Origin of the sequence: Streptomyces sp. NPDC097640, from assembly GCF_040302705.1 — a bacterium.
Lineage (GTDB): Bacteria > Actinomycetota > Actinomycetes > Streptomycetales > Streptomycetaceae > Streptomyces.
Genome location: NZ_JBEOSB010000050.1, coordinates 1 through 48,862, shown reverse-complemented (window position 1 = coordinate 48,862; position 48,862 = coordinate 1). Strand labels below are relative to the sequence as shown.

Sequence of the window (48,862 nt, the reverse complement as noted above, 5' to 3'; positions counted from 1 at the left end):
CCTTGCGGTCTGCTTGAGCCGGATGCGGGGACAACTCGCCAGTCCGGTTCTGAGGGGGCCGGGGCGCAGCAATGCGCTCCGGCTACCCGACGGGGTGCCCAGCACTGGCAGAAGCCCCTGACCGGCAAGAATCGCGTCACCACGCGGCACGACGCCGCGAGCGTGGCCATCGGAAGGCGCGCACTCGGGCACCGTATCCGGCGACGGACGGCACCGCCCCACATCCACCGGAGCGATGGGTGTGGGCATCGGACCGTCCAGGCCGGACACGGGGCCAAAGGGCGCGAGGAAAGCCGCCCCCGTATCCCCGGACCACGGACACGATCCGACGGCGCTGAGTACGGAGTGAACGCGGCCGACCAGTACGCCCACAACCGTTCGGGGCACACGGCTGAGCATGAGTTCTGGCACCAGGACTCACTCCCGCTCAGTCTTTAGGAACGGTCTCTTCTCATACCCAAGGAGGACCCGGCGCCGCGGCATACGTCCCTGGTCCAGTACGGAAACCGGAGCGCGGGCTGATACCCCGTCCCCCTTGTGCTGTGACCATGGGAGGAACGCCTTGATGTCTCCCCCACACCACCCGACAGGAGCCCACACCGTGACCACGACCCCCTCCGGCGTCCAGGCCGCCGCCGCCCGCGCCACCGCCGCGGCGCGCGCCACGGACCTCACCAAGGTCTACGGGCAGGGCGATACTCAGGTCGTCGCCCTCGACGGTGTCTCCGTCGAATTCCGGCAGGCCGAGTTCACCGCCATCATGGGCCCGTCGGGCTCGGGCAAGTCGACCCTGATGCACTGCATGGCGGGCCTGGACACGGTCTCCGGCGGCTCGGCCCGCATCGGTGACGTGGAGCTGACCTCGCTCAAGGACAAGAAGCTCACGCAACTGCGCCGGGACAAGATCGGGTTCATCTTCCAGGCGTTCAACCTGCTGCCCACGCTCAACGCGCTGGAGAACATCACCCTGCCGATGGACATCGCCGGCCGCAAGGCGGACAAGGCGTGGCTGGACCAGGTGGTGGACACCGTGGGCCTGTCCGACCGGCTCAAGCACCGCCCCGCCCAGCTCTCCGGCGGCCAGCAGCAGCGCGTCGCGGTGGCCCGCGCGCTGGCCGGCAAGCCCGAGATCATCTTCGCCGACGAGCCGACCGGCAACCTGGACTCGCGCTCCGGCGCCGAGGTCCTCGGCTTCCTGCGCAACTCGGTACGCGAACTGGGCCAGACCGTGGTCATGGTCACCCACGACCCCGTCGCCGCCTCGTACGCCGATCGGGTGGTCTTCCTCGCCGACGGCCGGATCGTCGACGAGCTGCACGACCCGACCGCCGACGCGGTCCTGGACCGGATGAAGCGCTTCGACGCCAAGGGCCGCACCAGCTGATCCGGGCCCGGCGCCCCACGCCCCACGCCACCCTCTTGACTTGGTTGGACTGACCATGCTCCGTACCGCCTTGCGCAACGTGCTCGCGCACAAGGCCCGGCTGATGATGACCGTACTCGCCGTCCTGCTCGGCGTGGCCTTCGTCTCGGGCACCCTGGTGTTCACCGACACCATCTCCAGCGCCTATCAGAAGAGCTCCGAGAAGGGCTTCTCGGGCGTCGACGTCGCCATCCAGCCGGACAAGTCCGACAAAGACTCCGGAAACCCCGGCGCCGCGCCCCGGCTGACCCAGCGCCTGCTCGACCAGGCCGGTCAGGTGCCCGGCGCCGCCTCGGCCATCGGCGCCGTCTCCGGCTACACCGCGGTCGCCGACAAGAACGGCGACCTGCTGGGCAACGGCTTCGCCAACACCGGCGCCAACTACTACCCCGGCGCCGACGGCAAGGACCCCCGCTACACGCTGACCGACGGCCGCGCCCCCAAGGCCGCGGGCGAGGTCGCGCTCGACTCCAAGACCGCCGACCGCGGCCACTACAAGGTGGGCGACACGGTCCGGCTGTCGGTGGACGGCCCGGTGCGCCAGGAGAAGGTCGTCGGCGTCTTCACCACCGACGACGGCAATGTCGCCGCGGGCGGCAGCCTGGTGCTGTTCGACACCGCCAACGCGCAGCGGCTGTTCGCCAAGCCGGGTGAGTTCGACGAGATCGACCTGAAGGCCGCCCCGGGCACCTCGCAGGCCACCCTGAAGTCGGGCGTCGACAAGATCCTCCCCAAGGACGCCGAGGCCACCACCGGTCAGCAGCTCGCCGACGACCAGGCCGCCCTGATCAAGCAGCAGATGAGCGGCATGCAGACCGGCATGCTGGTCTTCGCCGGGATCTCGCTCTTCGTCGGCATCTTCATCATCGCCAACACCTTCACCATGCTGGTCGCCCAGCGCACCCGCGAGCTGGCCCTGATGCGCGCGGTCGGCGCGTCCCGGCGCCAGGTGACGCGCTCGGTGCTGATCGAGGCCACCGCCGTCGGCGCGGTCGCCGCCGTCACCGGCCTGGTCGCCGGCATCGGCATCGGCGCCGGGCTGCGCTCGCTGCTGAACTCCACCGGGGCCACCGTCCCGGACGGCCCGCTGGTCGTCTCCCCGACCGCCATCGCGGTCTCGCTCGTGGTCGGCGTCGTGGTGACCGTGCTCGCCGCCTGGCTGCCGGGCCGCCGCGCCGCGAAGATCCCGCCGGTCGCCGCGATGAACAGCGTGCACGCCGCGCCCACCACCCGCGGTCTGGTGGTGCGCAACACCATCGGCGCCGTCCTGTCCGCTGCGGGCGCGGCGGGCGTGCTGGCCGGAAGCCGCATGGGCAGCGACGGCAAGCTCCCCATGGGGCTGGGCGCGGCGGTCCTGGTGATCGGTGTGTTCGTGCTCACCCCGCTGCTGTCCCGCCCGCTGATCGCGGCCGCCGCCCCCGTGCTGCGCGCCTTCGGGATCTCCGGCAAGCTCGCCCGGCAGAACGCGGTGCGCAACCCGCGCCGTACCGCCGCCACGGCCTCCGCCCTGATGGTGGGTCTGACGCTGATCACAGGCATGACCGTGATCGCAGGCAGCGTCCAGAAGGGCATCGACAACATGGCCACCGGGGCCCTGAAGTCGGACTACGTGGTCAGCCTCGGCGGCTTCGACGGCGTCCGCCCGCTGTCCCCCGACGTGGAGCGCACCCTCGGCAAGCTCGACCAGGTCACCACCCTCAGCCCGCTGCGCAACTCCGCGTCCCGGGTCGACGGCGACACCGAATACCTGACGGGCGTCAACGGCAAGGCCATCCAGGACCTGGTCGGAGTCGACTTCAAGGAAGGCTCCTTCGCCGGGCTCGGCGGCGACAAGGCCGTGGTCGACGACAAGACCGCCGACCGCTACGGGTGGAAGCGCGGCTCGGCCTTCACCGTCACCTACGAGGACGGCCGCAAGGGCCGGCTGTCGGTCGCGGGCGTCTACGAGGGCAACCAGATGATCCGCGGCATCATGCTGGACAACGCCACCCTCACCCCGCACATGCGCACCGTGACCGATATGCAGGTCATGCTGAAGACCAAGGACGGGGCCTCCGAGGCCACCAAGAACTCCATCGAGAAGGCGCTCGGCAACAACCCCGCGATCCAGGTCCAGGACAAGAAGGACATCTCCAACGGCATCGCCCAGTTCTTCACCCTGATGCTGAACATGCTCTACGGGCTGCTGGCCATGGCCGTCATCGTCGCGGTGCTCGGGGTCATCAACACCCTCGCGATGTCGGTGTTCGAGCGGTCCCAGGAGATCGGCATGCTCCGGGCCATCGGTCTCGACCGGCGCGGCATCAAGCGCATGGTGCGCCTGGAGTCGCTGGTGATCTCGCTGTTCGGCGGGGTGCTCGGGATCGGCCTCGGCGTCTTCTTCGGCTGGGCGGCGGGCGAGCTGATCGCGAGCGGCCTGCCCACGTATGAGCTGGTGCTGCCGTGGGGACGGATGACCGTCTTCCTGGTGCTGGCCGCGGTCGTCGGCATCCTGGCCGCGCTGTGGCCGGCCCGCCGCGCGGCAAAGCTCAACATGCTGGCGGCGATCAAGGCGGAGTAGGCACCCGCACCACCCCGCTCACCGAGCGCCGGACGGGCCGAGCCCGTCCGGCGCTCGGGCGTTTCACCCCAGCCAGTCGCGGGACCGCAACCGCATGCCGGACGCGCCGTCATCCGGAGTGCGGACCGCCAGGACCTGGTTCACCCCGATCCGGTTGCGCTCGAAGGACAGCGCCGACGCCGCCATGTAGAGCCGCCACACCCGGGCCCGCCCCGGCGAGGTGAGCCGGACGGCCTGCTTCCAGTGGGCCTCCAGGTTGGCGACCCAGCCGCGCAGCGTGAGGGCGTAGTGCTCGCGGATCGCCTCCACGTCGCGCACCTCGAAGCCCGCCTCCTCCAGTTGGGCGACGGTCCGCCCGACCGGGGCCAGCTCGCCGTCGGGGAAGACGTAGCGGTCGATGAACTCGTCGACGTGGTACGCCTCCTCGTCGGGCTCCGGGCGCCGCGCGATCTGGTGGTTGAGCAGCCGGCCGCCGGGCTTCAGCAGGGCGTGGAGGTCGGCGGCGTACTCGGCGTAGCGCGCGGAGCCGACGTGCTCGGCCATGCCGATCGAGGAGATCGCGTCGTACGGACCGTCGGCGATCTCGCGGTAGTCCTGGACCCGGATCTCGACCTGGTCGGTGAGCCCGGCGTCGGCGACGCGCTTGCGGGCGTACGCCGCCTGCTCCTGCGAGAGCGTGATGCCGACGGCGCGCACGCCGTACTCGCGCGCCGCGTGCAGCACCATCGAGCCCCAGCCGCAGCCGACGTCCAGCAGCCGCTGGCCGGGCCGGAGCGCCAGCTTGCGGCAGACGAGGTCGAGCTTGGCGCGCTGGGCGTCCTCCAGCGTGCCGCCCTCGGCGGGGGGCCGCTCCCAGTAGGCGCAGGAGTAGACCATGGACGGGCCGAGCACCAGCTCGTAGAAGTCGTTGCCGACGTCGTAGTGGTGGCTGATGGCCTCCTTGTCGCGGCGCAGTGTGTGCAGCGGCCCGCGCCGCACACGGCGCGCCTCCTCGCGGGGCGGGGGCGGGGGCAGCGCGGGCCCGGCGAGGCCGATCAGGGTGCGGGCGGCGGAGCGCACCGCGGGATCGCGCAGCGCCTTGAGGGCCGCGGCCGCCTTCGACTGCCGCTGAGCCGCGGGGTCGCGCTCCCACAGCAGCCCGGCCATCAGGTCCAGGGCCTCGTACAGATCGCCCTCGATGTCGAGGTCGCCGGCCACCCAGGCGCGGGCCAGGCCCAGCTCGCCGGGTTTCCACAGGAGCCGGTGCAGCGCCCTGCGATGCCTCAGGACGAGGACGGGGGTGTGCGGTGGGCCCGCCTCGCTGTGGTCCCAGGCGCGGATCCGGATGGGGAGCGGGGCTCCCAATAGCTCCTCGGCCAGTGCGGTGAGCCGCCGGGCGGCGTCGGCCATGTCACACACCTCCGTGATGGCGAGTCAGGAAGATTCACTCACCACGTAAACACCACGGGTCCCCCGCGCAGTCCCGCCGACACGTGTGGAATCGGCAAAGACCATCCGCTCGCAGGCGCACCGGGACGCCAGGGCACCGGAAACGGGAAACGCCGAAGGGCGCCCGCCCCACGGATGGCGGACGCCCTTCGGCGTTCAGCTGTGCTCGGCGCGGCCCGGCGTCAGGACGCCTTGGCCTTTTCGGCCTGCTTGGCCGCGGCTGCCGCGGAGACCGGGGCGGCCGCCTCGTAGAACTCCTCGCGGGGGTTCTCCATGGCGCCGAGGGAGACGACCTCGCGCTTGAGGAACATGCCCAGCGTCCAGTCGGCGACGACCCGGATCTTGCGGTTGAAGGTCGGCATGGCCATGCCGTGGTAGCCACGGTGCATGTACCAGGCCAGCCGGCCCTTGAGCTTGATCTTGGTCTTGCCGACGACGATCATCGCGACGCCCTTGTGCAGACCGAGCCCCGCGACCGCACCCTTGTTGGCGTGCTTGTACTCGCGCTGCGGGAAGCCCCGCATGCCCGAGATCACGTTGTCGCCGAGCACCTTGGCCTGGCGCAGCGCGTGCTGGGCGTTCGGCGGGCACCAGGCGCCCTCGCCGACGGCGAGGTCCGGCACCTGGGCGTTGTCGCCCGCGGCCCAGATGTACTCGGAGCCCTGGACCTGAAGCGTCGCCGCGGTGTCCACGTGGCCGCGGGGGCCGAGCGGGAGGCCGAAGCGGGCGAGCGCCGGGTTCGGCTTGACGCCGGCCGTCCACACGATCGTGTTGGAGTCGACCTCGAGTCCGTTCTTCAGCACGACGTGGCCGTCGATGCAGGAGTCCATCGAGGTGCCGAGGTAGACCTCGACGCCACGCTTCTGGAGGTGCTCCAGGCCCCACTGGCCGAGCTTCGGGCCGACCTCGGGGAGGATCTTGTCGGCGGCGTCGACCAGGACGAAGCGCATGTCCTCGCGCTTCACGCTGGTGTAGTACTTGGCGGCGTCGCGCGCCATGTCCTCGACCTCGCCGATGGTCTCCGCACCCGCGAAGCCACCGCCGACGAAGACGAAGGTCAGCGCCTTGCGGCGGACCTCCTCGTCGGTCGTGGAGTCGGCCTTGTCGAGCTGCTCGAGGACGTGGTTGCGCAGGCCGATGGCCTCCTCGATGCCCTTCATGCCGATGCCGTTCTCGGCGAGGCCGGGGATCGGGAAGGTGCGGGAGACCGCGCCGAGAGCGACGACCAGGTAGTCGAAGGGCAGCTCGTACGCCTCGCCGACGAGCGGCTGGACGTTGGCGACCTTGCGGTCCTGGTCGATGGTCGTCACTCGGCCGGTGAGGACCTCCGCCTTGGGGAGCACACGCCGCAGCGGGACCACGACGTGGCGCGGGGAGATGCTGCCGGCCGCAGCTTCTGGGAGGAAGGGCTGGTACGTCATGTACGAGCGGGGGTCGACGACCGTGACGGTCGCCTCGCCGTACCGCATCTTCTTCAGAATGCGGCGCGCCGCGTACAGGCCTACGTACCCACCGCCTACAACGAGGATCCTGGGACGCTCCGTGGTGCTCATGATTCGAGTATCCAGCACCCTCAGGGGGGTGCCTCGTGAGCCCCTTCACAAGCTTGTTGAGGGGGTCTGCTACACTCCGCCGCCCCCGTGACACACGCCATACCCGGCGAGGGGAACCACCAAGGTCGCCGACGCGTTGACAGCCCCGCTGATCTGCACTTGCGAGTGAACGCGGGAGTAGACCACCGGGGTCCGCGGCCTCGCCGTCACACGGTTGAAACAGACGCCGGCGGAGCCGCCGGGCGGGTGCGTCCGCCGAAACCACCCGCGAAGGAGTCTCAGCCGTCACACCCGGCGGCCACCAGGCAATTTTTTCATGTGAAGCTTTTCACGAACTTTTTGCCGGGCCCGTCTCCACAGCCCCCTCACACGGGGTCCACACACCCTCCGGGCGGCTCTCAGGGCCCCGTCAGGCGATGCTCCAGGCGATGCCGTCGAGGATGTCGTGCTCGCTCACCACGACCTCCCGGGCCCCGCATCGCTCCATGATCGTAAGCAGCACGAGCGCCCCTGAGGCGATCACATCCACCCGGCCCTCGTGCATCACCGGGATCGCCGCCCGCTCGGCGTGCGTCGAGCCGATCAGCTTGTCCGTGATCTCGCGGACCTGGCCGAGGGAGACGCGCGAGTGGTGGATGGCGGAGGAGTCGTACTCCGAGAGCCCCAGCGCGATGCCGGCGACGGTGGTGACCGAGCCCGCCAGCCCGACCAGACTTCCCGCCTCCCGGATCGGCACCGTCTCCTCGACGAGATCCAGGGCCCGCTCGATGTCGGCCCTTATGGCGGCGATCTGACCGACCGCCGGCGGATCGGTGATCCGGCCGTCCACGACCAGATGACGCTCCGTCATCCGCACACAGCCGATGTCCACGCTGCGCGCGGCCCGCACCCGGTCGTCGCCGACCACGAACTCCGTCGAGCCGCCGCCGATGTCCACGACCAGATACGGCCGGGCGAAGCCCTCGCGGTCGGTCAGCTCCTTGGTGGCGCCCGTGAAGGAGAACTCCGCCTCCTGGTCGCCGCTGATCACCTCGGGCTCCACGCCCAGGATCGCCACGACCCCGCGCACGAACTCCTCGCGGTTCTCGGCGTCGCGGGAGGCGGAGGTGGCGACGAAGCGGACCCGCTCGACGCCGAGCCCGCCGATCACCTCGGCGTACTCGCGGCAGGCCGCGAAGGTGCGCTCCAGGGCCTCGGGGGCCAGTCGCCCGGTGCGGTCCACGCCCTGGCCCAGCCGGACGATCCGCATCCGGCGGTCCAGCTCGGTGATCCGCCCGGTGGCCGGATCGGCGTCGGCCACCAGCAGCCGGATCGAGTTGGTGCCGCAGTCCACGGCCGCGACGCGGGTCATGCTCTGTCCCCCGCGTCCTCTTCGGCGTCCGCCGCCCCGCCGCACGGCGTCACGCACGGACCCTTCGCCCACCACTTCGGCAGCAGGGCGATGGCCTCGTCCCCGAGCGGGTTGACGCCGGGGCCCGCGGCGAGGGAGTGGGCCACGAGGACATGCAGACACTTCACCCGGTCCGGCATGCCGCCGGCGCTCGGGAACCCCTCCAGCACCTCGATCGCGTCGCGGCGCGCGAGATAGTCCTCATGGGCCGCCCGGTAGGCGTCGGCCAGCCCGGGGTCGGCGGCCAGCCGTGCCGTCATGTCCTTCATCACGCCCTCAGCCTCCAGCGTGCCGATCGCCGAGGCGGCGCGCGGGCACGTCAGGTAGTAGAGCGTCGGGAAGGGCGAGCCGTCCTCGAGCCGCGGCGCGGTCTCGACGACATCCGGGTTGCCGCAGGGGCAGCGGTGCGCGACGGCGCGCAGCCCGCGCGGCAGGCGGTTCAGCTGCTCCTTGACGGCGGCGATGTCCGCGTCGGTGGGCGCGGTGGGCTCCGTCTGCGGAGGAGGCGTGTCCATGGGTCGGAAGTTCTCTTCGATCGGTTCGGACCGGCCACCCGGGGCGGCCGGTTTCTTCGGTCAGCGCCCGGCGCGGCCCGCGTGGTCCGTCGCGTCCGCCTGGTCGGCTTTATCTGCCTTGTCGGCTTTGTCGACGCTGTCCCACATGTTGCTGTACCAGGGGCGGTCGGCCGCGCCCTGGTCGGACGAGCGCTCGGTCTCGCCGCCGCCGTCGACCACGCTGTAGCCGGTCTCCCCCGGCCGCGTGAAGTGCAGCCGCTCGCGGGCCTGCTGCTCGATGTACGCCGGGTCCTGGAGCCTGGCCTTCTGCTCCAGCAGCTTCTTGACGTCCGCGCGCTCCTTGTCGGCCTGGCGCTGCTGTTCGGAGATGTCCGAGCGCTGCGAGATGTACTGCCGCATCGGATAGGCGAGGGCCACCACGAGCGAGCAGACGACCAGCGCGAGGAGCGCGGCCCGGCCGGTGAGTCGGCTGCGGCGGCGCCGGATGCGGGCGCGGTAGACGCGGGCGGCGGCGTGCTCGCCGAACGCCCTCAGCCTGGTCGCGGTGGAGAACCGATCCCGATCCGCCGGCACGTCGCCTCCCCGGTCATGACTTCGCTGTGTACGCCGTCCCCGGCCACGGTACGGGACCGGGGCCGGGGACGGCGGTCAGACTCGGCGGGGCTCAGCCCTTGACGACCGCGCCCTTGAACCGCGGGAAGGCGGAGCGGCCCGCGTACACCGCCGCGTCGTCGAGGATCTCCTCGATGCGCAGCAGCTGGTTGTACTTGGCCACGCGCTCGGAGCGGGCGGGGGCACCGGTCTTGATCTGGCCGCAGTTGGTGGCGACGGCCAGGTCGGCGATGGTGACGTCCTCGGTCTCGCCGGAGCGGTGCGACATCATGCACTTGAAGCCGTTGCGCTGGGCCAGCTCGACCGCGTCCAGGGTCTCGGTCAGCGAGCCGATCTGGTTGACCTTGACCAGCAGCGCGTTCGCGGTGCCGCTCTCGATACCGCGGGCCAGCCGCTCCGGGTTGGTGACGAACAGGTCGTCGCCGACCAGCTGGACCTTGTCACCGAGCTGGTCGGTGATCGTCTTCCAGCCGTCCCAGTCCTCCTCGTTCAGCGGGTCCTCGATGGAGACCAGCGGGTACGCGTCGACCAGCTCGGCGTAGTACGCGGTCATCTCGGCGGCGCTGCGCGCCTTGCCCTCGAACGTGTAGGTGCCGTCCTTGTAGAACTCGGAGGCGGCCACGTCGAGCGCCAGCGCGATGTCCTGGCCCGGCTGGTAGCCGGCCTTCTTGATCGCCTCGACGATCAGGTCGAGGGCGTCGCGGTTGGAGCTCAGGTTCGGGGCGAAGCCGCCCTCGTCGCCGAGGCCGGTGGACAGGCCCCGCTCCTTCAGCACGGACTTCAGGGTGTGGTAGACCTCGGTGCCCCAGCGCAGCGCCTCGGAGAAGGACTCCGCGCCGATCGGCGCGATCATGAACTCCTGGATGTCCACGTTGGAGTCGGCGTGCGAGCCGCCGTTGAGGATGTTCATCATCGGGACCGGCAGGAGGTGGGCGTTCGGCCCGCCGAGGTACCGGAAGAGCGGGAGGTCGGAGGCCTCGGACGCGGCGTGCGCCACGGCGAGCGAGACGCCGAGGATGGCGTTGGCGCCGAGCGAGGACTTGTCCGGGGTGGCGTCCAGGTCGAACATCGCCTGGTCGATCAGGCGCTGCTCGGTGGCGTCGTAGCCGACGAGCTCCGGACCGATCTGCTCGATGACGGCGAGGACGGCCTTCTCGACACCCTTGCCGCCGTAACGGTTCTTGTCGCCGTCGCGGAGTTCGAGTGCCTCGAAGGCACCGGTGGAAGCACCGGAGGGCACGGCGGCACGGCCGGTGCTGCCGTCGTCGAGGCCGACCTCGACCTCGACCGTGGGGTTGCCTCGCGAGTCGAGGATCTCGCGAGCTACGACGACGTCGATGGACGGCACGAGGTTCTCCTTCGTATGGGTCTGTCGTTCTCCGGCATGAGCCTAACGGGCCCGGGGGCCGGGCCCGACGAAGCCCCGGCGGGGCGCGCCTCAGGTGGGGGGCGGCGCGCCCGGCCGGGGCGGTCCTCGGGGATGTCGAGGTCGCGGTCGCCGGGCTGGGGGGAACGGTCCCGGCGGGGGGTCAGCCGAGGTGGAGCTGCTGGCCCGGGTAGATGAGGTTGGCGTCCTCGACGATGTCCTTGTTCAGCTCGAAGAGCTTCTTCCAGCCGCCCTTGACGTGGTGCGCCTCGGCGATCTTGGAGAGGGTGTCGCCGGACTTGACCTTGTACTCGCCGTCGCCCTTCTTGAACGTGTGGCGGGCCTCACCGCGCGCGGCGTGCTGACCCTCGCCGCGGGGCTGCGCCTTCGGCTGGGCGGGCTTCGCGGGCTGGGCCGGCTTCGCGGGCTGGGCCGGCTTCGCGGGCTGAGCCGGCTGGGCCGGCTTCGAGGACTGCGTGGTGGAGCTGGAGGGGGTCGGGGTGCCGCTGGTGGTCAGCCCCGTGCCGCAGACCGGCCAGGCGCCCTTGCCCTGTCCGGCCAGGACCTTCTCGGCTATCTGGATCTGCTGGTCCTTGGTGGCCAGGTCGGCGCGGGAGGCGAAGGACGTACCGCCGAACGCGGCCCAGGTGGAGTTGGTGAACTGGAGGCCGCCGTAGAAGCCGTTGCCCGTGTTGATCGACCAGTTGCCGCCGGACTCGCACTGCGCGACCTTGTCCCACTGGGCGGTGGTCGCGGCCGAGGCGGAGGTGGCCCCCAGGATGGGTGCGGCGATGGCCGCACCGGCGACGCCGGCGAGCGCGGCGATGCGGGTGACCTTCGAGGGACGGCGGTGCTTACCCTTGTCGTTACGCATGTTCGTTCCTCACCGACGCCTACGAGGTGAGCTGTCGGGTTCGGACGTGAGTTGCCCGGCCGGACGCGGCTGACCGCGTCCGTCTTCACCCCTAGCCGACCGAGCCCGTCTCCGGGCCGCCGCGGCACCTACCTTGGGTCCCCCGCTCCTGCCTTCGGCGCTGACGCGTCTGGTTCCCCCCGACCGCCGGCAGGACTCGGCGTGACGATCGACGGTGCCCGCGGTAGCGAGCGGGAAGACGTTAAACACACCTTCCGATGAGGTTCAAACCCCCATATCCCAGCGAAGGCGGCCCGATCCGCACCCAGCCGTCCCGCATCTACGCAGGTGGGGCCGGGTGCGGAAAGATCGGACAGGTGGCGCAGGCCGGGCGATGTGACGAGATGTATGTCTCACTGCCGCCAGATCGGGCATTTCACCCCGAACTGCCGCTACTTCGCGCTGAGATCGAGACGCTGACCAGGGTGGATGAGGTCGGGATTGCCCCCGATGAGGGATTTGTCGCTCTGGTACAGCCGGGCCCAGTCCCCGGTGACCCCCTGCCCGTCCGCGGTGTCTGACGAGGCGTCATCGGTGCGCACGCTGGAGTCCTCGCGACCCAGGGGCGGAAGCGTGATCTCGGCGCGGCCCTCGCCGCCGCGCGAGGCATGCCGCCCGGAGGGCCGCGCCTCGTCGCCGGCGTCCCCGGACTCGCCCCCCTGGGCGTCGGGCGCGCCGCGGTGGCGGCCGGTGGGGGCGGAGGAGTCCTCGTCGGCCTTGTCGCCCTTGGCGCCCTTGTCGGCGCCGGAGGGCGTGCCGCCCTCCTCGCGGGACGTCTCGTCGGTGGCGCGGCCGGAGTCGCCGGACTTGCCGCCGCCCTTCCCGCCGGAAGCGCCGTCGTCCGCGCCGTCGCCGGTCGCGGAGGGATCCGGCGTCCCGGCCTTGTCGGACTTATCAGACTCCTCCGAGTTATCGGATTCATGGGAGTTATCGGACTGACCGGAATTACCGGATGATTCCCCCGTCTTGGAGTCGTCGATCCCCGTGGGCTCCTTCGACTCCTTCGACTCCGGCCCGCCCTTGCCGCCGGAGTTCCCGTCCAGCGCGTCGCCGAGGTCGGCGAGCCCGGCACTCAGCGCACAGCTCGGCCAGGCGTCCGGGCCGCGGTCGCCGAGGATCGCCTGGGCGATGGCTATCTGCTGGGAGCGGCTGGCGAGGTCGGGGCGCGGGGCGTACTGCTGGCCTCCGTACTTCTTCCACATGTCCAAGGTGATCTGGAGACCGCCGTAGAAGCCATTGCCTCCGTTGGCGCTCCACATCCCGCCGCTCTCGCACTCGGCGACGCGGTCCCAGGTCTGGTGGGATTCCGCGGCCTGGGCGCTGACGGCGCCGAAGAGCGGCATGGCGATGCCCGCGCCGGTCACCCCCGCTGCGAGCACGATTGCCGGAGCCTGGCGGGGGCGGCGGTGTCGACCGTTCCCGGAGCGCATGCGTTCTGCCTCTCATGTGGCGGCTGAGTCGTCGGTCGAAACATAGCGACGCCCTACGATCATCACAAGCAGATGTATCCCAGGTCACGCAGTGATCACGCGACTGACGTTATGTCATCTATGCCCCGCTCCCCAGGCGTTGCCGGGCCCTGCCGCCGGCCCGGTTTCCGGCCCCGCCCCGGCGACCGGGCCCCAGGTCACAGGCAGTTCGCGCAGCCCCCGCATGATCAGGCCGCCGCGCCGGCGCACATCCTCCGGCTCCACCGCGAGCCGCAGATCCGGCAGACGCCGCAGCAGGGTGCCGATGGCGGTCTGCGCCTCCAGCCGGGCCAGCGGAGCGCCCAGGCAGTAGTGGATGCCATGGCCGTAGCCGAGGTGCTGGTTGTCGGTGCGCGAGAGATCGAGCACATCGGGTGCGTCGAAGCGCTCGGGGTCCCGGTCGGCGGCGGCAAGCACCACCAGCACCGGCTCGCCCGCGGCGATCCGCTCGCCGCCGATCACCACGGGTTCGGTGGCGAACCGCCAGGTGGCGATCTCCACCGGCCCGTCATAGCGGAGCAGTTCCTCGACACCGGACGCCAGCACCCCCTCGTCCCCTTCATTGAGGGCCCGGCGCAGCCGGTCGCCCTGGGCGGGGTCTCGCAGCAGCGCGTAGATGCCGTTGCCGATGAGATTGACGGTGGTCTCGAAGCCGGCGAACAAGAGGATGAAGGCCATGGCCGCGGCCTCGTTCTCGGTGAGGTGCTCGCCGTGGTCACTGGCCCGGATCAGCCCGGAGATCAAGTCATCCGCCCCAACCTCGCGCAGCGACTCCCGCTTGCGGTGGATGAGATCGGCGAGATAGGCGCGGATCCGCTTCACCGCCCGGGCCACCCCGCCGCGCGGCCCGCCCCCGTGACGGATCATCATCCCGGCCCAGTCCCGGAAGTCGTCCTGGTCCTCGCGGGGCACGCCCAGCAGATCGCAGATGGCGTAGATGGGCAGCGGGAAGGCGAACTCATGGATCAGATCCGCCTCCCCTCTCGCCTGGAAGTCGTCGATGAGGCGGTCGGTCAGCTCCTGGACGCGCGGGGCGAAGGCCGCCACACGGCGCGGTGTGAACGCCTTGGACACCAGCCGCCGCAGCCGGGTGTGGTCGGGCGGGTCGATGTTGAGCAGATGCGTCATGAGGTCCGCGCCGCGCTCACCCGGAATGCCCACCTTGCCCTTGGCGTGGGCGACTTCACTGTGATGAATCGGATTCTTCGACAGCCGGGGGTCGGCGAGCGTGGCCCGCGCGTCGGCATAGCGGGTCACCAGCCATGCCTCGACACCGCTGGGCAGGGTGGTCCGGTGAACGGGTTCGTGTTCGCGCAACCAGGCGTACGCCGGATACGGGTCGTCGGCGAACTCCCAGCTGAAAAGGGTCGAGGGGCAGGCGGGGCGGGGCTGGTCTGGCACCCCCCGACGATACGACAGGTCCCGAATTCGCGATCCCATGGAAATAGGGGCATAAACACCGGGCACTATCCGATGCGTGTGCGAATGCCCGATCGGGACTCCAGCACAGCGTGATTGGCCGATACCGGACCGCCACCGAACGCCCGACAGGAGGCCCCTGCGGGCGCCCACCGCGATGCCCCGCCATACCCGGCGGAGTCGGTGAACACAGGGCGAAGTCCGCGTGGCTGAATCAGCATCAGCGTTGCGAATGGGACGGAGGCACATGCACCTCGGCCCCTGACCCTGGTGATACGATCACCGCGCTTGCCAGGCGAGCCATGGGCGCGTAGACACGCGGCGATCCGGCAAAAAGCCGAAAAGGGTCATCACTCTGAGGAGCATTATGCCGCCAGTCGGGCATCTGGAGCCGATCCGGCAGGCTGACGCCCCCGCGCTGGCGCTGTGGAGACGGGAGTGCCGTTCTCGAACCGAGCGGGCACCGTCCGGCCTCTGACTCGCCGCCGCCCCGACGACAATCCGGAACGCACCGTGCGAAACCCTTTCAGTCCCTGGCGGTCTAGTCGCTTAAAGAGAGTCTCATGACGCAATACATACAGGATCCAGCGCTCTGGGCTCTGATCGTTGGTACTCCTCTCGCCGCAACCGCCATATTCCGCGGGCGAAAGGCACGTACAAAGCTCGTCAACGAGAAGGCCGAGCTCCAGAATCGGTATACCGAACTCGAAAGCAATTATTCGGCAGCGGTCCAGGAAGCCCATGACCGCGCGGAAGAGGCCACGAAGAGCGCGCTGAAGTCCGCGATGCGCACGCTCCAGGGTCTCTCCAACGAACAGCAGCTGGCGATCGCCAAGACGCAGGAGAAGTACGGGGAGCACCACATGCTCCAGGACCTCCTCGAGATCGACCACATGAACTCGCAGTTCGGTCGGCGTGCCCAGTCCATCGCTGTGCTCTGTGACGGCTGGCTCGGCCGCCAGCGCTCGGTCGCCTCGGTGTACGACGTGGTCCGCAGCGCGAAGGGCCGTATTCGCCACTACACGCGCGTCGACATCCGCTCCCAGTCGAACTTCGCGGTGGTCAGCCGCGCCGTCGAGCCGGTCGCGCTGGCGCTGGCCGAGCTGCTGGACAACGCGACCAGCTACTCGGCGCCGGACTCCCCGATCGACATCACGATCCGCACCGTGCCCAAGGGCGTCTGCATCATCATCGACGACGCCGGTGTCGGTATGAACGAGGAAGAGAAGAACAGGGCCGACGAGCTCCTCGCTTCCAAGCGTGCGTCGGGCGTCACCGGCCTGGGAAACCCCCCGCAGTTCGGTTTCGCGGTCATCGGCGTGCTCGCCGCCCGCTATGGCTTCACTGTCTCCGTGGATTCGGCCTCTCCCTACGGTGGTGTGCGCGCGGTGGTACTTCTGCCCGAGGACCTTCTCACCAACATGCCCGAGCCGGAGGAGCCGCCGACGGTCACCCCGGCCGCCGCCAGGCCTCGCGTCGAGGAGCCCTCCGGTGACCCCGCCACATCCGGGGGCCTGCCCAAACGCCGGCGCAAGGGCTCGATCTCCATCGTGCCCAGAGCGGACTCCAACCCCGCCGCGGCCCGAACGAGCGAGGAGACAGCCTCGATCATGGGCGCCTTCCAGCGAGGCACTCAGTCCGGCCGCTCCGCAAACCCGAGCAGGGAAGGGCACGATCTTTCGTGAACAACGATCTGTCATGGATGCTTGAGAGCGCCCTGGAGGTACCAGGCGCCCGTCATGCGCTCCTGGTCTCCGCGGACGGTCTGCTGATGGCCCGCTCCAAGGATGTCCAGAAGGACGAGGCGGACTCGATCGCCGCGGCGATGAGCGGCATTCAGTCGCTGAGCCGCACGATGTCCACCTTCTGTGGCGACCCCCGGATGACCTGGCGCCAGACGCTGGTGGAGTTCGACGGCGGCTGGGTCTTCCTCATCTCCGCCGGAGAAGGCGCCTACCTGGCCGTGTCGTCCGCCCCCGACGTCGACATGGCGGACATCACCTTCCGGATGCAGCAGCTTGTCGGCCAGCTCGGCAAGGCCCTCAGCACTCCGCCTCGAGAGAACACAAGTATTCAGGCATGATTACACCGGGTGAGCAAGAGCCAGAGGCCGCGCCCTTAGTGCGACCGTACGTCATCACCAACGGTCGCGGACTGCCGGAGAACGACCAGTTCAACCTCATCACGCTGGTCACCTCCTCCGAAAAGCGACCGCCAAGCCATTACGACCCGGAGAAACGCCGCCTGCTGGACCTGTGTGGCGGGGGATACCTCTCGGTCGCCGAAATCGCGGGACACCTGGGGCTTCCGATCGGCATCGTGAAGGTGCTGCTGTCCGACCTCTCGTCGGACGGCTACCTCGTCACGCGCGCCCCGGCGCCTCCCGCCCAACTCGTCGACGTATCGGTGCTTCAGGAGGTGCTCGATGGTCTCCAGGCCCGCTTCGGATGAGGACGTCTATCTGCGCAACGATGTGCAGATAGCCGCCAAAATCCTGGTCGTGGGGCATTTCGCCGTGGGCAAGACGACCTTCATCGGCACCATGTCCGAGATTCCTCCGCTGCGCACCGAGGAAACCATGACGCAGGCGGCGGCCCACGTCGACGACCTGCGCGGGGTCCGCGGCAAGACCACGACCACCGTGGCCATGGACTTCGGCCGGCTCACCCTCAGCGACCGGCTCGTCCTGTATCTGTTCGGCACCCCCGGACAGCAGCGCTTCGTGCAGGTCTGGGAGGACATGACCCGCGGCGCCCTCGGGGCGCTGGTGCTGGTCGACCCCGAGCGGCTCAAGGAGTCGTTCGACGTCATCGACCTGGTCGAGCAGTACGGGCTCCCCTACGCGATCTCCGTCAACCACTTCGACGGCACGCCGGCCCGCTCCGACGACGAGCTGCGTGAGGCACTCGACCTGCTGCCGGAGACCCCGGTTGTCACCTGTGACGCACGCGACACGAAGTCATCGGCCAACGCACTGATCACCCTCGTGCGCTATCTACAGGAACGTGCCCGCTAGGAGCAAGAATGAACAACCAATCGGCCTTCCCCGAGCCACCACCCGGCTGCCCTGCCCACAACAGCGGCAGGCGTGTGCCGATGTACGGCCCGGAGTTCGCGGCCGATCCCCAGGCGTACTACACCTATATGCGCCACTTCGGGCCGACCGCGCCCGTCGAGCTGGCGCCCGGGGTGAACGCCACCCTCGTCACCGACTACTCGGCGGCGCTCCAACTGCTTCAGAACCCCGACGCCTTCCGGAAGGACTCGCGCCGCTGGCGCGATTTCAACGAGGGCAAGGTCAGCCCCAGCAGCCCGGTGCTCCCGCTGCTCGCCTACCGGCCGAACGCCATGTTCACCGACGGGGCGGACCACATGCGGCTGCGCCAGGCGGTGACGGACACCTTCGCCCGGGTGGACTCGCACCAGCTGAGCCGCAATGTCGAACGCGTCTCCAGCTACCTCATCGACCAGTTCAGCACGCGCGGCTCGGTCGATCTTCTGAACGACTACGCCAAGCTGCTGCCGCTCTTTGTGTTCAATGAGCTCTTCGGCTGCCCGGCGGAAGTCGGCGACCGGGTTATCTTCGGCATTACCGGTATGTTCGACGGCATCAACGCCGAAAAGGCCAACGAGGTGCTCAGCCAGGGCGTCGCCGAACTGGTCGCGCTCAAGCGGGCCAAGCCCGGGGATGATGTCACATCCTGGCTGATGCAGCATCAAGCTCAGCTCACCGATGAGGAGATGGCACATCAGCTTGTGCTGCTCCTCGGCTCCGGAGCCGAGCCGACCCGGAATCTCATCGGTAACGCGCTGCATGTTCTGCTGTCGGACGACCGGTATTCCGGAGGCGGCCTGCTGCTCGAGGACGCCATCGACGCCGCGCTGTGGAACAGCCCGCCGATGTCGAACTACGCTCCCCATTTCCCGGTGGCCGATGTCGAATTCGCCGGGGAGCAGCTGAGGGCCGGCGATCTCGTCATGGTCAGCTTTGCGGCAGCGAACACGGATCCGGCGCTCGCCGCGTCCCGCCAGCTGCGCAGCAAGCGGGCGCACCTGGCCTGGAGCGCGGGTCCGCACGCGTGCCCGGCGAAGGACCCCGCTCAGCTCATCACCGTGGCGGCCATCGAGAACCTGCTCAAGCAGCTGCCCGACATCGAGCTCGCGGTGCCCGAGGAGAGCCTCACCTGGCGCCCCGGCCCGTTCAACCGCGCGCTGGCCGCACTGCCCGCCCGTTTCACTCCCATTCGGGCCGAAAAGCAGCCGAACCTGCCGCCCCGGCAGGATAACCCTGCGATCGACAACACCCGTGGCCGGACTTCCGGCAAGCCGGAAAAGGGAGGTTTGTGGAGCTCCTTCCTCTCCTGGTGGAGGGTGTGATCCACACAACAACCTCACGCGGTTTCATACCGCATGGACGTCCAAGTGATCGGGTAGGAGAAAGCGCGAAATTCGTGTTGGCCAAAAACTAAAGGAGGTGTCGTGAAGCCTGCTGCCGTCGACACTACAACCGGTCGGCGTATTGCGCTTTCACTTCCATCCCGGCCAGACACCCCCTGCGGCCATTCGAACAACTACCCCCTCTATTTCGAACTACGCGCGACGGCAGACGAGATACCCGCCCCACCGGGCGGGTATCTCGTCGTTCGCCATGAGGCGCGCTCGGGTCACAAAAAATTCACCCGACATCGACCGCCCCACCATCGCCGTGACGGCCACCGGGAGGTCCGGTGAAGCGCTTCCGTTTCGGGTGGGGAAAACGCGGGGGTGCGGAGGCAACGTTGTCACGCACCCCACAACTGGGGGACCTCGTCAGCGGACAGCTGACCCGGCTGTCCAAGGTGGCGGGGCTGAGCCGGGCGGACGCGGCGTCCTACGCGCGTACGCTGACGGACAGTCTGGGCGAGGTCGCGCAGCGGCCGTTGTCGCTCCCGCCGCCGTACCCCACCTTTCTCTCCGACGACCACACACCGGTCGAGTTCTCCCTGGCCTTCACACCGGGCTCCGACCCCGCCCTCAGGGTGCTCCTGGAGCCCGGGGCAGGCGCCGCGAACCTGGCCGAAAACGGCCGTGACGGCCTGCGCGCGATCCACGAGATGGCCAAGCGGTGGGGGTTCTCCACAGGCCGGCTCGACCTGGTGCAGGATCTGTTCTTCCCCGCCTCCCCCGAGGGCCCGCTGGCCCTGTGGTGCGCGCTGGAACTGCGCCCCGGCGGGGTCCCCGCGGTCAAGGTGTATCTCAACCCGGCGGCCAACGGTCAGGACCGGGCCGCCGAGACGCTGCGCGAGGCGATGGACCGGCTCGGCCTCCGGCAGGCGTTCGACGCGCTGCCCCCGGCCGACGGCTACCCGTTCGTCGCCCTGGACCTCGGGGACTGGGAGGCCCCGCGGGTGAAGGTCTACCTCACGCACAACGACCTGACCGCCACCGAGGCCGGCTCCCTCTCCCGGATGAAGCCCGAACCGAGCCGGGAGCTGCTGGAGGACTTCTTCCGCACCGCCGGCGGCGAGGAGCGGCTGAGCGGACGCCCCGTCCTCACCACCCACTCCATCACCGAGACGGACACCGGCCTGCCCAGCGGGTTCACCCTCCACATGCCCGTCCGCGGCTATGTCCGCCACGACGAGCAGGCACGTGAGCGGGCGGTGACCCTGCTGCGCCGCCACGGCATGGACAGCGCGGCCCTCGACCGTGCCCTGGCCGCCACCACCTCGCGCTCGCTGTCCGACGGCGTCGGCCTCATCGCGTATCTGGCGCTGGTCCACGAGCGCGGCCGACCGCCCCGGGTGACCGTCTACGTCTCCTCGGAGGCGTACGAGGTGAAGCCGCCCCGCACCCCGCAACCGCCCCCACGGGCACAGGAACTCCGCGACGTACAGCGGCAGCCCCAGCACGCGCTCCCGTCCCATCACCGGGCGCGGGCCGGGCTGCCTCGCATCAACGAAACTCGCAAAGAAGCACAGACAGGAGCAGCGGTCAGCGTGGAGCCGTACAGGATCAAGGTCGTCGAGCCCATCCCCCTGACGACCCGGGCGCAGCGCGAGGAAGCCGTCAAGCGCGTCCACTACAACCTCTTCGACCTGCGCGCCGAGGAGGTGACCATCGACCTGCTGACCGACTCGGGCACCGGCGCGCTGTCCGCGGCCCAGCTCGCCGCCGGCATGGCGGGCGACGAGTCGTACTCGGGCTCCCGCTCCTTCTACCGGTTCCACGAGACGATCACGGAGCTGACCGGGTACGAGCACATCCTGCCGGTCCACCAGGGCCGTGCCGCGGAGCGGGTGCTCTTCTCGACGCTGCTGGAGCCCGGCCGCATCGTGCTGTCGAACACGCACTTCGACACCACGCGCGCCAACGTGGAGCTCTCCGGCGCCGAGGCGCGGGATCTGCCCTGCCCCGAGGCCCGGAACCTGGACAGCACGGCGCAGTTCAAGGGGAACATCGACCTGGAGGAGCTGAGCCGGACGCTGTCCGGGCCGGACGGCTCGCGGGTCGCCGTGGTGGTCATGACCATCACCAACAACGGCGGCGGTGGCCAGCCCGTCTCCATGGACAACCTGAAGCGGACCGCCGCCCTGTGCAAGCAGCACGGCGTGCCGCTGTTCCTGGACGCCGCCCGGTTCGCCGAGAACGCCTGGCTGGTGACTCGTCACGAGGCCGCGTACCGGAACCACACCCCGCGCCAGGTTGCTGAAGAAGCGTTTCGCCTGGCGGATGGCTGCCTGATGAGCGCCAAGAAGGACGGCATCGTCCACATCGGCGGCTTCATCGGGCTCAACGACCCTGAGCTGGCCCAGCGGTGCGAGCTGCTCCTCATCGCCACCGAGGGGTTCGCGACCTACGGCGGTCTGGCCGGACGCGACCTGGACATGATCGCCCAGGGGCTCACCGAGGTGACCGACCCCGGCTACCTCGCCGAGCGCGCCGACATCGCCTCCCACCTCGCCGACCGGGTGCGCGCCGCGGGCGTCGACATCCTCGAGCCGCCGGGTCTGCACGCGCTCTACCTCAACGCCGGGCGCCTGTTCCCGCACATACCGGCCCACCACTACCCGGGCCACGCCCTCGCCTGCCAGCTGTACCTGGAGGGCGGCATACGCTCGGCCGAGCTGGGCTCGCTCTACCTCGGCGAGGAGGACGAGGACGGCAACCCGGTGAAGAGCGCCCCGTACGAGCTGGTCAGGCTGGCGCTGCCGCGCCGGGTCTACACGCGGAGCCACTACGACCACGTCGGCCGGACCCTGGAGACGATCGCCAAGAGGGCGGAGTCGGTGCGCGGTTACCGGATCGTGGAGCAGTCCCCCATCCTGCGCCACTTCCGCGCCAAGCTTCAGCCGGTGGCCGTCTAGCGGCGGTTCCCGCTCCCCGTTGACGCAAGGGCCCGGCACCGGCTCCATCGGTGCCGGGCCCTTGCGCCGCGTCTGGATCAGCCGCGGGCGGCTTCGGCCGCCCGTATCGCGTCGCGGTACGTACGGGCCGCGGCGCGCAGCGCGGTCTCGGGCTCGATGCCCCGCTCGGCCGCCCGCACCGCCAGGGCCAGCAGTTCGTAGCCGACGCCCTCGCCCTCGGGGACCGGCACCGCCAGGCCCTCCGTACGGGCGCGGGAGGCCAGCTTGGCGGCCAGTGCGAGCGCGGGCTGACCGAGCGGCACCCCGTCGGTGACCGAGTCGCGCTGCTTCTCGATCGCCTTCGTACGCAGCCAGTGCGCCTTGACGTCCTCGGCGGTCTCGGCCGCCTCCTCGCCGAAGATATGCGGATGGCGGCGGACCAGCTTGTCCACGATCCCGCCCGCCACCTCGTCGATCGAGAACGGCTCGTCCGGGTCCTCCTGCGCGATCCGGGCGTGGAAGACGACCTGGAGCAGGACGTCGCCCAGCTCCTCGCGCAGCGCCTCGCGGTCGCCCTGCTCGATGGCCTCGACGAGCTCGTACGCCTCCTCGATGCCGTACTTGACCAGCTCCTCGCTGGTGCGGGCGCCGCTCCACGGGCACTCCACCCGGATCCGGTCCATCACCTGGACCAGGTCCAGCAGGCGCGCACCCGGCAGGTCGTAGGCGCCGGGCAGCAGCTCCAGATCCGGCATCCGCTCCCGCCCGGACCCGGCGAGCCGGGCCAGGCCGTCGGTCAGCCCGGAGTCCCCCTCCGCCGAGGTGATCACCACGGCGGTGCGGCCCGGCTCGGCGGTGCAGTAGTCGACCAGCTCGCGCGCCCCGGGCGCCGCCTCCTCCACGACGACACCCGCCTCCCGCAGATACGGCAGCTGCGGATGGGCCGGGTCCGCGCACAGCACCCGGTCCGCGCCGCGCAGCGCCTGCCACGCGGGCCACGACAGCAGCCCGGGCGCCACCCGGTGGCTGGTGGTGAGCAGGACGATACGGCCGGTGGGAGCGCTGTTGAGGTTTTGGGAGGCGGTCACCCTTGAAACGTAACCTACGCCTGCCGGCTCGCGTCCTCGGAGGTGCGCAGCCAGGCCTCCTTGGTCAGCACGGCCGTGCCCCGCCGGTCGTCCCAGGTCCCGTAGCGCGGGTTGACCTCGATGCCCAGCTTCTTGGACGTACTGGCGAAGACCTCGTTGACCTTGGCGGTGCCGAGCTTGGTGACCAGCGCGTTGCGCGTCAGCTCCATCCGCATCGCGTCGTCGATGCCGTCCGGGGCGATGCCCTGCTCCAGGTAGAGGCCGCGCAGCGCGGCGCCGCCGCCGGACTGGGTCTCGGCGGCCTTGCGGTACTGCTGCACATCGCGGCGCGTCACCCGCACCCCGTTGTCCTTGCCTGCCCGCTCGATCACCCGGAACTGGATCATGCGAATCAGGGTGTTCTGGCTCAGCTGACCGCTGTTGGCCACGAGCTGCTCGGACTTCGGAGAGCCCTGCTGTGCGTCCCGGACGTCGTTGACCCTCGCCTGGAGCTGCGAGACGGTGATCCGGCTGCCGTCCACGACGGCGGCGGCCCCGGGGTGCGCGTCATTGCCGCAGGCCGTGAGCAGCGGTGCGGCGAGCAACAGGGCGGACGCGGCGGGGATGGCAAGGGTGGCGCGGGTCTGTCGACGGTAGGGGGGTCGCCCCCCAGAGGGATGCTGCATCAAGTCTCCCGGCATAGATCGACCTGGCGTTGATCGATGGTATGGAGTCGGCGCGGCCGAAGCCACTGCTTCGACAACGATTCGCCGGGGCTCCGGCCACCTCGCTAGCCGCGGACCTGCCCGAGCCAGTGCAGGGTACGGCGGATTTCCTCCGGAAAGGGATGATGCGGGCCGTGCAGCCGCTCGGCGTCGAACAGAAGGCGGGCGAGCATGTCATGGGCGGCCGGGCGGTCGCCGAGGGACAGCAGCAGGAGCCCGATCCGGCGGCGGATCTCCAGCGGCGGGGTGGGGTCGGTGGCCGCGTACTGCTCGAAGTACGGGAGCAGGGTGCGGTATTCGACCAGCGCCTGTGCGGCCTCGCCGAGCTGCTCGAGGCACTGGGCCGCCTCGTAGCGGAACTGAAGGGACTTGCGCAGCGCCTCCGGGCCCGACTCGGCGGCGTACTCGTCGGCGAGGCGCCGCAGCTCGGGCAGGGCGCGGCGGTACTGCCCGTCGTCCATGAGGGTCACCGCGTACTGCTTGCGCAGCGACCGTACGACCGGGGACAGCTCGCCGTGCTCGGCGGCGGCCGCCGGGAGGATCGAGCCGAGGATGTCCACGGCCTGGGTGATCCACCCCTGGTCGAGCAGGCGCTTGACCTCGTCCACGGCCTCCGCCACATCCGAGCGCGCGGGGGCGGTGGGCGCGGGCGGTGGAGGGGCTACGGTCGGCGGGGCGGGGCGGTCCGGCCAGGGGGCGTGCGGGCGCAGGAACGGGCGCGTGGGGTCCATGGGGCCGGTGGCGGCGACACCGGGCGCCACGGCGGCATAGGGCAGCAGCGGAACCAGCGCCTGGTAGACCTCCTGGGCGTCGGCCGGCCGGTGCTGGGGGTCCTTGGCGAGCAGCCGCAGCACCAGCGCCTCCAGCGCCTCGGGCACCTCGGGCCGCGCCTGGCGGACCGGGACCGGCGGCTCGTAGAGATGGCGGTGCAGCACGCCCAGGGCGGTGGAGCCGGCGAAGGGCACATTGCCGATGAGGAGTTCGTGCAGCAGCACGCCCAGCGCGTACAGGTCGGTGTACGGGCCGACGGCGCCGCCCATGGCCTGCTCGGGCGCCATGTAGGCGGGGCTGCCGATGGGCGATCCGGTGTGGGTGAGGCGGGTGGTGTCGGTATCCAGGACGGCGGCCACGCCGAGGTCGAGGACGGTCACCGAGCCATCGGGGCGGATCATCACGTTCCGCGGCTTGAGGTCGCGGTGCACGATCGGCACCGCGTGGACGGCGGAGAGCACCGCGCACAGCTGGGCCGCCACGCACACCGCCCACTGCCAGGGGTAGGGGTCGTGCTCGGCGAGGTGGTCGGCGAGGTCGGCGCCCTCGACGTACTGCATGATCAGGTACAGGTCGTCGCCGTCGCTGCCCGCGTCGTGCACGGTGACCAGACCGCGGTGGTCGACCTGCGCGGTGACCCGGCACTCGCGCACAAAGCGGCGGCGCAGGTCGTCCACGTCGTCGTTGGGTATCGCCATCCGGTCGGGGCGCAGCAGCTTGACCGCGACGCGGCGGTCGAGCCGCCGGTCGTACGCGGTCCACACCTGGCCCATGCCGCCCTGGCCGAGGAGCATGGCCAGCTCATAGCGGTCGGCGACGACGCGTCCGTTCAACGGCCCTGCTCTCTGCGGAGGTAGTCGCTGAGCTCATCCAACTCGGCGCGCACACGCTGGATGCGCTCCGGCTGCGGGTGAGGCTGAGGTTGGGGTTGGGGCTGGGGTTGCGGCTGGGGTTGCGGTTGCGGCTGGGGTTGCGGCTGGGCGTATGGCTGCGGGTGGGGCTGGACGGGCTGGTGCGGCGGCACGGGCTGGTGGAGCTGGGCCGGGTAGCCGTAGGGCCCCGGCGGGTGCGGGTACCCCGGCGGGACGTAAGGACCCGCGGCCGGCGCCGGGCGGTGGTGCCTGATGTCCACGATCAGGAAGTGCGTCGACACGCCCACGGCCAGCAGGAACATGACCGTCAGGGTCGTGTACGCCAGCGCGTCGGGCTCGTCGGGGCCGGTCCCGAACTCCACGAACGCGAGCACCACCACCACACAGGTGCCCCAGAACAGCAGCCAGTCGAGCGCGCGGCGGCGCAGGATGGCCACGCGCAGCATCGTCACCCACGACAGCAGGCCGAAGGTCAGCAGCGACAGGGCGACGAAGACCACTCGCAGGACGGCCACCGTCGCGGTGGACGCGGGGCGGGGCGGCGGCGCGGGTGCGTAGCCGTGCATTGCTGCTCCTGGGGACCTGGTGCCGAGGGGGTGCTCGCGCGCGTGCGGGCGCGCGCTTGAGCGTATACATCGACGTGGCGTGGGGAACCCGGGTTGTACGGAATCCGGCGTCTCTTTGATCACATGAGCGCGGTCAATGGGGCTGGACGGTACCGTCGGCGAGTCCGTCGTACAGCCCTCGCATCAACTGCTCCCCCAGCCGCCCCGCGAGCCTCAGCGCCTCCTCGAAGGAGGCGAGGGTGCGGTACTGCTGGCCGTAGCGCCGCTGGTCCGCGAGCGGGAGCCGGGGCAGCCGCAGGCGGCGTACGTCGAGCCGGGTGGCGGTCGACGCATAGCTGCTGGCCTGACGCTGGTTGGCGCTGCCGCGCAGATACCCGGCGAGGAACCACGGGTCCAGCGCCTCCGGGTCGGGCCGCAGCAGACACAGATTGCGGGCGAGCGCGGCCCCGGCCGCGGCCTCGTCCACCACCCGGGCGACCGTGCCGCCGCCGATCAGCGGCACCACGACATCGCCCGCCGCGGTCAGCACCGGCTCCTCGGCGGGCGCCTCGGGCCGCTCGCCGGCCGCCGCGCCGGGCGCGGGGGCCTGGGCGGCGGGGAGGGTGCCGCTGGGGCCGGTCCCGGTGAGCACATCGGACTCGGTGAGCACAGGGGGCGCCCCCGGCCCCGCGCCCGCCGTCGCCGCACTCCCGGTGCGCAGCACCAGGGCGCCGGCGCGGGCCAGTTCGCCGACGGTGGTCATGGGCCAGCGCGCGCTCTGCGCCCCGGCCGCCGGGCCCGCCGCCCGGTCCTCGGGTCCGTCCGGGCCCGCGGGCGCCACGGGGGTCAGTTCGACGGTGCGGGCCAGGGTGGCGGTGAGCCGGTCGCGGACGGCGGCCAGCTCCTCGGCGCCGCCGCCCGCGGCGGGCGGCGGCAGATGGCGGGCGGGGGCGAGGTCGACGTCGTCGTCGAGGAGTTCGATCACGGGCACCACCCGGCACACCCCGGGCCGCTCGGGGGCGCCGCCGCTGTCGAAGGCGCGCCAGGCGTCCAGGACGGTGTCGCGCACGAGCTGCCAGGGCAGCTTGTCCCGGCCGGGCGAGGCCGCGGCCGCCGGATACCCGGGGACCGCCGCCACCGGGCCGTCGCCCGGGGCCGCCGCCGAGGCCGCGGCCGCCGCGGCGTCGACCAGCAGCAGCCGGGGCGCGGCCGGCTGCCCGGCCCCGGGGCGGCGCAGCACCCACAGATGCAGCGGGATGCCGTACGGCGGGGCGGCCCCGGCGGGCAGCGCGACCACGGCCCGCAGCGCGCCGCGCCGCAGCAGATCGGCGCGGATGCGGCGGCCGGAGCGGCGGGAGGCCGCGGCGGGGGGCATCAGCAGCACGGCGGGGCGGCCGTCGCGGACGTGGGCGAGGGCGTGCTGGACCCAGGCGAGCTCGGATTCGGTGCGGGCCGGGAAGCCGTACTCCCAGCGGGGGTCGTAGGCGAGCTCGTCATGGCCCCAGTTGCGCTCGTTGAACGGCGGGTGGGAGACGACCGCGTCGGCGGCGTGCTGGGGCAGGGCGTCCGCGCGCAGGCTGTCGCCGCCGTACACCCGCACCTGGGCGCCGTGGGAGTCGCGGGTGTCGTGGGCGTCGTGGGCGTCGTGGGCCAGGGCCAGCCGCAGCGCGGTGAGGGCGGCCAGGTCGCGGTCCAGCTCCTGGGCGTACAGCGTGGCCGCGCCGTGGGTGCGCAGAACGGCGCACAGCAGGCCGCCGGTGCCGGAGGCGGGGTCGAGAACGATGGGCCCGGCCCCCTCAGGACCCCCGGCGCCCTCGGGACCCGCCGGGCCACCCGCCACCCCCGTCAGGGCCGCCATCAGCTCGGCGAGGTCGGGCGGGGTGACCGTGTACTGCCGCGGGTTGGCGTCCAGATGGCGCCCGACCAGGAACTCGTACGCCTCGCGCGGGCCCGCCTCGGCGGCCAGCTCGGCCGCCTGGCGCAGCATCGGTACGAACGGCCGCAGCCCGGCCGGGTCCGCGACGGGCACGGGGTGCTGCTCGCCGAGCCGGGCGGTCAGCACCGGGGCGAGCGCGGGCGGCAGCAGCTCGGCCAGCTGCGGATCGGCGGCCTCGCTCAACTGGCGCCAGCGGGCGGGCCGGTCCCGTACGAGGAGGAGTACGGCGCCGATGTGGCCGAGCGCGGCGGGGGCCCCGGCCGGGTGCCCGGCGAGCAGCTGCCAGAGGCGCTCGCGCAGCGGCACCTCGGCGAGCTTGCCCTGGGCGCGCAGCCAGCGCTCGATCTCGCCGAGGGCGAAGGTCGGGCTGGTCTCGGTGCCGCCGACCGGCTTGGGGAAATCCGCGTGGCGGCGCCGCCAGTTGCTGACGGCGGCCCGGCCGACCCCGGCCAGCCGGGCGATCCCGGCGGCGGTCACCTCTGCTGCGTTGTCGGCCACCTGGCTGACTCCCGTCCCGTGGTGCGGCTGTGGCGTCGAGCATATCGATCGCGATCTTCAAAGAGATGCGTTCACGCCGTGAATCCTACCCCTCAACCGATTCTTGTTGACTCGGTTCACAGACTCTGTTCTTATTGACCCATCGGTTCACGGGGCCACTCCGGCCCCGGAAATGAGCGTCAGATAGGGGTGGGCTGCCGCATGTCGCAGCAGACGAAGCAGAACTGGTTCGCCCGGCACAAGGTCCTGACCGGGGCGGGGGCGCTCGTCGTGGTGATCGCCATCGGCGGCGCCATGGCGGGAGGCGGAGACGACAACAAGGACAAGGACAAGGGCACCTCGGCCCAGGGGACCTCGTCCGGCGGGGGCTCGAAGGACACCTCCGACGGCAACTCCGAAAAGCCCAAGGCCGAGGCCGCCATCGGCGGCGACGGCACCTTCCAGGTCGGCTCCGACGTCAAGCCCGGCACCTACATGTCCACGGACAACACCGACGGCATGTGCTACTGGGAGCGGGCCAAGGACTCCAGCGGCGAGACCGACTCGCTCATCGCCAACGACAACGTCATGGGCACCGCCTATGTGACGATCAAGGCGACCGACAAGATCTTCAAGTCGAACGACTGCCACGGCTGGGAGGCGGTCCCCGCCAAGGCCTCCGGCACCCCCAAGTCCGAGGTGGACGGGAACGGCGGCATGTACCGGATCGGTGCCGACCTCGCCCCCGGTACATACAAGTCGACCGGCAACGCCGATGACGACACCTGCTACTGGGAGCGCGACAAGGACGCCCTGCACGGCATCGACTCGATCATCGCCAACGAGAACGTCTCCGGGAATGGCCTGGTGACCATCGCCGCCGGCGACGGATACTTCAAGACCAACGGCTGCAAGAACTGGAAGAAGACGAGCTGATGCGCTCCACCACGACCCTGGCGGCGCTGTGCGCCGTGACCGCACTCGCCCTGACCGCCTGCGGCTCCGACGGCGACAAGGGCGGCGAGGCCGGCAAGAACGGGGAGAAGGTCTCGGCGAGTTCGAAGGCCACGCCGTCCACCAAGGCCCCCGGCTCCGAGCTGGAGAAGCTGACCGGTCCGCAGATCGCCAACAAGGCCATGAAGGCGATGAAGTCGGCGACGTCCCTGACCACGGACGTGGACGGGATCGTCGACGGCGGCCCCATGAAGTACCACATGTCCTCGGACAGCAAGGGCGATTGCGCGGGCAAGGTGGGCATGGGCGCCGACGGCAGTGTCGAGCTGATCAAGACCGGTGGCCTGGTCTACATGAAGTTCGACCGCGCCTTCTGGAAGTCGCAGGGCGGCGAGGACGGCGCGGCGGCGGCCGAGGCGATCGGCGACAGCTGGACCAAGTCCAAGGCCAGCGGCGCGGATGCCAAGGACTTCACCGCCTTCTGCGACTCCGACGCGATGCTGGCCGGCTTCGAGGAGGGCCCGAACCTCGCGCGCAAGGGCGAGACCACCACGGTCGACGGCAAGCCCGCGATCACCCTCACCGAGACCGACGGCGACGAGACGTACACCACCTACGTCGCCACCGAGGGCAAGCCGTACATCCTGAAGATGGTCATCAAGGGCGGCAAGGAGCCCGGCACGATAACGTTCAGCGACTTCGACAAGCCGGTCGACGCCAAGGCCCCGGCCGGGGACATCGTCGACCTCGATGCCCTCTGATCGAAGGCCGTCGAAAAGGCCGACATTGCCCGCGCGCCGACCCGGCGCGCGGGCGGCTTCATGTCCGGCTCGATGTGGCGCGGCTCGATGTGGTGCGGGTCACCCGGCGCACTGCTGCCGCATCATCCGCTGGTCGGCGGCGGTCACCGGTATCTCGTACTTGAGCGCGACCTGGGCGAAGCGGACCGCGTACGCGCACCGGATCGAGGTGTCCGGCGGCAGCCAGGACGCGGGCCCGGAGTCGCCCTTGGACGAGTTGGCCCGGCCGTCGACGGGGATCAGGTTGAGCACGTCGTTCGCCAGCTGTTGGCGCTTGCTCTTCGGCCAGCGCGAGGAGCCCATCTGCCAGCTGTACGACAGCGGCACCACATGGTCGATCTGCACCTCGGCGGCCTTCTCCTTGCGCCACTCGATGGTCTTGCCGGTGTACGGGTCGTGCAGCGTCATGGCGATGACCACGCAGTCGGAGCCGGACCGGAAGCGCAGCTTCTGCCCGTCGCGGCGCAGCAGGTCGTTCCGGGTGTCACAGCCGTTCCGCGCCAGCGGCACCCCGTCGGCCGTGTCCATCCACGCGTAGCCGAACTTGTCCCGCTCGTAGCCCGTCCTCGGCCCCCGTCCCTTGGTGACCAGCTGGCCGATGAGCCGTTCGGCCGCGACCCGGTCCGTCTTCGTCGTCACCGGCGCCAGGCCCGGCTTCGTACCGTCCGGGTTCTTCAGCGGAATGACCGCCTGCCCCGCGCCGCCCTGTCCACCGCGGCCCTGTCCAGCGCTGCTCTGTCCGCCCCTGCTCTGCTTTGCGCCGCCCCGGCCGTCGTCGTCCTTCTCGGACCCGGACGAACACCCGGCGACGGCCAGCAGCGCGGCGAGCCCTGGAATCAGCGCCCGCCCAAACCGTTTCTGCAACCCTCCGGCCTCCTTCGGTATCTTTTCGCACAGACCGCCCACACGATAAGGACCCTGGATGGACACGGCCGCCGCACTCCCCCCCGGTACCACCGCCGAGGGAGCGACCGCCACCTTGGACCGCGCCCGGCCGGGCGGTGCCTCGGCCGCCGGGCTACGGCACCCGCGCCTCGACCCGTACTGGCTGGCCTCGGCCTTCTTCGTGGCCTTCGCGGCGGTGTCGATCACCCGCTACCGGCGGATGGCGACCATGTCCTGGGACCTGGGCATCTTCGAGCAGGCGATACGCTCGTACGCCCATCTCCGGACCCCCGTCGCCGATCTCAAGGGCCCCGGCTTCAACATCCTCGGCGACCACTTCAGCCCGGTCACCGCCCTGCTCGCCCCGTTCTACCGGGTCTTTCCCTCCCCCGTCACCCTGCTGGTCGCCCAGGCCGCCCTCTTCGCCCTGTCGATCATCCCCGTCACCCGCGTGGCGACGCGCCTGCTGGGGCGGGGCCGGGGGCTGGCGATCGGCGTCGCGTACGGGCTGTCCTGGGGCGTCCAGCGCGCCGTCGACTTCGACTTCCACGAGATCGCCTTCGCCATGCCGCTGCTCGCCTTCTCCCTGGAGGCGGTGATACTCCGGCGCTGGTACGCGGCGATGCTCTGGGCCGCCCCGCTCGTCTTCGTCAAGGAGGACATGGGGGCCACGGTGGCCGCGATCGGCGCCGTGATCGTGATCCGCGCCTGGCAGGAGCGCCCGCCGCGGATCGTCCCGCTCGCGATCGGCCTCATCGGCTTCGGCGTGCTGGCCTCCGCCCTGGCGCTCGGGGTGATCATCCCGAGCTTCAACGGCGGCGGCTCGTACGACTACTGGGACAAGGTCGGCAGCGGCGGCGAGCAGACCGGGACCATCCCCTTCGAGACCGCGGTGCGCACCCTGCTGTGGGTGCTGCTGCCCACCAGCGGCCTGCTCGCGCTGCGCTCCCCGCTGCTGCTGGCCGCCGTGCCCACCCTCGGCTGGCGCCTGGTCTCCCACGACGACCACTACTGGGGCACCGACTGGCACTACAGCGCGGTGCTGATGCCGATCGTCGCGCTCGCCCTCGTCGACGCCGTCGACCGCGCCCGCGACAGCGACCGCGCCTGGCTGGCCTCGTACGCCCGGCAGCTGCCCGGCATGGTCGCGGGCGCGGCGCTGGCGCTGACCGCCTCGCTGCCCCTGGAGAACCTCACCAACCCGGACTTCTACGAAAAGCCCAAGGAGGTCACCGAGGTCGAGCGGCTGCTGGCCAGGATCCCGGACGGGGCGTCGGTCGAGGCCAACGTGGGGCCGATCAGCCGGCTCACCAACCGCTGCCGGGTGCTGTGGGTCGGCAACACCCGCGATGTCGTGCCGGACTACATAGCCCTCCAGGAGCCGGAGCGCACGCCCGGGGAGCTCGTGCAGTACGCGAAGCAGCTGCACCCGGACCAGCGCTACGCGTATCTCGGCTCCACCGGGGGCTACTTCGTGCTCAAGCGGGCCGACGCGGGCTGAGCCGCGGACATCCTCACGTGCTCATCGGCTTCGGGGCGATCAGGGCGAACGTCGCCCCCTGCGAGTCGCGGACCACGGCCATCCGGCCCGCCACCATCTCGAAGGGCTCCCGGCCCACCGTCCCGCCGGCCGAGAGCACCCGCGCCACGGCCCCGTCGGTGTCCGCGACCGCGAAGTAGACCAGCCACTGCGAGCCCACTTCGGCCGCGGCGTCCTCGCTCAGCTGCTGCATGCCGCCCACCGGGCGGCCGTCCACGGACAGGGCGAAGTAGCCCTCGGCGCCCTCCATCGGGGCGCTCCGGATGCCCAGCGCCGCCCCGTAGAAGGCGGCGGCCGCCTCGTGGTCGGTGGTGTTGAGCTCGTTCCAGATCAGTGCGCCGGGCTCGTTGACGATGCCCGCGCCGGGGAACTCCCGCGGCTCCCAGACGCCGAAGACCGCCCCGGTCGGATCGGCAGCCACCAGCATCCGCCCCAGGTTCATCACCTCCACGGCCGGGGTGAACACGGTCCCCCCGTTGCGGGTGATCGCCTGAAGGGTGGCATCGGCGTCGGCGGTGGCGAAGTACGTGGTCCAGGCGGGCGGCGGCGCGGGCTGGTCGCCCATCGACTCGGCCGACATGATCCCGGCCACGGGTCTGCCCTTGAGGGTGCACAGCGCGTATCCGCCGGTCTCGGGCGGGCCGGGGCTGCCCTCCCAGCCGAGGACCCCGGCGTAGAAGCCGAGGGCGGCCGCCTGGTCGGGGGCCACCACATCGATCCAGCAGGGGGTGCCGGGCTGGTAGGGCTCGCTGACTTCGGGCATCGGCGCCTCCGGGTCGGGCCCCGGCCGCCGCGGCGGCCGGACGTCATCCCCTCGGCCCATTCTCCCGGGGTGCGGCGGCGCCGCCACTCGGCGCCGCGCCACACCTCTCTCACCGCATCGATACCGGCCACGCACCGTCTTGAGAGAAGACCGTCACAGACGCGCGGCAGGATGCCCCACATGATCGACTCCCAGGGACGGCAGCCCTACCCGAGCCCGTACGCCCATCCCCCGCATCCTCAGCCCCAGCCCCAGCCGCCCGCCGTCCCCGAGGCCATCGGCGATTTCCGGCGGTGGTTCTCGGCGACCGTGGACGGCCTGATCGCACTCTTCGGCGGCATGGCCATCACCGTGCGGCTCATTCCCGCCCTCGGTGGGCCGGAGCCGTTCTGGGGCACCGCCCTGGCCGGGGTGTTCGGGCTGTCCCTCCTCCACCATGTGCTGGGGCCCTGGATCTTCCGGACGACGATCGGCAAATTCCTGTTCGCCGCCCGGGTGGTGCGCGACGCCGACGGCGGGCGGCCGCGCTTCTGGCAGGCCGTCCGGCGCTGGGCCTACGGGCTGACCTGGCTTCCGATGCAGCCGGTTCGGAGCCTGTTCGGCGCGGACGGCGACCCGTACGAGGACGCCTGCGGCCTGCGCTACGTACGCGCCAAGGACCTGCGCCCACGCTGACGGCCCCGTACCGGCTGGATCCGGGCGGCTCAGGCGGCGCGCTCGGTGACCTTCACCCTCCCCTTCTCGATCGTGGCCAGGCGCGGGGCGCGGCGGGCGATGGCGCTGTCGTGGGTGACCATGACGAAGGTCAGGCCGTGCTCCTCCCACAGCCCCTCCAGCAGGGTCATGATCTCGTCGCGCATCGACTCGTCCAGGTTGCCGGTCGGCTCGTCGGCGAGCAGCACCTTGGGGCGCTTGACCAGCGCGCGGGCGATCGCCACGCGCTGCTGCTGGCCCCCGGACATCTCCCCGGGCAGATGCCCGAGCCGCTCGCCGAGCCCGACCGACTCCAGCGCCTCGGCGGCGCGCCCGCGCCGCTCGGCGGCCTTGACGCCCAGCGGGACGAGGGCGGTCTCCACGTTCTCCTGCGCGGTGAGCGTGGGGATCAGATTGAAGCTCTGGAAGACGAAGCCGATGTTCTCGGATCTGACCTTGGTGAGCCGGGCCTCGCTGAGCGAGGCCAGGTCGACGCCGTCGAGTTCGACCGCGCCGGAGGTGGGGCGGTCCAGGCCGCCGAGCATCTGGAGCAGGGTGGACTTGCCGCCGCCGGTGGGGCCCTGGATCACCAGACGGCCGCCGTCCTCGATGGTCAGGTCCACGCCGGCGAGGGCGTCGACGGTGTCCTTGCCGCGCCGGTAGCGCTTGGTGACGCCGCTGAGCTGGTACATGGGGTGACTCCTTGACTCCTGGTCAGGCGTTCAGGCGTGGGCTGAGGGTGGGGATCGCCGGGCTACTCGACGCGGCGCAGCGCGTCCGCCGGGCGCAGCCGTGAGGCGCGCCAGCCGCCGAAGCCGCCCGCCACGAGCCCGCCCGCGACGGCGAGGCCGACCGCGAGCGCGATGGTGGCCGCGCTGACCGGGGCGGTGAGCGCCACGTCCAGGGACTTGGTCGCGGCCTGGCGCAGCCCGCCGCCCATGCCGCCGGGCCCGCCGCCGCCCGGGCCGCCCATGCCCATGCCGCCGCCCGCGCCGCCTCCGGTGGAGCCCAGCTGGGCGGTGAGGCTGGGGCTGATCGCGGTCACCGCGTAGGCGCCCGCGAGGCCGAGCGCGATCCCGAGCGCCCCGCCGAGCAGCCCGTTGACCAGGGCCTCGCCCACCACCTGGCGGGTGACCCGGCCGCTCTTCCAGCCCAGCGCCTTGAGCGTGCCGAACTCCCGTACCCGGCGGCTGACCGCCGAGGAGGTGAGCAGCCCGGCGACCAGGAAGGCGGCGGCCAGGACGGCGATGGACAGCCACTTGCCGACGTTGGAGGCGAGGTCGGAGGCGGTGGACAGGGAGCCGGAGACGGTCTTGGCGAGGTCGGCGGAGGTGGTGACCGTGGTGCCGGAGACGTTCTTCTGGATGGCCGACTTGACGCCGTCGATCCGCTGCGAGTCGGCCGCCTTGACGTAGACGGTGGTGACCTTGTCCTTGGAGTCGGAGAGGGTCTGCGCCTGCTTGAGCGGGATGTAGACGTTCGCGGCGGACGAGCCGCTGTCGGCGGTCGCGATCCCGATGATCTCGAACTTGGTGCCGGAGATGGTGACGTCGTCGCCCAGCGCCAGCTTCTTCTCCTTGGCGTACGCGCTGTCGACGACCGCCGCCTTGGCGTTGCCCTGCGCGCTGGTGAAGGTCTTGCCCTTGCTGATCCTGGAGGAGGTCAGCGGGCCGAGGCCGAGGTGGGAGACGTCGACCCCGTAGACGGAGAAGGAGTTGACGTCGAACTGGGCGCCGCCGCCCTCGACCTGCCCCTGCGGCGCGCCGCCGCCCTCGCCACCGGGGCCGCCGCCCTGCCGGTTGCCGCCGGCGTTCGGGTTCTGCTTGAACTCGCCCCGGTTGAACTGCCCGCTGACCTTCAGGACCTGGAGGTTCAGCCCGCCGACCGCGTCGGCGACCCCGCCCTGCTTCCCGATCTTGGTCACGGTCGCGGCGGACAGGGTCTGGAAGCCCTGCACCATCACCCGGTCGCTGCTCTGCTCTTTGTCGTCGTCGCTGTCGCGGGCGTCGAACTCGAAGCGCGGGCGCGAGTTCTGGTTGCTGCCCGAGGACGCCTCGCGGGCCTTGGTGACGGTCATGTCGGTGCCCAGGCCGTACAGCGACTCCAGCACCTTGCCCTGCGCGCGCTCCATGCCGGAGGACACCGAGGTGACGACGATGACGAGCGCGATGCCCAGTGCCAGACCCGAGGCGACGACGAGCGCCGCCTTTCTACGGCGGCGCAGCTCGCGCCGGAGGTAGGTGAAGAACATGCGCGCGACGGTAGGGGCGCCGTGTGATGAGCGGATAAGGGCAGGATGAGAGCGAGCTTAAGAAAGCCGACGGGCGGCGGCCGGCCTGAGAAGGCCGACCGCCGCCCGGGGCGGGAGTGCTAAGGGTGCGTCAGGCGCCGGTGGCGCTGCCCGCGACCCACTCGCTCCACTTCATGTTCCAACCGTTCAGGCCGTTGTCCGGCGCGACCGTCTGGTCCTTCGAGTTCTTCACGATGACGACGTCACCGATCTGCGACTCGTTGTAGAACCAGGTCCCGTCGGTGTTCGGGTCGTTCGCGCCCTTGGTGTCCGACAGGCCCACGCAGCCGTGGCTGGTGTTGACCGCGCCGAAGATGGACTTGGCGCCCCAGTAGTTGCCGTGGATGAAGGTGCCCGAGGTGGTCAGGCGCATGGCGTGCGGCACGTCCTTGATGTCGTACTCGCCCTTGCCGTCGCTGTCCGTGAAGCCGACCGTCGCACCGTTCATCCGGGTCTCCTTGAACTTCTCGGAGATCACCATCTGACCGTTGTAGGTCGTGTTCTGCGGGCTGCCGGCCGAGATCTTGATGGTCTTGAACAGCTTGCCGTCGCGCACGACCTTCATGGTCTTGGCCTCGGCGTCGACCGTGGAGACCTGGGAGCGGCCGATCTTGAAGGTGACGGTCTTCTCCTGGACGCCCTTCACCCCCGGCGAGCCCTCGACGCCGTCGAGGTCCAGCTTCAGGGTGACGGTCGAGTTGGCCTTCCAGTACTCATTCGGCCGGAAGTCCAGCCGCTGGCTGCCGAACCAGTGGCCGACGACCTGCTGACCGCTGCTGGAGCTGACCGTGATGCCCGACTGGACGGCCTTCTTGTCGCTGATCGCCTTGTCGAAGTTGATCGACACGGGCATGCCGACGCCGACCGTCGCGCCGCTCTCCGGCGTGAAGTTGCCGATGAAGCTGTTCGTCGGCGAGACGGTGGTGAAGGAGGAGTTCTCGGTCGCCTTGCGGCCCTTGGAGTCCTCGGCCGTCGCGGCGATCTTGTACTGGGTGGACCGCTCCAGCTGCCCGCTCGGCTTCCAGGACTTCCCGTCGGACGATATGGAGCCGGGGACCTTGGTACCGGTCGCGGCCGCGGTCATGCTCACGTCCTTGAGCGTGCCGCCGGAGACGGTGACCTTGGTGTCGCTGTTGATGCCCGCGTTGGTGGCTCCGGCCTTGGGCGTGATCTTGATGTGGGCTTCCGACGCGTCCTTGGCGGCCGCCTCGTCCACCTGCGACTGGGACTTGTCGCCACCGGCGTCGTTCTTGTCCCCGTCGCTGCCGCCCTTGTCGCCCCCACCACACGCCGCGAGGGTCAGTACTCCGCTGAGCACGGCGGCCGCGGCCACCAGCCCCCTACGGCGCTTGCCGTCCGTCATCACACGCTTCTCCATTGATCTGGACCCCAGAAACCCCGGACCTATCTGACAAGAACGCCTGTACCTTTTGGCCGGTTCCTCGCACAGTAAAACTGTGCGCAAGGCCACTTAGCAAAGGCGCCGGTCAAGCCGGTGGCCCGACCGGGGTAACCGGCACCCGTGCGGCGCAGTCGTCCCGTCCCCTCTTATCCTCCAGGACGCAACATCGCAGGACTCCGTTCCACTCCGGCGCGTCGGGACACGGATCTTCGAGGATCCGTGGGGGGCACTCGCACCCAAACCCGGCATAGCCGAGCAAAGCATGACGTCTTCGGACTGCCCATACGACGGAGGGTATGCCTCCGGGGGGTCTCGCTTCCGCGCGACCCGCAGTTGTCACTACGATCGGACGCACGAGGCCAATTCACCGCCGCCTCAAGGAGGATGCAGTTGTCCGCACGCCGACCGCTGATGACCGCCGCCGCCGCGGGTTCGCTGCTGTGCGCCCTGTGGTTCGTCCCCTCCGCGAACGCCACCGTCGAGCGGGAGGGCCAGGCCCCCGCCGCACAGCCGAGAGCCGCCCAGCCCGCCTCCGGTGAGAACCTCGCCGACACGGGCAGCGTGGATGTCACCCCGTACCTGATCGGCGGCACGGCCTTCCTGGGGCTCGGGGTCGCGATGGTGACCGCGTCCGTACGCCGCACGCGCCCTGAGGCGTACTAGCCAGGCGCTGGAAGCCGCTCAGGCCAGGGGCCCGGTCACCTGTTCCGCCGCCTCGGTCAGCTGCCCCGACCGTACGAACGCGTCCGCGGCCGCCAGGTCCGGCGCCAGATAGCGGTCCGCCCCCGGACCCTCGACGCCCGCCCGGCGCACCGCCGCCAGCACCGCCCGGCTCGCGGGGGCCGGCGTCAGCCCCTCCCGCAGCTCGATCGCGCGGGTGGCCGCGACCAGCTCCACCGCGATCACGCGGGTCAGGTTGTCCACCGCCGTACGCAGCTTGCGCGCCGCCGACCAGCCCATCGAGACATGGTCCTCCTGCATCGCCGAGGAGGGGATGGAGTCGACGGAGGCGGGCACCGCCAGCCGCTTCATCTCGCTCACCAGCGCCGCCTGGGTGTACTGCGCGATCATCAGGCCCGAGTCCACGCCGGCGTCCCCCGCCAGGAAGGGCGGCAGGCCGTGCGAGCGGTTCTTGTCGAGCAGCCGGTCGGTGCGGCGCTCGGCGATCGAGGCGAGGTCGGCCGCGGCGACCGCCAGGAAGTCCAGGACGTAGGCGACGGGCGCCCCGTGGAAGTTGCCGTTGGACTCCACCCGGCCGTCCGGCAGCACCACCGGATTGTCCACGGCGGCGGCCAGCTCGCGGTCGGCGACCAGCCGGGCGTGCGTGAGCGTGTCCCGGCCCGCGCCCGCGACCTGGGGCGCGCAGCGCACCGAGTAGGCGTCCTGGACCCGCGGCGCGTCGTCCTGGTGGTGTCCGGTGAGGCCGGAGCCGGCCAGCACCCGCAGCATGTTGTCCGCGCTCGCCGCCTGGCCCGGGTGCGGCCGGATGGCGTGCAGCTCGGGGGCCAGCACCCGGTCGGTGCCCAGCAGCGCCTCCAGCGACAGCGCGGCCGTCACATCGGCGGCGGTGAACAGCCGCCCCAGGTCCTCGCAGGCCATGAGCAGCATGCCCAGCATCCCGTCGGTGCCGTTGAGCAGCGCGAGCCCCTCCTTCTCGCGCAGCTCGACCGGCTCGATGCCGTGCTCGGCCAGCAGGTCGGCGGCCGGGCGCAGCGCCCCGTCCGGCCCCTCGGCCTCCCCCTCGCCCATCAGCGTCAGCGCGCAGTGCGAGAGCGGGGCGAGGTCGCCGGAGCAGCCCAGCGAACCGTACTCGTGCACCACGGGCGTGATCCCCGCGTTGAGCACGGCGGCCATGGTCCGTACGACCACCGGGCGCACGCCCGTGCGGCCCGAGGCGAGCGTCTTCAGCCGCAGGAACATCAGCGCGCGCACCACCTCGCGCTCGACCCGCGGCCCCATGCCCGCGGCGTGCGAGCGCACGATGTTGCGCTGTAGCTGAACGCGCAGCTCCGGGCTGATGTGGCGGACGGCGAGCGCGCCGAAGCCGGTGGAGACGCCGTAGACGGGCTCCGGCTTGGCGGCGAGGTCGTCGATGATCCGGCGCGAGGCGGCGACGGCGGCCATGGCGTCCTCGGACAGCTCGACCCGCGCGCCGCCGCGGGCGACGGCGAGCACGTCGGTCGCGGTCGTCCCGGAGGTACCCAGCACCACAGAATGCATATCCATATTCAGGCACCCTAGATACTGAATCCCCGCCTGTCACCCGCCGCCCGCCGCAGGCGGGACTCCCGCCGGGCCGTCCGGCGCTTCCCGCCGCCTGCGGCGGGCTCACGCGGCGGAGCCGCATATCGGATACAGCCCCCTACCCGCCCCTTCCCACAACCAGGGGCTCCGCCCCTGGACCCCGAGGCTGGGGGAGCCCCCGCCCAGCGGCGCCCCGCGCTCGGCGCCCCTCCCGCTCCGCGTTCTCCTCCGAGGCGGCCCGGCGACGGGCGGCCTCAACCGGGACGGCGCGTACGCGGGCAGCGACGGCGAGCACGGGACAGCGCCGTGCGGCAGCGCCGTGCGGCAGCCCCGTGCGGCAGCCCCGTGCGGCAGCCCCGTGCGGCAGCCCCGTGCGGCAGCCCCGTGCGGCAGCCCCGTGCGGCAGCCCCGTGCGGCTCGCCCCAGCCCCAGGGGGCTGGGGCGGAGCCCCCCGCGCGGCGGAGCCGCACGGAGATCCGGGGGCCGGGCCGGTCCCCGGCGGCTAGAGGCGGCCGCGGAAGCGGCGGCGTTCGGGGGCGCGGATCGATCTGTCCGCGGCGGCGCTGTCCGCGAGGCGGACCACCGGGTCCTGCGGACCCCCCTCGCGCCCCGCGACCACCGGCTTCGCCGAGCGGGCGGCCTTCGCCCGGTACTGGGCCGCGTCCGCCAGCCGGAACAGCCGGCGGGCGCTGTGCACGGGGCCGATCGGGTCACCCGTCGAGGCCACCCCGCACGCGACCCCCTCGCCCAGCTCCAGCTCGGCGGCCCGGCGGCACAGCTCGTCGGCCACCCGCACCACCTCGTCCGCCGACGGGCCGACCTCCACCAGGCAGAACTCATCGCCCCCGAGCCGGGCCGCCAGGGCCCCCGGGAGCATCGCGCCGCACAGCGAGAGCACCGAGCCGAACCGTTCCAGCAGCCGGTCGCCCACCGCGTGCCCCAGCGTGTCGTTCACCTGCTTCAGCCCGTTGAGGTCGCACATCACCAGGCTCACCACCACCGAGTCGTCACGGCGGTGCGCCTCCAGCGCCTCGTCCAGTCTTATGTCCACCGCCCGGCGGTTGCCGAGCCCGGTCAGCGGGTCGGTGAAGGCCAGTTTGCGGGCCTCCTCCAGCCGCTCGGTCTGCGCGATCCCGGCGGCGGTCACCGCGGCCAGGACGGTCGCGAAGTCGGCGTCGGCCCGGCCGAACACCGGCCCCCCGGCCCGCCGCGCCACATACAGCTCGCCCCACGCCCGGCCGTGCAGCACGATCGGCGCGACGACGCAGCTGCCGCGCCCGCGCCGCCGCAGCGCCGCCGCCCGCCCGGGGCTGACGCCGCGCAGCACCCCCTGCGGACCGCCCGCCGCGTCCGTACCCGCGCCCGTACCCGCGTACGCGGGTACGCCCGGACCGCCCGCCACCTCCACCCACGCGTGCGGCTCCCCGCCCCGCGCCCACTGCTCATGCAGAAACTCGGTGATCTCGGGGAACTCGTGCACCGGATAGGACTCGTGCTCGGGGAACTCCTCCTCCCCCTCGGCCAGTTCCCCGCTGTTGACCAGCACCCGCAGCCGCCCCAGCTCCCGCTCCCACACCGAGACCGCCGCGAAGCTCCCGCCGAGCGCGCGGCGCGCGGCCTCCGCCGCGGACCGCACCGCCCCACGCGGGGTGTGCGCGGCCGCCATCGCCTGCGCCAGTCCCACCACGGCCGTCAGCCGCGCATCACCCTCGCCTGTCACCACGCCTCACATTCCCCTGCCGCGCACACCGCACAGTCCAGCGTAGGAATGTTCGGCGAATTCTGCCTTGTCCCGTATCGGGCTATTCGCCGGGCCAGTTCGGTGTGCGCTTTTCGTTGAAGGCCGCCACGCCCTCCGCCCGGTCCCCGGAGAAGGCCACCGACCGCCAGGCCGCGTCCTCGATCTCGAGCCCTGCCCGCAGATCGAGTCCGTAACCGACCCGCAGCGCCCGCTTGGCCGCCCGCAGCCCCACCGGGGAGTTCACGGCGATCCGCCGGGCCAGCTCCAGCGCCTCGGAACGGTCCTCGCCGTCCGCGGCCAGCCGGTCGACGAGGCCCAGCTCGCGGGCCTCCGCGGCGGCCACCCGCCGCGCCGTGAAGATCAGCTCGGCGGCGCGCGCGGCCCCGACCCGGCGCGGCAGCAGTTGGGTGCCGCCGCCGCCCGGGATCACCCCGACCGAGACCTCGGGCAGCCCGACCACCGCCGTGCCGTCCGCGACGATCAGGTCGCAGGCCAGGGCCAGCTCGTAGCCGCCGCCCAGCGCGTAGCCGTGCACGGCGGCCACCGTGGGCACCGGCAGCTCCAGCACCCCGGTGTAGGCGGCGCGCGCCAGCGGCCGCTGCCGCCCCAGCTCGGCGTCGCTCAGGGAGTTCCGCTCCTTCAGGTCGGCGCCCACGCAGAAGGCCCGCTCGTGGCTGGAGGACAGCACCACGGCCCGTACGGACCTGTCCTGGGCCAGCGCGGCGCACGCCTCGGCGATGCTCCGCGCCATCCCCGTGGAGACGGCGTTCATGGCCTTGGGCCGGTCCAGTACCAGCTCGGCCACGAAGTCTTCCTGCCGGACCGCGACCCACTCGCCGTAGCGCTGCTCACTCACACGACCCTCCCGGTTAACGACCGTGAACACGTCGGGACGGATCATCGCAGCCCGCGCCGCCCCCGGCCAGTGGACGCCGGGGGCGACGGGGCACCGGTCACTTGCGCGAGCGCCGCCATCGGGCCAGGAAGGCCAGCACGCCGGTCGGCTTCGGCTTGGCCGCCTCCCCGGGCGCGCCGCCGAACTCCGCCGCGGCCGCCACCTCCGCGCCCGGCACCGCCGGCGGCGCCGACGGGGCGGGCGGGGCGGGCGGGGCGGTCGGGGCGGCGGGGATCCCCTGGACCGTGACCTCAGGGGCCGAGGTCGGAGCGGCAGGAGCGGGGGCCGCCGGCTCGGGCCCGGCGTCCCACTCCGCGGGCTTGGGCGGCTCGCCGACGCGCGCGAACCGCACCGGGAGCGCGGTCAGCCCGCGTTGGTACAGCCCCGGGCGCCACTCCAGCTTCTCGCCGTCGACGGCGAGCTCGATGTCCGGAAGCCGGTCCAGCAGCTTCTCGATGGCCGCGGTCGCGATCAGCCGCGCCTGGCTGCGGCCGGAGCAGGTGTGCTGCCCGGCGCTGAAGGCCAGGTGGGCCCGGTTTCCCTGCTTGTGCTGGGAGGATTCGAGCGCGTCCTGGTTGCCCCCGGCGAAGCTGATCACCACGGGCTCGCCCGCGCGCAGCCGGGTCCCGCTGATCGTGACATCCCGCAGCGGGAAGTGCACGGCCAGATTGGCCAGCGGCGGTGCGGTCCACAACACCTCGTCCAGGGCGTCCTCGACGAGCATGCCCCCGCCCGCGAGGTCCCCCGCGAAGTTCTCGTCGGTCAGCAGCACCCGCAGGGCGTTGCTGATCAGGCTGGGCACCGGCTCGCTGCCCATGCCCATCATCAGCAGCAGCTGCTCGACCAGCTCCTCGTCGGTCAACCGCGCCGGGTGGGCGATCAGCCAGGAGGTGACGTCAGGACCCGGATCCCTCCGCTTGAGCTCGATCAGGGCCAGCAGCGTGGCATCGACGTCCTGCGCCGCGGCCATCGGGTCCTGACCGTCCAGCAGCTGCGCCATGGCCCCGAACAGCCGGTCCGCGATGTCCTTCGGGCAGCCGAACAGCTCGCCGACGGTCAGCATCGAGACCAGCTGGCAGTACTCGGGGATCAGATCGGCCTCGCCCGCCGCGGCGAACTGGTCGATCAGCGAGTCGGCTATGCGCTCCACATAGCCGCGCAGCGCCCCCGGGTCGATCCGGCTCATGCTGTCGTCGATGGCGCTGCGGAGCCGCCGGTGCGCCTCCCCGTCCACCCAGCCGGCCTGGGCCCGGGGCCTGATGAGCTGGGCGGAGTGGGTGGCCTCGGGGACCCGGCCCTCGTTTCTCGCCCGCCAGTTGCGCGCGTCCTTGGAGAACGTCTCGGGGCGCCGAAGGATCTCCAGGGCCGTCTCGTAACCGACGCACAGCACGGCCGTGACGCCCGGGTCCAGCTCCACGGGCGCGAGCGGGCCATGGGTCTCGCGCAGCCGCTTGTAGACGGCGTACGGGTCCTGGAAGAACTCGGCTGTGTAAAGCGGCTCGGCTCCGGTGCCGCCGGCATGCGCCGGACAGCCCGGAGGGGGAACGGCAGTCGGCTGGGCGACCGATTCGTAAGGCTGGCTCACAGTGCTCCTGGCTTCTGTCTTCGGTACAGGCCGACAGCGCGAGGGCATGAGCTCGAGGCTCGCCGGGATCGCCAAGATCCACTCATCTCGCGCGCAGGTAGGCTAGCGCGATACGGCGGTCCTGCACCCCGGGCTTACCCGAACAGACACAGGAACTGCGCACGCGAGTACACAGAACCCTAGTGCGGGAACCGGTGCGGGAACGCGGCGGTACGCGCCTGAGCCCTGCCCCCTCAGCCCCGCCGGGTCAGCAGCCACGGCTCCACGACCCCCAGCCCACGCACCGGCCGCTGCCACGTCGGCTGGAGCGCGAAGCGGTACGAGGGCGGCTCCTCGCCCTCCTTCTCCGCGGCGGCCGCCTCCTCCGCGGCCTGGACCTCCGACACCGGGGCGGCCCTCAGCCGCCCCAGCTCCTCCGCGAACGCGCCGTCCACCAGGACCGCGTTCTTCGGGGCTATGGAGGTCAGCCGGCTGGCCAGGTTCACCGTCGTGCCGAAGACATCGCCCATCCTGGTCGTGACGGTCCCAAAAGCCATCCCGACCCGCAGCTCGGGCATCGTCTGGTCATGGGTCAGCGTCTCGATCAGCCGCAGCCCGATCTCGGCCGCGATGCTCGCGTCGTCGGCCGCGTACAGCACCTCGTCGCCCAGCGTCTTGATCAGCCGGCCGCCGTGCGCGGCCACCAGGTCGGCGGCCGTGGTCTCGAACGCCTCGACCAGCTCGCCGAGCTCCTCCTCCTCCAGCCGCCGGGTCAGCCGGGTGAAGCTCACCAGGTCCGCGAAGCCGACGGCCAGCCGCCGGTCGACCATCTCCGCGTCGTCCGCCGTCTGCACCACCCGGCCCGTCGCGGCCGCCAGCTGCCGCCGGTAGACGTAGACCAGGAACTCCTCCAGCTCCGGAAGCAACAGCTCCACCAGCGGGTAGGCGATCTCGGTCCGCGTCATGCCGGTCTCGTGCGGCTCGGTGAGCCCCTCCAGGAAGGAGTCGGTCTGCCAGTCCGCCAGCCGGGCCGTGGTCTGGCCCGTCGACCGCGCCACCTGGATGGCCATCGGCTCGCTGAGCAGCCCCGCCTCCACCAGGCCGGCCAGCCGCCGCAGCGCCAGCACATCCGCCTCCGTGAGCGCCTTGGCCTGGCCGATGTCGGCGAAGCCCATCGCCCGCCAGAAGCGGGTGGCCAGCTCCACGGACACCCCGGCGCTGCGGGCCGCCTGGAAAGGGGTGTACTGCCGCTCCGCCCCGAGGATCAGCTGCTCGAGCCGTAGCGAGAGAGGGTCCACTTCGGGCTCGCCGCCACCGGCGCCGGCCGCACCCCCGTCGACGGGCGGGGCGTCGGCGTCATCGGCGGCCGCGCCCCGGGCCCCGGCGTCCGGAGCCGCGCCGGAATCCCTGTCGTCGGCGGTCACCGGCGGCCCCCTGTCCGATCCCTGCGCACTGCCCTTCCGTTCCCTCTTCCGGTAGTTCGGTTTCCGGCTCACGGCCGCCCCGAACTGGACGGACCGCCACAACGATACGTCAGGTGTGCCCTAGCTCACTCTCCCCGGGGAAGCTGGGAAAACTCTTTGCCCCAGGGCTCAAAAAATCTCCGCCCGCTCGCTGCCGGACCACCGCCCCGACTCCGTACCCGGAGCTACGACACGGCCCGCAGATGCACGATGTCCCCGGCGGAGACCGGCTCCTGCACACCGCCCTCGGTGGCGAGCACCAGCCGCCCGTCGCCGTCGATCGCGACGGCCTCGCCGACGCGCTCCCCGCCGCCGGGCAGCTCGGCACGCACCCTACGGCCCAGGGTCGCGCACCCCGCCGCGTACGTCTCCTGGAGCCCGCAGGCCCCGGGGTCGCCCTCGAACCGGCGCCACTCCCCGTACCACTCCTCGATCGACCGCAGCACGGCCCGCAGCAGCGGGTCCCGGTCGGTGGAGACGGCGCCCGCGAGCGCCAGCGAACCGGCCGTGGGCACCGGCAGTTCGTCGGCGTGCAGCGAGATGTTCAGGCCGACGCCGATCACCACCGCGTCACCGGTCCGCTCGGCGAGGATCCCACCGAACTTCCGCTCCTGGCCCTCGACCTTCACCAGCAGGTCGTTGGGCCACTTCAGCGCGGTGTCCACGCCCGCCGCGCGGGACAGCGCCCCGGCGCTCGCGACGCCGGCGAGCAGCGGCAGCCAGCCCCAGCGCTCGCCGGGCACCCCGGCGGCGCCCGGCCGCAGCAGCACCGAGAAGAACAGCCCGGAGCGGGGCGGGGCGGTCCAGGTGCGGTCCAGCCGTCCGCGCCCGGCGGTCTGCTCCTCGGCCACGAGCACCGCGCCCTCCGGGGCGCCCGCGGCCGCCCGGGTGACCAGATCGGTGTTGGTGGAGCCGGTCGCCTGCACCACGTCGAGCTCGGTCCACAGCCCGCCGGGCCGCACCAGCGCGCGCCGCAGCGCGGCCTCGACCAGCGGGGGACGTTCCAGGTCGGACCAGCGGCCGCCCCGGCCGCCCGGGGTGTCAGATGGCGTCATGAGCGTCAGCCTAGGGTGAGGAGGTGTGGCCAACGACGCACTGCCCGCATACAGTCCCGCCGATACGCTACGTGCCGGTAGCCCAGCCGGCGCAAGCACCCTTTTCCCGCCCGCCGACCCCCGTTTCACGGCCTGATTCCGCAAGGCCCCGAGGACGAGCAGGAGCCGCATCCCGATGTCCGAGCCTGAGATCTCCTCCGAGATTCCCAATCGTCACACCACCGCGGGCAAGCTCGCGGATCTCCAGCGCCGCATCGACGAGGCCACCCACGCGGGCTCGGCGCGAGCGGTGGAGAAGCAGCACGCCAAGGGCAAGCTGACCGCGCGAGAGCGCATCAACCTGCTCCTCGACGAGGGCTCGTTCACCGAACTCGACGAGTTCGCGCGACACCGCTCGACCAGCTTCGGCATCGAGAAGAACCGCCCGTACGGCGACGGCGTGGTGACCGGCTACGGCACGGTGGACGGCCGCCCGGTCTGCGTCTACTCCCAGGACTTCACGATCTTCGGCGGCTCGCTCGGCGAGGTCTACGGCGAGAAGATCGTCAAGGTGATGGACTTCGCCCTGAAGACCGGCTGCCCGATCATCGGCATCAACGACGGCGGTGGCGCCCGGATCCAGGAGGGCGTGGTCGCCCTCGGCCTGTTCGCCGAGATCTTCCGCCGAAACGTTCATGCGTCGGGCGTCATCCCGCAGATCAGCCTGATCGTCGGGCCGTGCGCGGGCGGGGCCGTCTACTCCCCCGCGATCACCGACTTCACGGTGATGGTCGACCAGACCTCGCACATGTTCATCACGGGACCGGATGTGATCAAGACGGTCACCGGCGAGGACGTGGGCTTCGAGGCCCTGGGCGGCGCCCGTACGCACAACACCACCTCCGGCGTGGCCCACTACATGGCGGCCGACGAGAAGGACGCCTTCGAGTACGTCAAGGCGCTGCTGTCCTACCTCCCGTCCAACAACCTCTCCGAGCCCCCGGCCTTCCCCGACGAGGCCGACCTCCAGGTCAGCGACGAGGACCAGGAGCTGGACGTCCTCATCCCGGACTCGGCGAACCAGCCCTACGACATGCACAAGGCGATCGAGCACGTCCTGGACGACGGCGAGTTCCTGGAGACCCAGCCGCTCTTCGCCCCGAACATCCTCACCGGCTTCGGCCGGGTCGAGGGCCACCCGGTGGGCATCGTCGCCAACCAGCCGCTCCAGTTCGCGGGCTGCCTGGACATCGACGCCTCGGAGAAGGCCGCCCGCTTCGTGCGCACCTGCGACGCCTTCAACGTGCCCGTCCTGACCTTCGTGGACGTGCCCGGCTTCCTGCCCGGCACCGACCAGGAGTACAACGGCATCATCCGGCGCGGCGCCAAGCTGATCTTCGCCTACGCCGAGGCCACCGTGCCGCTGATCACCGTCATCACCCGCAAGGCCTTCGGCGGCGCGTACGACGTCATGGGCTCCAAGCACCTGGGCGCGGACCTCAACCTGGCCTGGCCGACCGCGCAGATCGCGGTCATGGGCGCCCAGGGCGCGGTCAACATCCTCCACCGGCGGACGATCGCCGCCGCCGAGGACCCCGAGGCGACCCGCGCCGAGCTGATCGCCGACTACGAGGACGCGCTCCTCAACCCGTACACCGCCGCCGAGCGCGGCTACGTCGACGCGGTGATCATGCCGTCCGACACCCGCCGCCACATCGTCAAGGGCCTGCGCTCACTGCGCAACAAGCGCGAGAGCCTGCCCCCGAAGAAGCACGGCAACATCCCGCTGTAGGCGAAGATCCCGCCGTAGGCAACATCCCCCATCCCCCTCCAGGAAGGGCTGTTTCCATGATCAAGATAGTACGGGGCAATCCCACCCCGGAGGAGCTCGCCGCCGCGCTCGCGGTGGTCCAGGCGCGCGCGGCGGCCGCCGCGGCCGCCGCGCAGGGCGAGGGCGCGCCACCGGAGTGGTCCGACCCGGCCCGCACCATCCCCGCCCGCCGGGTGCCGCACCCGGGGCCGAGGGCGTGGCGTACGACGTACTGGCCGAGCTGAGGCGGCGTCCGCGGCCCTCCGGCCCTCGCACCGTCACCGTTTGTCGCGAAAATAGTCCTTTACGCCGTGGGGGGGGGCTGACGTCGCAAAACTCGACCACCCCCCCCAACACCGCCCCAGGAACCAAAAAAAAGTTGAAGAAAAAACCGCCACCGAAAAACAACAACAAGCGG

General features: G+C 71.4%; 40 protein-coding genes, 1 pseudogene and 1 riboswitch. Of the genes and pseudogenes, 16 read left to right on the top strand and 25 right to left on the bottom strand.

Annotated features, from left to right (window positions below):
* Window positions 1–75: 75 nt before the first annotated feature.
* The 3 genes and pseudogenes from ABTY62_RS45745 to ABTY62_RS45735 form a co-directional block, all read left to right on the top strand.
* Window positions 76–438 (top strand): annotated as a pseudogene (locus ABTY62_RS45745) (IS200/IS605 family accessory protein TnpB-related protein); the annotation flags it as partial.
* A 163-nt stretch (window positions 439–601) separates the two neighbouring features.
* Window positions 602–1,384 carry an ABC transporter ATP-binding protein gene (locus ABTY62_RS45740; RefSeq protein ID WP_352135320.1) on the top strand — a complete coding sequence of 261 codons (783 nt, stop codon included), beginning with the start codon at window positions 602–604 and terminating at the stop codon, window positions 1,382–1,384.
* A gap of 55 nt (window positions 1,385–1,439) precedes the next feature.
* Window positions 1,440–3,983, top strand: a complete 2,544-nt coding sequence (locus ABTY62_RS45735) for an ABC transporter permease (protein WP_352135324.1) — start codon at window positions 1,440–1,442, stop codon at window positions 3,981–3,983.
* Window positions 3,984–4,046: 63 nt separating this feature from the next.
* Here the strand turns inward: ABTY62_RS45735 and ABTY62_RS45730 are convergent, their stop codons facing one another.
* The 9 genes from ABTY62_RS45730 to ABTY62_RS45690 form a co-directional block, all read right to left on the bottom strand.
* Complete coding sequence (locus tag ABTY62_RS45730; protein ID WP_352135319.1) at window positions 4,047–5,372, bottom strand: class I SAM-dependent methyltransferase; 1,326 nt, start codon at window positions 5,370–5,372, stop codon at window positions 4,047–4,049.
* Between the two features lie 221 nt (window positions 5,373–5,593).
* On the bottom strand, window positions 5,594–6,964 hold the full coding sequence (locus ABTY62_RS45725) for an NAD(P)/FAD-dependent oxidoreductase (protein WP_352135318.1): 1,371 nt from the start codon (window positions 6,962–6,964) through the stop codon (window positions 5,594–5,596).
* A gap of 409 nt (window positions 6,965–7,373) precedes the next feature.
* Window positions 7,374–8,315, bottom strand: a complete 942-nt coding sequence (locus tag ABTY62_RS45720) for a Ppx/GppA phosphatase family protein (RefSeq protein ID WP_352135317.1) — start codon at window positions 8,313–8,315, stop codon at window positions 7,374–7,376.
* Window positions 8,312–8,869: a DUF501 domain-containing protein gene (locus tag ABTY62_RS45715; protein WP_352135316.1), complete on the bottom strand. Its 558-nt coding sequence runs from the start codon at window positions 8,867–8,869 to the stop codon at window positions 8,312–8,314. Before ABTY62_RS45715 ends, ABTY62_RS45720 begins: the two co-directional genes overlap by 4 nt.
* Window positions 8,870–8,929: 60 nt before the next feature.
* A complete protein-coding gene (locus ABTY62_RS45710) occupies window positions 8,930–9,442 on the bottom strand; it encodes an FtsB family cell division protein (protein ID WP_352135315.1) in 513 nt (170 codons plus the stop codon).
* A gap of 91 nt (window positions 9,443–9,533) precedes the next feature.
* The gene (eno, locus tag ABTY62_RS45705; protein ID WP_352135314.1) at window positions 9,534–10,829 is read right to left on the bottom strand and encodes a phosphopyruvate hydratase; all 1,296 of its coding nucleotides are present in this window, start codon (window positions 10,827–10,829) and stop codon (window positions 9,534–9,536) included.
* Between the two features lie 181 nt (window positions 10,830–11,010).
* Window positions 11,011–11,721 (bottom strand): transglycosylase family protein, encoded by a 711-nt coding sequence (locus tag ABTY62_RS45700; protein WP_352135313.1) that lies wholly within the window; start codon window positions 11,719–11,721, stop codon window positions 11,011–11,013.
* A gap of 1 nt (window position 11,722) precedes the next feature.
* A riboswitch (cyclic di-AMP (ydaO/yuaA leader) is annotated at window positions 11,723–11,891 on the bottom strand.
* A gap of 261 nt (window positions 11,892–12,152) precedes the next feature.
* Window positions 12,153–13,139: a transglycosylase family protein gene (locus ABTY62_RS45695; protein ID WP_352135312.1), complete on the bottom strand. Its 987-nt coding sequence runs from the start codon at window positions 13,137–13,139 to the stop codon at window positions 12,153–12,155.
* Between the two features lie 165 nt (window positions 13,140–13,304).
* The gene (locus tag ABTY62_RS45690) at window positions 13,305–14,630 is read right to left on the bottom strand and encodes a cytochrome P450 family protein (RefSeq protein ID WP_352135311.1); all 1,326 of its coding nucleotides are present in this window, start codon (window positions 14,628–14,630) and stop codon (window positions 13,305–13,307) included.
* A 581-nt stretch (window positions 14,631–15,211) separates the two neighbouring features.
* On the opposite strand from ABTY62_RS45690, the gene ABTY62_RS45685 reads away from it, so the two are divergent.
* The 6 genes from ABTY62_RS45685 to ABTY62_RS45660 all read left to right on the top strand — a co-directional run bounded on the left by ABTY62_RS45685 (window position 15,212) and on the right by ABTY62_RS45660 (window position 21,994).
* Window positions 15,212–16,333 (top strand): sensor histidine kinase, encoded by a 1,122-nt coding sequence (locus ABTY62_RS45685; RefSeq protein WP_352135310.1) that lies wholly within the window; start codon window positions 15,212–15,214, stop codon window positions 16,331–16,333.
* Window positions 16,330–16,731, top strand: coding sequence for a roadblock/LC7 domain-containing protein (locus tag ABTY62_RS45680; protein WP_352135309.1), 402 nt, complete (start codon window positions 16,330–16,332; stop codon window positions 16,729–16,731). Before ABTY62_RS45685 ends, ABTY62_RS45680 begins: the two co-directional genes overlap by 4 nt.
* Window positions 16,728–17,099 (top strand): DUF742 domain-containing protein, encoded by a 372-nt coding sequence (locus ABTY62_RS45675; protein ID WP_352135308.1) that lies wholly within the window; start codon window positions 16,728–16,730, stop codon window positions 17,097–17,099. The genes ABTY62_RS45680 and ABTY62_RS45675 overlap by 4 nt, the downstream gene beginning before the upstream one ends.
* Window positions 17,074–17,664 carry a GTP-binding protein gene (locus ABTY62_RS45670; RefSeq protein ID WP_352135307.1) on the top strand — a complete coding sequence of 197 codons (591 nt, stop codon included), beginning with the start codon at window positions 17,074–17,076 and terminating at the stop codon, window positions 17,662–17,664. The genes ABTY62_RS45675 and ABTY62_RS45670 overlap by 26 nt, the downstream gene beginning before the upstream one ends.
* 8 nt (window positions 17,665–17,672) lie before the next feature.
* A complete protein-coding gene (locus ABTY62_RS45665; protein ID WP_352135306.1) occupies window positions 17,673–19,025 on the top strand; it encodes a cytochrome P450 in 1,353 nt (450 codons plus the stop codon).
* 401 nt (window positions 19,026–19,426) lie between these two features.
* Window positions 19,427–21,994 (top strand): tryptophanase, encoded by a 2,568-nt coding sequence (locus ABTY62_RS45660; RefSeq protein ID WP_352135305.1) that lies wholly within the window; start codon window positions 19,427–19,429, stop codon window positions 21,992–21,994.
* 77 nt (window positions 21,995–22,071) lie between these two features.
* On the opposite strand, the gene ABTY62_RS45655 is transcribed toward ABTY62_RS45660, so the two are convergent.
* The 5 genes from ABTY62_RS45655 to ABTY62_RS45635 form a co-directional block, all read right to left on the bottom strand.
* Window positions 22,072–23,061 (bottom strand): nucleoside triphosphate pyrophosphohydrolase, encoded by a 990-nt coding sequence (locus ABTY62_RS45655; RefSeq protein WP_352135304.1) that lies wholly within the window; start codon window positions 23,059–23,061, stop codon window positions 22,072–22,074.
* A gap of 14 nt (window positions 23,062–23,075) precedes the next feature.
* A complete protein-coding gene (locus ABTY62_RS45650; protein WP_352135303.1) occupies window positions 23,076–23,726 on the bottom strand; it encodes a SurA N-terminal domain-containing protein in 651 nt (216 codons plus the stop codon).
* A 104-nt stretch (window positions 23,727–23,830) separates the two neighbouring features.
* Complete coding sequence (locus tag ABTY62_RS45645) at window positions 23,831–25,330, bottom strand: protein kinase domain-containing protein (protein ID WP_352135323.1); 1,500 nt, start codon at window positions 25,328–25,330, stop codon at window positions 23,831–23,833.
* 35 nt (window positions 25,331–25,365) lie between these two features.
* Window positions 25,366–25,974: a hypothetical protein gene (locus ABTY62_RS45640; RefSeq protein ID WP_352135302.1), complete on the bottom strand. Its 609-nt coding sequence runs from the start codon at window positions 25,972–25,974 to the stop codon at window positions 25,366–25,368.
* A 133-nt stretch (window positions 25,975–26,107) separates the two neighbouring features.
* Window positions 26,108–28,387, bottom strand: coding sequence for an HsdM family class I SAM-dependent methyltransferase (locus tag ABTY62_RS45635; protein ID WP_352135301.1), 2,280 nt, complete (start codon window positions 28,385–28,387; stop codon window positions 26,108–26,110).
* A gap of 201 nt (window positions 28,388–28,588) precedes the next feature.
* On the opposite strand from ABTY62_RS45635, the gene ABTY62_RS45630 reads away from it, so the two are divergent.
* Window positions 28,589–29,302, top strand: coding sequence for an Rv1352/Rv1906c domain-containing protein (locus tag ABTY62_RS45630; RefSeq protein WP_352135300.1), 714 nt, complete (start codon window positions 28,589–28,591; stop codon window positions 29,300–29,302).
* Window positions 29,302–30,081: a LolA-like protein gene (locus ABTY62_RS45625; protein WP_352135299.1), complete on the top strand. Its 780-nt coding sequence runs from the start codon at window positions 29,302–29,304 to the stop codon at window positions 30,079–30,081. Before ABTY62_RS45630 ends, ABTY62_RS45625 begins: the two co-directional genes overlap by 1 nt.
* 99 nt (window positions 30,082–30,180) lie before the next feature.
* Here ABTY62_RS45625 and ABTY62_RS45620 read toward each other — a convergent pair whose 3' ends face one another.
* Window positions 30,181–30,984 (bottom strand): HNH endonuclease family protein, encoded by an 804-nt coding sequence (locus ABTY62_RS45620; protein ID WP_352135298.1) that lies wholly within the window; start codon window positions 30,982–30,984, stop codon window positions 30,181–30,183.
* 58 nt (window positions 30,985–31,042) lie between these two features.
* Between ABTY62_RS45620 and ABTY62_RS45615 the strand changes: the two genes are divergently transcribed.
* On the top strand, window positions 31,043–32,506 hold the full coding sequence (locus tag ABTY62_RS45615) for a DUF2079 domain-containing protein (protein WP_352135297.1): 1,464 nt from the start codon (window positions 31,043–31,045) through the stop codon (window positions 32,504–32,506).
* A 13-nt stretch (window positions 32,507–32,519) separates the two neighbouring features.
* Here ABTY62_RS45615 and ABTY62_RS45610 read toward each other — a convergent pair whose 3' ends face one another.
* Window positions 32,520–33,308 (bottom strand): VOC family protein, encoded by a 789-nt coding sequence (locus tag ABTY62_RS45610; protein ID WP_352135296.1) that lies wholly within the window; start codon window positions 33,306–33,308, stop codon window positions 32,520–32,522.
* Window positions 33,309–33,488: 180 nt separating this feature from the next.
* Here ABTY62_RS45610 and ABTY62_RS45605 point away from each other — a divergent pair, with 180 nt between their 5' ends.
* Complete coding sequence (locus tag ABTY62_RS45605; protein WP_352135295.1) at window positions 33,489–33,983, top strand: RDD family protein; 495 nt, start codon at window positions 33,489–33,491, stop codon at window positions 33,981–33,983.
* A gap of 29 nt (window positions 33,984–34,012) precedes the next feature.
* On the opposite strand, the gene ABTY62_RS45600 is transcribed toward ABTY62_RS45605, so the two are convergent.
* The 3 genes from ABTY62_RS45600 to ABTY62_RS45590 form a co-directional block, all read right to left on the bottom strand.
* Complete coding sequence (locus ABTY62_RS45600) at window positions 34,013–34,693, bottom strand: ABC transporter ATP-binding protein (RefSeq protein WP_311729350.1); 681 nt, start codon at window positions 34,691–34,693, stop codon at window positions 34,013–34,015.
* A 62-nt stretch (window positions 34,694–34,755) separates the two neighbouring features.
* Window positions 34,756–36,252: an ABC transporter permease gene (locus ABTY62_RS45595; protein WP_352135294.1), complete on the bottom strand. Its 1,497-nt coding sequence runs from the start codon at window positions 36,250–36,252 to the stop codon at window positions 34,756–34,758.
* A 130-nt stretch (window positions 36,253–36,382) separates the two neighbouring features.
* Window positions 36,383–37,654 (bottom strand): L,D-transpeptidase, encoded by a 1,272-nt coding sequence (locus ABTY62_RS45590; RefSeq protein WP_352135293.1) that lies wholly within the window; start codon window positions 37,652–37,654, stop codon window positions 36,383–36,385.
* Between the two features lie 423 nt (window positions 37,655–38,077).
* On the opposite strand from ABTY62_RS45590, the gene ABTY62_RS45585 reads away from it, so the two are divergent.
* Complete coding sequence (locus ABTY62_RS45585) at window positions 38,078–38,356, top strand: hypothetical protein (protein ID WP_352135292.1); 279 nt, start codon at window positions 38,078–38,080, stop codon at window positions 38,354–38,356.
* A gap of 18 nt (window positions 38,357–38,374) precedes the next feature.
* On the opposite strand, the gene hutH is transcribed toward ABTY62_RS45585, so the two are convergent.
* The 6 genes from hutH to ABTY62_RS45555 form a co-directional block, all read right to left on the bottom strand.
* Complete coding sequence (gene hutH / locus ABTY62_RS45580) at window positions 38,375–39,913, bottom strand: histidine ammonia-lyase (protein WP_352135322.1); 1,539 nt, start codon at window positions 39,911–39,913, stop codon at window positions 38,375–38,377.
* Window positions 39,914–40,439: 526 nt separating this feature from the next.
* Window positions 40,440–41,603, bottom strand: a complete 1,164-nt coding sequence (locus ABTY62_RS45575; RefSeq protein ID WP_352135321.1) for a GGDEF domain-containing protein — start codon at window positions 41,601–41,603, stop codon at window positions 40,440–40,442.
* A 136-nt stretch (window positions 41,604–41,739) separates the two neighbouring features.
* Window positions 41,740–42,534, bottom strand: a complete 795-nt coding sequence (locus tag ABTY62_RS45570) for an enoyl-CoA hydratase/isomerase family protein (protein WP_352135291.1) — start codon at window positions 42,532–42,534, stop codon at window positions 41,740–41,742.
* Between the two features lie 97 nt (window positions 42,535–42,631).
* Window positions 42,632–44,158 carry a cytochrome P450 family protein gene (locus ABTY62_RS45565; RefSeq protein ID WP_352135290.1) on the bottom strand — a complete coding sequence of 509 codons (1,527 nt, stop codon included), beginning with the start codon at window positions 44,156–44,158 and terminating at the stop codon, window positions 42,632–42,634.
* A 233-nt stretch (window positions 44,159–44,391) separates the two neighbouring features.
* Window positions 44,392–45,561, bottom strand: coding sequence for an adenylate/guanylate cyclase domain-containing protein (locus ABTY62_RS45560; RefSeq protein WP_352135289.1), 1,170 nt, complete (start codon window positions 45,559–45,561; stop codon window positions 44,392–44,394).
* 224 nt (window positions 45,562–45,785) lie between these two features.
* The gene (locus ABTY62_RS45555) at window positions 45,786–46,655 is read right to left on the bottom strand and encodes a biotin--[acetyl-CoA-carboxylase] ligase (protein ID WP_352135288.1); all 870 of its coding nucleotides are present in this window, start codon (window positions 46,653–46,655) and stop codon (window positions 45,786–45,788) included.
* A gap of 175 nt (window positions 46,656–46,830) precedes the next feature.
* Here ABTY62_RS45555 and ABTY62_RS45550 point away from each other — a divergent pair, with 175 nt between their 5' ends.
* On the top strand, window positions 46,831–48,426 hold the full coding sequence (locus tag ABTY62_RS45550; RefSeq protein ID WP_502997652.1) for an acyl-CoA carboxylase subunit beta: 1,596 nt from the start codon (window positions 46,831–46,833) through the stop codon (window positions 48,424–48,426).
* Window positions 48,427–48,482: 56 nt separating this feature from the next.
* Window positions 48,483–48,689 carry an acyl-CoA carboxylase epsilon subunit gene (locus ABTY62_RS45545; protein WP_311729341.1) on the top strand — a complete coding sequence of 69 codons (207 nt, stop codon included), beginning with the start codon at window positions 48,483–48,485 and terminating at the stop codon, window positions 48,687–48,689.
* The last annotated feature ends 173 nt before the right edge of the window (window positions 48,690–48,862 follow it).

Coding starts and splice junctions, on each gene's coding strand:
- hutH (WP_352135322.1), bottom strand. CDS start 39,913: ATGCATTCTGTGGTGCTGGGTACCTCCGGGACGACCGCGACCGACGTG.
- ABTY62_RS45640 (WP_352135302.1), bottom strand. CDS start 25,974: ATGCACGGCTACGCACCCGCGCCGCCGCCCCGCCCCGCGTCCACCGCG.
- ABTY62_RS45650 (WP_352135303.1), bottom strand. CDS start 23,726: ATGCAGCATCCCTCTGGGGGGCGACCCCCCTACCGTCGACAGACCCGC.
- ABTY62_RS45685 (WP_352135310.1), top strand. CDS start 15,212: ATGACGCAATACATACAGGATCCAGCGCTCTGGGCTCTGATCGTTGGT.
- ABTY62_RS45630 (WP_352135300.1), top strand. CDS start 28,589: ATGTCGCAGCAGACGAAGCAGAACTGGTTCGCCCGGCACAAGGTCCTG.
- ABTY62_RS45735 (WP_352135324.1), top strand. CDS start 1,440: ATGCTCCGTACCGCCTTGCGCAACGTGCTCGCGCACAAGGCCCGGCTG.
- ABTY62_RS45670 (WP_352135307.1), top strand. CDS start 17,074: ATGGTCTCCAGGCCCGCTTCGGATGAGGACGTCTATCTGCGCAACGAT.
- ABTY62_RS45715 (WP_352135316.1), bottom strand. CDS start 8,869: ATGGACACGCCTCCTCCGCAGACGGAGCCCACCGCGCCCACCGACGCG.
- ABTY62_RS45730 (WP_352135319.1), bottom strand. CDS start 5,372: ATGGCCGACGCCGCCCGGCGGCTCACCGCACTGGCCGAGGAGCTATTG.
- ABTY62_RS45645 (WP_352135323.1), bottom strand. CDS start 25,330: ATGCTCCTCGGCCAGGGCGGCATGGGCCAGGTGTGGACCGCGTACGAC.
- ABTY62_RS45720 (WP_352135317.1), bottom strand. CDS start 8,315: ATGACCCGCGTCGCGGCCGTGGACTGCGGCACCAACTCGATCCGGCTG.
- ABTY62_RS45600 (WP_311729350.1), bottom strand. CDS start 34,693: ATGTACCAGCTCAGCGGCGTCACCAAGCGCTACCGGCGCGGCAAGGAC.
- ABTY62_RS45665 (WP_352135306.1), top strand. CDS start 17,673: ATGAACAACCAATCGGCCTTCCCCGAGCCACCACCCGGCTGCCCTGCC.
- ABTY62_RS45550 (WP_502997652.1), top strand. CDS start 46,831: ATGTCCGAGCCTGAGATCTCCTCCGAGATTCCCAATCGTCACACCACC.
- ABTY62_RS45595 (WP_352135294.1), bottom strand. CDS start 36,252: ATGTTCTTCACCTACCTCCGGCGCGAGCTGCGCCGCCGTAGAAAGGCG.
- ABTY62_RS45610 (WP_352135296.1), bottom strand. CDS start 33,308: ATGCCCGAAGTCAGCGAGCCCTACCAGCCCGGCACCCCCTGCTGGATC.
- ABTY62_RS45615 (WP_352135297.1), top strand. CDS start 31,043: ATGGACACGGCCGCCGCACTCCCCCCCGGTACCACCGCCGAGGGAGCG.
- ABTY62_RS45590 (WP_352135293.1), bottom strand. CDS start 37,654: ATGACGGACGGCAAGCGCCGTAGGGGGCTGGTGGCCGCGGCCGCCGTG.
- ABTY62_RS45625 (WP_352135299.1), top strand. CDS start 29,302: ATGCGCTCCACCACGACCCTGGCGGCGCTGTGCGCCGTGACCGCACTC.
- ABTY62_RS45575 (WP_352135321.1), bottom strand. CDS start 41,603: ATGGCGGCCGCGCACACCCCGCGTGGGGCGGTGCGGTCCGCGGCGGAG.
- ABTY62_RS45555 (WP_352135288.1), bottom strand. CDS start 46,655: ATGACGCCATCTGACACCCCGGGCGGCCGGGGCGGCCGCTGGTCCGAC.
- ABTY62_RS45585 (WP_352135292.1), top strand. CDS start 38,078: ATGCAGTTGTCCGCACGCCGACCGCTGATGACCGCCGCCGCCGCGGGT.
- ABTY62_RS45545 (WP_311729341.1), top strand. CDS start 48,483: ATGATCAAGATAGTACGGGGCAATCCCACCCCGGAGGAGCTCGCCGCC.
- ABTY62_RS45675 (WP_352135308.1), top strand. CDS start 16,728: ATGATTACACCGGGTGAGCAAGAGCCAGAGGCCGCGCCCTTAGTGCGA.
- ABTY62_RS45605 (WP_352135295.1), top strand. CDS start 33,489: ATGATCGACTCCCAGGGACGGCAGCCCTACCCGAGCCCGTACGCCCAT.
- ABTY62_RS45700 (WP_352135313.1), bottom strand. CDS start 11,721: ATGCGTAACGACAAGGGTAAGCACCGCCGTCCCTCGAAGGTCACCCGC.
- ABTY62_RS45725 (WP_352135318.1), bottom strand. CDS start 6,964: ATGAGCACCACGGAGCGTCCCAGGATCCTCGTTGTAGGCGGTGGGTAC.